Below are 57,671 nucleotides of genomic sequence, written 5' to 3'. Positions count from 1 at the left end.
GATTCAGGCTGACGAACACGGCAAGCTCATCTGGGTATGCCCGAATTGCGGCAACACCGACCAGAACAAGATGAACGTGGCGAGAAGGACCTGCGGCTACATCGGCACCCAGTTCTGGAACCAGGGAAGAACCCAGGAGATTAAAGAGAGAGTTATGCATCTGTAGGAACATGCATGGATAAGAAATATTGTAATACCAGAGTGGAAGGGCATTTCTACTCTGGTATTGTTTTTATTATGGGAAAATGTTACAGTAGATTTATAAAATGTGACGAAATAAGTATGGGAAGAAGTGGAGGGAAAAGATGGCAGCGGAAATCGTATGTATCGGGCAGGCGGTCATCGACTGCATCACCAGGGGAAAGGAAGAAAAGCCCTACAAGAAAAATGTATACCGGGCGGAAAATATCAGCCTGAACACCGGTGGGGACGCTCTCAACGAGTCAGTGATTCTGTCGCGGCTTGGTCATCAAGTGAAGCTGGTCTGCGGCGTGGGCAACGACGTGGCCGGTAATCTAATTCTCCACGAGATGGAGACTCGCGGCATCGACGTCAGCGATGTGACGCAGAGTGATTCTCTGACCACACCCATCGCCAACCTCATGGTGAACCGGGATAGCACCCGTGTCTCCATCAACAGCGAAGCTACCATGCTCACCGGCTACTCGCCGTCCGAACATGTGATAAAGGGCGCAAAAGTTGTCTCCCTTGCCAGTCTGTTCCGGGCGCCCCTCGACGACAGTGAGACAATCATCCGCCTTGCCAGAGCGGCGAAGGAACAGGGCGCCATCCTCTGCGCCGACACAAAGATTCCCACCTACCGGAAGCTGACCCTCGATGATATCCGGGAAATCCTTCCCCTCATTGATTACATTTTCCCCAACGAAAATGAGGGGGAATACTACACCGGAGAGACGGAATACGTGGCCATGGCGGAACATTTCCGCAGCCTTGGCGTAAAAAATGTCATTATCAAAACCGGCGAGAAAGGGTGCACCGTCAGCGGCGAACAAGGTCAGTTTTCCATGCCGGCCTGTGCCGTGAACGCTGTGGATTCCACGGGCGGCGACAACTTTGTGGCAGGATTTATCTCTGCTCTGCTTCACGGCGGCAGCCTGCGGGAATGCTGTCAGTACGGAACAGCCTGCGCGGCGGTGTGCGTCCAGAGTATCGGCGCGACAACAGGAGTGAAGAGCCGAGAGAGTGTGGAGGAGTTTTTGAAGGAAATTCGGTCTTGAATAAATTTCCAATTTTTGTAAATGTGTAAGCCTTTTGCCGTAATTAGTGTTATAATGAAAAAAGAAAAAATAATATTAAAAGACTATAATTATATGGATTGGAGGAACCACATGGCTGCGTCAGCGAACAAAATGCCTAATAATTTAATTAATAGAGTTTTTACAATTCCATATATAGATAAAATGATAAATGACTCGAAGAATAAGGACACTTTTTATGATTGTGTCAGAGAATATACAGAAGGTAGAACGGCGTTTACTTATGGAGATGCCATCGGTCAGTTATATCGTCATATGGATTTCTCCTATAGAAATGAATACTTCTATAAAAATGCAATTTTAAATCAGCTTTTGCTTGAGAAACATGATATTCGGAATTCCGCAGCTTTAACAGAATTGCCGATTGAGGATTCAAAGGCAGATTTTGTGATTATTAATGGGCGGGGGACGGTATATGAGATAAAGACCGATCTGGATAATTTCAGCAGACTGGAGCATCAGATTGCAGATTACTATAAAGCATTTAAATATGTAAATGTTGTGGTCGGATATAAACAATATGAAAAAGTAAAAGTAATGCTGGAAGGTTCAGGTGTGGGTATCTTTGTCATGGGAAGAAATGGCAAGCTGAGGTGCCGGAAAGTCGCCAAATGTAATGATAAAGATTTGTGTCATGAGACAATATTCAGAATACTGAGGAAAAATGAGTTTGAAAGTATACTGTATAAGCATTTTGGCAAATTGCCGGAAGTGAACAGCTTTCTTTATTACCGTGAGTGCAGGAAATGGATTTCTGACATTAATGTGAAAACCTTTCAAAAGGATATGCTGGAATGTTTGAAAAAAAGAATAAAAATAACAGATGAAAAAACATTTGAAGAAAAAATCCCATATGAGTTGCGTTTCTATGCGTATTTTACAAAACAAAAGAAGAATCAGTATCAGATTATAAATGAGTTTTGGAATAATAAAATGGAGGGATGATATGTATTATCCATATTTGAGAGGAAGGCAAAATGAACTATTGTGTTTGAAGGAATTGCTGGATGAGAATAAATTAAGTGTGAAGGTTACACCGATTCTGGAACCGGTGAAGTTCAGCAGTACATTTCTTACGACTCTGAAAAGGTTTATCGAAAATGACAGAGAGATTCTGCTCATTCAGAACCCGCAAGTTGGAAGATTTGATGAAGGATATGCGGAGGCGCTGCGAAAGGCGAATGAAGAAGAACAGGAAGATACAAGGATCAAATTAAGAAGAACTTTAGAGGAATATGAGAATATTTTGCTGGATGGGCATATTCGTAAGGCGTATCTGATGAATGATGTATCGGTGAAAAAGGTACTGCAGATGCCGGAGCAAGAGAAAAAGCAGATATATGTACTGAATCAAAACAGGGGAGACGATAACTATTATATTCAATACGGAGACAAATTATCTGTGAGGGCGTCTTTTATTCCTAAAGATGAGGATTTTAAAGATGAAGTTCCGGGGAATGCCATTATTTTAGAGGACTGCTATCAGAAAGCCAGACGAAATGTAGATTACATGGAGCAGCCGGATGTCTCTTTCAGTAAAAATCATTTGATATTTGAAAAAAGAGGATATAAAGGTTTTTCTGATTATTCTGTCATTGGAAAAGAGTATGAGGAGAGCGGGTTTGCTCCCTTTGCTGTGGCAATCCATGTGGTTTATTTTAATGAAAGGCAGGAACTTAGAGTTCATCATTTCGTTTCTGATTCCAATTGGGATTATTCCGATCCGGCCAGGAAGTTTGGAGAAGCAATGGAAAAGCTTGTAAATTGGGAAAGAATAGACTTAGTGAAGTATACGAGAGGTTTATCTGGCTTACTCCAATATTATGAAGCTGGTCGGTTTCCGGGACTGGGATTAATTAAAAAGCTTTCGTTGATGCATCACATAGAATTGATGGGAAGATTTTTGGAGGGGAGAGAATGATTTGCTGCGCAGAGTGCTTTAGTGATTTGGAAATAAAAGTGTCTATAGAGTCGCTTAATCACAAAGGAGAATGCCCTGTCTGCGGTGCAAAAAATACATGGATTTATGATAGTGAATTGGATAGAGAAAATACAGATTTTAAAGAGTTGCTGGCTTCTGTCATAGGAATATATAAGCCGGAAGAAAAACTGGATGATACTTTTCCTGATGACGCAAAACGGAGCATCGAGGAACATTTGCAGGAAGACTGGAATATATTTAAGGTTGGTAAAGAAGGAATAAGGAAGATTGCAGAGGGTCTTATTCAATCTTCTGCAGATTTGGATGAAAAGCTGCTGATACAGAAAACAGGTATTCCTGATCTATACGATGAAATGTATTTACAGCGTAATTCTATTTTTGGAAAGTACCAGTGGGATGATTTCAGAAAATATCTGAGAAATGAGAATAGATTCCATGCGAAATATATTAATTTGGGTCTGCTGTCTGAAGTGCTGCGGGATACGGTTTCTGTAATTCCAAAGGGGACGAGTCTTTACAGAGCGCGCCTGGCGAAAAATGAACATGGTTATGGAGCAGGAGAGATGGGCGCGCCGCCTGATGATTTGGCATCTGCCGGAAGAGCAAATTCAAAAGGAGTCAGTTGCCTGTATCTGGCTAATAAAAAAGAGACAACGGTAAAGGAAATAAGAGCGGGAGCATTTGATTATGTTACAATTGCTTTATTTCAATTGGATAAAGACGTGAAGGTGGTGGATTTGAGCAGTATTACGCATAATTCCCCATTTTACGCTGAGACAGATAAAATAAAATTTTTGATCAATGAAAGGCATCTTCGGAACATAGAGAGGGATCTGGCGAAGCCTCTGAGCCAGAGAGATAGCGATTTGGATTACCTTCCAACGCAGTACATCAGTGATTTTGCCAAATATCTGGGATATGATGGGGTGAAATATATCAGTACATTTGACAGAAATTCCTATAATCTTGCCTTGTTTGATACGAAGATATGTTCCTGTACATATAGAAAAAATTATCGGATAGATAATTTGGATTATAGATTAAATCCGGTATGATAGATGATTGATGAACAAAAAGAATGAAATATATTAATGTTTAAAAGGAGAAGAACATGTATTACGGCAACATCAAAAAAAGCGATATCGCCAACGGCATCGGCGTGAGGGTTTCTCTCTTTGTCAGCGGCTGTACCCATCACTGCAAGGGCTGCTTCAATGAGGAAACCTGGGATTTTAAATATGGAGAGATTTTTACGAAGAAGACGCAGGAGCAGATTTTTAAGTGGCTGGAGCCTTCCTATGTGAGCGGCCTGACAGTGCTGGGCGGCGAGCCTATGGAATATGTGAACCAGCAGGAACTGCTGCCGTTTCTTAAAGAAGTGAAGCGGAGATTTCCGGATAAGACCATCTGGTGCTATACAGGCTATGTGTTTGAGAAAGATATTCTGGAGCGGATGGTGCCGAAGTGGCGTTATACGGGGCCGCTCTTACAGCTCATTGATGTGCTGGTGGACGGCCCGTTCATAGAAGAATTAAAGGATATTACTCTTCTGTTCCGTGGGTCTTCCAACCAGAGGCTCATTGATGTGCCAAAGAGCCTGGCGGCCGGAAAAACCGTTCTGTGGGAACATGAAGATTAATATGTTGGATGACAAATGTTACCTGATGATACCTGCAGTTATCAGTCGAGATGATTAACGGCCATGTCGCCCGCCCGATGTGGTGAGGAACTGCACCAGGATACCCAGGGCGACGATGCCCACGGTCAACAGCAGCGGATAAGATGAGAAGCTGCCGATGTTCATGAGGTCGCAGAGAGTGATGAGCAGTCCTGCGGCGGAGGAGCCGCACACAACGGCCGATGTGATGATGATGACCGGCCGGATGAATTTCAGTGCCAGGGAGCCGACGACGAATCCGACAACCACGGACAGGAAGAACTGGATGTCCCCTGTGAATGGAAGGATGGATGCGGCGGCCATGAAGGCCAGTCCGAAGCACAGGAGAAAGATGCCCGCCTGGTAGATCCGGTAAGCAAGGATAGCCAGCAGAATGGCGCCCACCAGAGCGCAGACAGCAACCATGCCGCCGGAACCGTCAAGGAAGTTTGTTCCAATGAATCCTCCGACAACGGCTCCCACCAGAAGTCCGGTCAGACTCATGAACAGCTTGGACAGTTTATAACCGAAAAAACAGCCCAGAAGGGCGACGATCAGTGAAACGGTGGTGGCGATGATCTTGTAGGATGTGTCGATACCGCTGATATAACTGCTGATGGTGTCCAGATGGGCGGCTCCGCTTTCAAAAGAATCCGGAAGAAAGGTGCCGGTGTGCATGATCTGGGCAGGCAGCTCCGTGATAAATGTAATGAAATCTGAAAACATAATTTCCTCCTTTGTGTATCTTATGCCGCGGGAAGCGGCGTGTGCATCGTAGTCTGTCAATACACTAGCATAAAATGCAGTTTTACGCAATTTTTTCCCGGGGAGTATCTTTCTGATTTTTTACTGAGACACGCTTGTTTCTGCGGGGGTTTTATACTATAATACCGGGGAGAATGTTACATTTTAGTAAGAAAGTGAGGATAACGCAATGAGCAAGATTAGAACGAGATTTGCCCCGAGCCCGACAGGCAGAATGCATGTGGGTAATCTGCGGACTGCTTTATATACCTACCTGATTGCGAAGCATGAGGGCGGAGATTTTATTCTGAGAATTGAGGATACCGACCAGGAGCGTTTTATGGATGAGGCGCTGCCGATTATTTACCGGACGCTGGAAGCCACGGGGCTTAAGCACGATGAGGGTCCGGATAAGGACGGCGGTTACGGCCCGTACATTCAGAGCGAGCGCTGCGCTTCCGGTCTTTATATGAAATACGCCAAAGAGCTGATTGATAAGGGCGAGGCTTATTACTGCTTCTGCGACCAGGAGCGTCTGGATTCTCTCAAGCAGGTAGTAGGCGGCAAGGAGATCAGCAGCTACGACAAGCATTGTCTGCATCTGTCCAAAGAGGAGATCGAGGCTAATCTGGCAGCGGGCAAGCCGTTTGTCATCCGTGCCAATATCCCGAATGAGGGAGAAACCTGTTTCCACGATGAGATTTACGGAGATATTTCTCAGCCGAACGAAGAGCTGGATGATATGATTCTCATTAAGTCCGACGGTTATCCGACCTATAACTTTGCAAATGTGGTGGACGACCATCTGATGGGCATTACCCACGTGGTAAGAGGAAATGAATATCTGTCTTCTGCTCCGAAGTACACCCGTCTGTACAACGCTTTCGGATGGGAGGAGCCGAAATATATTCACTGTCCGCTCATCACCAACGAGGAGCATCAGAAGCTGTCCAAACGTTCCGGACATTCCTCTTATGAGGATCTGATCGAGCAGGGATTTGTATCCGAGGCGGTTGTGAACTTCGTGGCTCTCCTTGGATGGAGCCCGTCCGATAACCAGGAGATTTTCTCCCTGGATGAGCTGGTGAAGACTTTTGACTATCATCATATCAGCAAATCCCCGGCTGTCTTTGACATGACAAAGCTCAAATGGATGAACGGCGAGTATTTGAAAGCCATGGATTTCGATAAGTTTTACGAGATGGCAGAGCCGTATCTGAAGAAAGCCATCACTAAGGATTATGATTTGAAGAAGATCGCTGCTCTGGTGAAGACGAGAATCGAAGTGTTCCCGGACATTTATGAAATGATGGATTTCTTCGAGGCAGTACCGGACTACGATGTGTCCATGTACACCCACAAGAAAAATAAGACAACACCGGAGAAATCTCTGGATGTTCTCAAAGGACTTCTGCCGGTGCTCAAAGAGCAGGAAGATTACTCCAACGACGCCCTTTACCAGACACTGCGTCAGTTTGCGGCAGACCACGAGTACAAGAATGGTTTCGTGATGTGGCCGGTTCGTACCGCTGTGTCCGGCAAGCAGATGACGCCGGGCGGTGCCACCGAGATTATGGAAGTGATCGGCAAGGACGAGACTATCGCCCGGATTGAGGCGGCCATCGCCAAGATTGAGGCGGCCATTGTCTGATTAACTATATTATGCTAATTTATGAGTGGACAAAAAAGACGTAAACGCGACTTTTTTGTCCATTTTTTCTCCGATGATGCCGATACATTTGCCCATGGTAAAGGCGGCGAAGACGGTGCCGATGCCCAGTCCTTTGATGTGACCGAGGCAGAAAAATGTCATGCAGGCGGTGACGGCCAGGCAGATAACGTCAAAGGAGATTTTGACCCGCGAGTAGCCGATGTGGGTAATCTCAGAAAACTCTCTCGGAAAGAGGTCTGTCGGGATGATTGGCATCTGGCAGCGGTTGGACAGCGCGATGCCAAAGGAGATGATGACGTAGCTCAGGATAAAATAAAGGATTCGCAGAGGCAGTGATACCGGAAGCAGAGAGATCCACATTTCATGAACGTCGATCATAATGCCGAAGAAAAATCCGACCACAAAGCTGAAAAGGTAGGAGACGACGAATCGTTTGCGCATGAGCATGAGAACGGCGATAAGCACTCCCTGGAAAATGTATGTCCATGTGCCCAGGGAAAGAGCGGGCAGCACTTCAGAGAATGCGTAGGGAACGCTTGAGATAGCGGAGATGCCGGAGCCGGAATAAAGCATCAGCACCACGCCGAAGCTGTTGATGATGACGGCGAGAACCAGCGCCAGCTCTCCGCGGAATATGTGATGAGTTTCATTTGTCAGCATGTAAAATCCCTCCCGGTAATAAGATACATTTTCATTACCGTGCAGTGTAAATGCACGATTTGGTATAATTGTACGGTATAAATGTACCACCGGGAGGGGGATAATTCTAATGAATATTTTTTATGAAATTATAAATTATGTCTATATTATTGTAAATGTATGGATGGCCTCACTATTCTGTACATTTATTTAGTTCAATGCATTTACTTAGTTCTGTGCGTGTACTTAGCTTTGTGCATTTACTTGGTTTTGTACATTTACTTATAAAGAAGCTACTTGGTATTATAGAGACATCCGTCTCCGCCCATCAGCGCAGTCATCTCTTCAATGCGTTCCAGCGGAAATGGCGGTCTTGACAGCGGGCGCATGGCGATGGACATGAGCTTCATGGGATTGTCGTCCGCGGCGACCCGATTGGAACTTAAATGTCCGCAGCGTTTGCAGCGGTGGATGATGGCCCATTCGCCTTTGTTTCTGACCCAGACGCCCACCGGTTCCATGATGCCGCCGCAGTCGGATTCACGGTCGCCCGGCTCAATGTCCAGATGCAGGCTTGAAAGACAGTTCGGGCAGTGGTTGCGGTGATTGCTGCCGGAACCGGCGGATACGACCGGACGGCCGCAGACCTTGCAGGTGAAGCTGTCATTGCATGGATGTGTTTTATAGTAGCCTTTCTGATATAATTTTCTCTTATTTTCTCTGTTCATTTTGTACCTCCCTGAGAGGGACGGTGTCTGTAAAATATATCTTCTTCTGCATTAAAAAGCGTTTTCCATATATTTTTTCAGTCCGTCCCTATACTTTTGGGTGAGGAGTAAATATTGCTGTTGCTCTTCCTCCGTCCAATCTTTCCAGATTTTGTTTTCTATTTCGAATAATGGATAAATCTTTTGGCGGGCAAAAGCCTTTCCTTCCCCGGTAAGACAGACGATCGTATTTCTCCCCTTACCCTGTTCCAGTGTGATGATTCCTTCTTTTTCCAGCTTGTGAATGGCGGAATTAATGGTCTGCCGGCTGATGCCTGTCAGTTTGCTGATTTCGCTCTGAAGGCAGCGGTCTCCCTTTTCACAAATGACATATAAAATGTTTTGCACGCTGTCAGAGACGCCCGTTTTTACGGCTGCCTCATGATAGAGCGCATTGATCTCGCCGGCAAGATATGTATATTGATTTGCTTTCAAATAGTGCATAAGTCAACCCCTTTTTTAATTTATGTATGATTTCGTATATAATTATTATATACGATTTCGTACATAAGTCAACTGTTTTTGTGGGAAATGTAAAGATTTTAAAAGAGGAGGGGTGTTTTATCAGATTTATAAAGATAAAAAATAGCCGCCAACTACTGCAATAGCTGACGGCTGATACATAAAGTATTTCGTAAAAGCTTTGGAGGGGAAGTTGTTTTCTGGTTTCCCCTTTTGTATTATTAAATATAACATATTTGAGGAAGTAATTCAAGAATATTGTTGTGTCAGATATTTCGCAATAGTGGAAAAAAATAAAAAGTAAGTTACAAAACAATTTTTCCTTCGCCTTCTCCCAGAAAATCCTGCTCGGTCACATATTCCCGGAAGAGCTGGACTGCTGGCGGAAGATAGGAGTTTGCGCTGTTGACCATGTAAATCTTTCGTTTGTAGACGGGGTTGGTGATGGTGAGAATCTGTACATCCAGCCGCAGCAGCAGATCCATGTAGGGAACGATGGCGATGCCGAAGTTCCGGGCCACCAGACCGGCGATCACCTGGTCTTCCTCCACCTCGTAGGCGATGGACGGCTTTTCTCCGAGGAGCCGGAACAGTTCGTTGACGTCGCTGCGGATGCCGGCACCCTTTGCGAAGTAAATGTAAGGGTAGGGCAGAGTCTCCTCCAGGGATACCGAGCGCCGACCTGCCAGGGGATGATTTTTCGGGACGATGACGACCAGATCCTGATAGGCGACCGACTCGCTGGTCAGGTGATATTCTTTATATTCTTCGGGCGCCTGCGAGCTGAAAATCAGGTCGTAGTCTTTGGCGGCGAGACCGTCCAGCAGATAGGAAGTTGAGCCGGTGCGGAAAATGAAGTCAATGTCCAGCTCGGGATGCTGCTGTAAGAAGCCTGCGGCCAGAGACGGGATAAATTCCACGCCCAACGGGCGAAGAAATCCGAGACGGATGAGACCGTTGCCCCGGGCGCTGTGCTTCAGAGATTCGATACCGTTATCGAGGATGCTCAGAGAATTTTCTGCGTAGGCGAGAAATTCCTCGCCAAACCGGGTGAGGGATGTGTTTCTTCCGCTGCGTTCAAACAGCGGGACACCCAGCTCATTTTCCAGCTGTGAGATGGCGTGGCTTAAGCTTGGCTGGGTGATGCCCAGTCTGGCTGCGGCTTGGGTGTAGTGTCTGGTGTGGACCAGTTCGATAAAATAGCGAAGATGATACAGATTCATGGGAAACCTCCTGATTATTATATATAAAATCTATTATAATATAAAAATCATTCATTTTACATATTGAATTTCAAATGATACATTTAAAAATATTTGTACATTTTATTGTAAAAAGTAAATGGAGGAGGAGAAGCATGAGTAAGATTATCTGTTCACCGGGAGAGTATATTCAGGGCAAAGGTGAGATGAAACGGCTGGCGGATTACTATGAGTCTGCGGACAGAAAGGGTTTATTTCTCGTAAAGGGAGCTTACATGATCGTGGACAGCTCTTTCAGCACGGAACAGTATAAGAAGCAGATTACAGAGAGCTTCCAAAAGAAAAATATTCCATTTTCCTTCAATGTATTTGGCGGGGAGTGCTGTATGAAGGAAATAGAGAAGCACAAAAATAATATGGACAAGTACGATATGGTCATCGGCATCGGAGGCGGTAAAACCCTTGATACCGCCAAGGCAGTTTCTTTTTATGCACATATGCCGGTGATGACCGTACCGACGGCGGCGTCCTCCGACGCACCGTGCAGCCGCCTGGCGGTTATCTATAAAGAGGACGGAACCTTTGAAAAGTATCTTCCTCTGCGCTCCAATCTGGACATGGTCATCATGGATACGGAAGTCATCGCAAAGGCGCCGGTACGTTTTCTGGTGGCCGGAATCGGAGATGCTCTGGCAACCTGTTACGAGGCCGAGGCCTGCGAACAGTCCGGCATCGTGACCATGGCGGGCGGACAGTCCACGCGGGCGGCCATCGCCCTCAGCCAGCTGTGCCGGGAGATTCTGTTTGAAGACGGCTTGAAGGCCAAAATTGCCGTGGAAGAAAATGTAAGTTCAAAAGCGGTGGAAAATATTGTGGAAGCCAATACATACTTAAGCGGCGTAGGATTTGAGAGCAGCGGACTGGCAGCCGCCCACGCTATTCACAACGGAATGACCAAACTGAAAGAGACTCACTCGCTGCTTCACGGCGAGAAGGTGGCATTTGGGGCAATCGTGCAGGTTATCCTGGAAAATCGTCCGTTTGAGGAAATCGTAAAGTTGATTTCTTTCTGCAAGAGCCTGGGACTTCCGACCACATTCAAAGATTTGAATCTTTCCGATGTAAGAGATGAAGCGCTGATGAGCGCTGCGCAGGCAAGCTGTGATAAAGATGACACCATGGGCAATATGCCATTTACTGTAACGCCGGAAGATGTATTTGCCGCCATGAAGACGGCCAACCGGCTTGCGTCCTTTGTTCCCCAAATGTATTAATAAAAGTGGACATCCTCTCCCGGATAAAGTATACTTAAGCCAAAAAGGAGGGAGAGGATACCATGAAAAAGAGAAATGTGATTATAACTCTGTGTCTTTTATGTGCGGCTGTGCTTCTGCCGGCGGCAGGGGTCAGCGCAGCATCCGCGAAGAAAAACAGGAAAGCGCTGGCGGCTTATCAGCAATTCCTGTCGCAGAGTCAGATCAAATGGTCAAAATGGACAAACGTGCCTTCTTCTCAGGTGCAGTTTGCCAGTGCGGATATCAATAAAGACGGCGTGAAAGAGCTGATTTTAAGCTATCCACAGGCGTCTCACATGGACGGATGGCATCGGATCTATACCTATACCAAAGGAAAAGTAAAATCACTGGGACGCTTTACAAGCGTATCGATCTTTAAGAATAAGAATTATTTTGTGGATACCTATGCTAACACGGGAACTATGGAAGTGTCCTGCTATCGTCTGGGCAAGAACGGCAAAAAGGCCAGTCTGGTGAAGTATCAGAGATCCGATACCTATCCGGCGTTTGCGAAGGGAAAGGTCGTCAGAAAGTACAGTGACTCTTATGGGTACGACGTTTACTATTCTTCCATGAAAGTGAACGGCAAAAAAGCTTCCTATAAAAAATGTATGAAAAAAATTCGGTCGCTGGAGAAAAACGCAAAACGGCTGAATCTTAATTTCTATGATAATACGGCCTATAATGTGGGGACATATCTGGTAAAATAAAGAACGAGATTTTTGTGTTGACAAAGAATTTCAAATATGCAATTATATAAATGATTTTAAGAATTTGCCGGGAAGACAGAGATTTTTCTGACAAGACATCATACAAAGTAATATTGTTACTGTTTGCAGTGACAAACACCGGCCGCTGACGGATTTGTGAGTTTACACAGTGTGGCCGGGGAGGCAGCGTTTCATCGCTGTCTGTTATCAGCCGACCGTCTGGGCAGCTTCTTTTTGAAGTTGCCCTTTTCTTATTTTACGGCGTTTAGTCAAAACGGGGGATTTTCCGGCGCGTAAGCGCTGATAAAGTAGTGTCAGTCGCGGCAATCCTCCGCTGTGGAAGGCTGCATTTTCAAAAGGATACTATTGATAGGAAGATAAAAAGAAAGGAAAGTATTTATGAAAACAGATATTCAGATTGCACAGGAAGCCAATATGCTGCCGATTCGCGATGTGGCTGCGAAATACGGAATCGGTGAAGATGACCTGGAATTATACGGAAAATATAAAGCAAAGTTTTCAGATGAACTGCTGAAACGGGTGGAAGGCCGTCCGGACGGTAAGCTGGTTCTCGTGACCGCCATCAATCCGACTCCGGCAGGAGAGGGAAAAACCACCACCAGCATCGGTCTGGCCCAGGCATTTGCAAAGCTTGATAAGAAATGTCTTCTCGCTCTCCGCGAGCCGTCTCTGGGACCTTGCTTTGGTATCAAGGGCGGCGCTGCCGGCGGCGGATACGCGCAGGTAGTTCCGATGGAAGACCTGAACCTGCATTTTACCGGCGACTTCCACGCCATCACCTCCGCCAACAACCTGCTGGCAGCTATGCTGGACAATCATATTCAGCAGGGCAACGAGCTTCGCATTGACACAAGACAGGTGATCTGGAAACGTTGTCTTGATATGAATGACCGCGCTCTGCGTAACATTGTCATCGGTCTTGGTAAGAAAACAGACGGTTTCGTGCGCGAAGATCATTTTGTTATCACTGTTGCCACAGAGATCATGGCGATTCTCTGTCTGGCAGAAAATATCGCTGACTTAAAAGAGCGTCTGTCAAAAATCATTGTAGCCTACGATCTGGACGGCAACCCGGTAACTGCCGGACAGCTCAACGCAGTGGGAGCCATGGCTGCGCTTCTGAAAGACGCAATCAAACCAAACCTGATTCAGACTCTGGAGAATACCGGAGCCATCGTGCACGGCGGACCGTTCGCCAATATCGCTCACGGCTGTAACAGTGTCCGCGCCACCAAGAGCGCATTAAAGCTGGCTGACATCGTCATCACAGAAGCCGGCTTCGGCGCAGACCTGGGCGCAGAGAAATTCATGGATATCAAGTGCCGGATGGCAGACCTGAAACCGGACGCCGTTGTTCTGGTTGCCACTGTCCGTGCCCTGAAATACAACGGCGGCGTGCCGAAGGATCAGCTCTCCGAAGAGAATCTGGACGCGCTGGCAAAAGGTATCTGCAATCTGGAAAAACACATCGAGAACCTGCAGAAGTTCGGTGTGCCGATTGTGGTAACTCTCAATTCCTTCGTGACCGACACTCAGGCCGAATACGAATACATCCGTAATTTCTGCGAGGAGAGAGGATGTGAATTTGCCCTGTCCGAAGTATGGGCTAAAGGCGGCGAGGGCGGAATCGCTCTGGCAGAAAAGGTGCTGAATACTCTGGAGAACAAAGAGAGCAACTTCCATGTGCTCTATCCGGATGAAATGCCGTTGAAAGAGAAAATCAATACTATCGCAAAAGAAATCTACGGTGCCGACGGCGTTGTCTTCGACCCGGCTGCCTCCAAGATGCTTGATAAGCTGACAGACCTGGGCTTCGGAAACCTTCCGGTCTGCATGGCGAAAACCCAGTATTCCCTCTCCGACGACCAGACCAAGCTGGGACGACCGGAAGGCTTCAACATCACTGTCCGTGACGTCTTCGTCAACGCAGGCGCCGGCTTCGTAGTTGCCCTCACCGGAGCCATCATGACCATGCCGGGCCTGCCGAAAAAACCGGCGGCCTTCGGTATCGACGTGGACGACGACGGAAAGATTACAGGGCTGTTCTAAGAAAAATACTTTTCTTAAGAAATTTATTTTTGAATGAAGCGAATAGATTTAACTTAATAAGGTAATAATGGAACCGCTCCAAATATGTGTTTTGGAGCGGTTTTTTTGAATAAGTATAGACAGAATAATAAAAAATATGATAAAATTGTTTTGTATATATAAAATATTGCATATTTAACAAATAAAAATATGCAATTTAACCAATTAAAGAAAGAGATAAGGGGGAGAGAGTATGGAACTAGGAAAGAAAGTTTCAAAAAGAACATGGAAACGATGTCTTGTGGCGATTTTAAGTTTTTGTTTGTGCTTGGGGTGTCTTCCGGTGAATGCTTCAGCCAAAGATAAACAGGACGTGAAAGAAGAAAAGACAGAACAAAAGATATCCAATAAGGCAGTGATGGCGAGATCATATTATCCGGATTATGCTACAGAAGAAGATAAAGAAGCTATAAAAACAGCAGTTTCTTTAGTATTGGATCAGGAACAAATTGTGACAATAAATTCTGCAGGCGGAAAGAATTGGTTTTCTTTTACTCCAGATGAAACAAAGACTTATTATTTTTATTCATTAAACAGTAATAACAATGGAGAAGATTCGGATCCATACGGAGCATTATATCAACAAACTACTTCCGGAACATATGTACGTGTAGATAGCAATGATGACCATGATTATAGTGATTGGACATCACTGAGAGGGTTAGATTTTTGTATAGACGTAGATTTAAAGGCGAATACTACATATTATTTGTGTGCAAGTTTATACGAAGATGATTTGACAGGAAGTTATGATATTAAGGTATCTGATATTGATCCGACAGCATTGACAGAGGAATCAATAGGAGAAACTACTCCAATAAATGAGCTGAATAAAGATTATAATGTTTCGCTTGAATCATTAGACGACGACAAATGGTTTACCTTTACTCCAACCGAAGCAGGAATATATTATTTTTATTCAAAGAGTACAATAGATACTTATGGAGCATTGTACCAAAACATTGACGGAGTATATAAATGTTTAAATAGTAGTGATAATTATTATGGACAGTTACATAATGTAGTGGAAAATAAAAGCGATTTTTACTTTTCATATTATCTGGAACAAGGAAAAAAATATTATTTGAGGGCTGCTTTGTCAGATGATTATGATGAAAAAAGTTTTGTGATAAAAGTATCCCTAAATAATCCTTATGCAATTACAGAAGCTATAGTAGGAAATCCGGAAATCATACGATTAAATGAAATGAAATCGGTATCTATTCAGACTCCAGGTGAAGCAAAGTGGTTTACCTTTACTCCAACTGAAGCGGGAATATATTATTTTTATTCTAAAGGGGAAGAAGACCCGATGGGCGGATTATATTATTATGATAATATGACCCGAGAATATGTTTTCTGGGACAGGGACGATGATTATGATATGGATGGTAATTTCAATTTAGCTATGAATTTGGAGGCTAATAAGACATATTATCTGGCTACAAATTTTTACAGTAGCTCTGATATTGGTTCTTTTACTGTGGGATTGTCTACAAATCCAAATGCATATAAAGAAGATTCCCCGCAGCCGGCGGCACCAGATCCATCGGATTCTTCAACAACTGCAACAACGCAAGTAAAGAATTCAACAAAACCGGCACAAACAGCAGGAGTTCCGGCAACAGGTATATCGGTTGCTAAAAAGAGCATTGCATTGAAAAAGGGTGGAAAAATAAAATTATCTACAATTTTGACTCCGTTGAATACGACTGACAGCATTACATTTACTTCCTCGAAACCAAAGGTGGCACAGGTAAGTCAGAACGGTATGGTAAAAGCGAAAAAACCAGGAAAAGCAAAAATAACGATTCGCACATCTTCAGGAAAAACTGCAGTAGTAACAGTTAATGTGAAGAAAAATGCCGTTAAAACCAAAAAAGTTTCTATGAAAAAGAAGCTGACAGTACAGAGTGGCACAGTACGTTTTCTTTCTTATAAGGTAAATCCTAAGCAATCTACAGATAAGATGAAGTGGAAATCATCGAAAAAAGGGGTTGTGTCTGTAGACAGCAACGGAAAGATTATTGCTAAGAAAAAGGGAAAAGCAGTTATTACAGTAAAGATTGGTAATAAGAAAGCTTCATGTAAGGTCACAGTCAGATAATAGAACGGCTTGAAAATAAAAAAGGCAGGAACCAATCGGCTCCTGCCTTTTTGCATTTTCTTTAATATTATTCACTGATATCCACCCATATTACCGGTTTAATACTAAAGGTGTCATCTGTACAGTCATAACCGTAATTCATAACCGTCTTGTCCGGGTAGACGAAGCTCATGGAGCCTTTGGATGCCCCTGGAGTTCGCAGCCACCAGCAGGTTTTTGTACCGTGAAGAATGTCATGATAACGGGAAGCTTCGCTGGAGCTTAAGAGATAAACCTTGTCAATAGTATCGTTGCCGCCATAGGTGCCATATACCGGATTATCTTCAGCGGTGACATTGGTATCTTTTAGAGCAGCGATCTCTGTGTCACAGAAATTCTCGTCCAGGAAGTTGCTGTTCAGCCATTTTCTGGCGAAGGAATTCTCCCAGTCAGCTGTCACATCTTCTGTCTGAAAAGCGATATCGCTGATGGACTCGTCCTTGATGAGCAGTGCCTGGCCGTCCTGTTTTTCCAGAACACGCCAGTTCAGGTTGGCAAATGTGACGATGTCCCCCAGTTCTTCTGTCTGGCGGATGCTCTCTTTTTCGATGTCGATGAGGTGCTCGGCACTATCTTTATAATTGTCTCTGGCCAGAGTATAGAAGCTTGTGTAGACTGCTTCCATGGTGTCCTCATCGGTGCTGTTTTCGGCAGCGACAGCCGCCTGATATCGTTGTTCCTGATAATCTTCATAGGCAGCAGAATCTCTGGTGCGTTCATATACTCTCTGATAACAATGCCATGCTGTTTCATGGTCGCCAATGAAAGACAGGGCTGCTCCGGCACACTGATAGAAGGCAGTTGTCCTTGAGAATGCGAGAAGAGCAATGATAACAGCAATGACGGCGAGACTCATAAAAAGGCTGTGCCGCTTCATCTCGGCTGCTTTCTGTGCTGCCATTTGTCCGCATTCGATGGCCTGCTGTTCAGAATCAGCACAGTGGCTGAGCCGTTCGTATAATTCTTCAGAAACTTTCCGTTTCGGAATCTTATGTTTCAGCTCATGGCGATGGATTCTGTCGAAAACTGTCTGGGCAGAATAATAGTCATTGGGAGTTGCCGCTTTGTCACGAATCTGACAGGCTTCTTCGTAGAGGGCAATTTTTCCCTCTGCCCGTGCAGTATATTTCTTTTTGCGGAGATCCCGTAGTAATGGACGAACCTCCATATATGGACGGGCAAGCCGGAGATATTTGATTGCCCTGTGATAATATTTATCCTGATCTTCAAATTGCTTCATATGTTCGGCAATGTTGATGTACCTGAGAGCGGTATTATAATGCTGCTGTGCGAGCTCTTCCGCCGTCAGATCTTCTTCCGAGCCATCTGTAAGCTGGATATCTATTTTTTCATCATTTCTCATGGGAAAAAGCCATTCCTTTCTAAAAAAGTAATCAGGTTATCTTAACATTTTTTTTGAGTGAATACAAGCCCCAGGCGCATGAATACGGCATATATTTCAAATTCCGGTGAAACGGAAAAAGGCTGTCCTGCTGAGAGGACAGCCAAAATCAATATGTATGTCAGGTTAAGTCAATTATGCCCGCTCAGCGAGAAATGCCTCGATGGCATCTTTTGCAGGAAGAGACGGCTGCGCGCCCAGATGCTGTACAGAAATAGCTGCGGCTGCGCTGGCGTATCTGGCTGATGCCACGATGTCGCCGGTCTCCGCGTATTGTTTTACCAGTACGCCGGTGAAGCAGTCGCCGGCTGCAGTCGGGTCAACGGCGTCCACTTTAAAAGTAGGAACCATCTGACAGATATCTTCGCCGTAGATGAAAGAGCCTTTGTCGCCCATCTTTAAAACAACGTATTTGCAGTTGGAGCGTTCATGAAGAATCTTGCAGGCTGCAATACAGGTATCGTCGTCTTTTGGAAGAATACCAACCAGGGCTTCAGTCTCTGTCTCATTCGGGGAGAGAATGGTGATACCCTGGAACTTCTCAATCGGGTAATCCTGTGCCGGGCCAGCGTCAAGACAGGTGATCATACCTCTCTCCTTTGCAAGTTCAAATGCCCGTACATTGCTCTCCAGAGGAATCTCAAGCTGCATCATCAGCGCATCGTATTCCTTGCCTTTGAAAGCTTCCTCGACGGATTCCGGCGTGGTGTCGTTGTTTGCGCCTGTGTAGATGGCGAGACGATTCATGCCGTCTTCCTCCAGCATGATCACAGCCATTCCGGTGTTGGAGCCATCCTTTAGATGGAGATTGGAAACATCAATCCCTACATTTTTTAACATGTCAAGAAGCGCCTCTCCGTTGGCGTCCTGACCCAGAGTGCCGCAAACCGAAACTTCTCCGCCGGCCTTTGCGGCTGCAACAGCAGAATTGCTGCCTTTTCCACCGCCCGCGTTGGAATAAGTAGTGCCGAGGATACTCTCGCTTGGATGCGGAATCCGCGGCATCTGAAGAATCAGATCCATCATAATACTGCCAACCATTAAAATTTTTGCTGCCATAATACCTTCTCTCCGTAAATTCCATATATAATGCATGAAAATTTGTCAATTATATTGTAATTTTAATGAAATTGTGTAGAAAAGTCAAGATTTATCTGGAAATGTAAAAATGCTATAATTATATTAAATTTTGTCTTGATACAGGAGTGTGAGCTTATGATATATTTTGATAACGCGGCAACAACTTTGAAGAAGCCGGAGGCAGTTGCCAGAGCCGTGGCAGACGCCGTCTGTACTGTGGGAAATGCATCGAGGGGCTCTCATGAGGCGTCGTTGTCCGGTATGAGGATTCTTTATAAAACCAGAGCGATGCTGTGCGAGATGTTTCATGGCGACAGTCCGGAGCGGACCGTATTTACAGCCAATGCGACCATGGCACTAAATATGACTATTCAGGGGATGTTTAATCCGGGAGACCATGTGATCACCACTGTTTTGGAACATAATTCTGTACTTCGTCCTCTGTATCTCATGGAAAGCAGAGGGGTAGACATGACGGTGGTTTCGGCGGATAAACAGGGAAATATCGATTACGATGATATAGAGAAAAATATCCGTCCGACCACGAGGGCGGTGGTCTGCACCCATGCTTCCAATCTCACAGGAAATGTACTGGATATTTCTTATATAGGAGATATCTGCCGCAGGCACGGCCTGTATCTGGTGCTGGACGCCTCTCAGACTGCCGGCGTGCTGCCCATTGACATGCAGGAAACGCACATTTCCGTACTCTGCTTCACCGGCCATAAAGGGCTCATGGGTCCCCAGGGAACCGGAGGAATGTTGGTGAGGGAGGGCGTGAACATTCGTCCGCTGCTGGTGGGAGGAAGCGGTGTTCATTCCTACAGCAGAACTCATCCGGCGGAGCTGCCTACGGCCCTTGAAGCAGGGACGCTTAACTCCCATGGCATCGCCGGACTGTATGCTGCACTCGAATACCTCCGGGAAGGAGGGATTCATCATTTGTATGAGAAAGAACATCGTCTTATGGAGATCTTCTATGAAGGCGTCCGAAACATCCCGTCGGTAAAGGTGTACGGTGATTTTACACAGAAAAAACGTGCGCCGATTGTAACCTTGAATATTGGAGACTATGATTCTGGTCAGGTCAGCGATGAGCTGCTGACCCGTTTTGCAATCGCCACCCGGGCGGGCGCCCACTGTGCGCCTCTGATGCACGAAGCGCTGGGAACGAAAGAGCAGGGCGCCGTGCGGTTCAGTTTCTCGCATTTTAATACGATAGAAGAGATCAGACAAGGGATTGAGGCGGTAAAAATTTTGGCGACTGAGAGTTGAAAATTATTGTTTGTCAAAAGTAAAATGTGTTTTTTTTATGACTTTTTTGTGAATAATTAACGAAAAATAGTTGTTGCAAGGGAAAGTTTTGTATGATATTCTAGTGTCAGGAAACTAATAATTCTTCAAACAACAAAAAGGAGTAATGCTATGAAAAATTTAAGAAAGTCATTGGGATTATTTGCAGCGGCTTTCGCACTGTGTATGGTATTTGCGTTGGGAGCGAAAGTGAACGCAGCAGATGTTGAGATGCAGATTGGAAATGCTGACGCAGGAAAAGGACAGGTTCAGACCATGGCAATTCCGGACTTTGCTATCAGCTATATCAGTTCGGATAAGTCTCAGGCAAGTTTCAGTATCGCATATCAGTATGGTACTTGGACAAGAATAGGAGTCTTTGATGAGAATGACAGACTGGTGGCATATGACGATGCATTATCTTATGCAACAGTTACCGGTCTTCAGAAGAATAAGGTATATTATTACAGAGCTCAGACAGTTTCCGGTGAATATGGAACGCCTACATCACAGTGGTCTGATGCAAAGGCTTTTTCAACAATTGACAGCAAAAAGATCAAGTTTAAAGGCGTTAAAAATCAGAAAGCCTGCACGATTAAGGTACCTAAGGTAAATGGAGTAAAGAACTATACTCTTTATATGTCAACGAAATATGACAAAGGTTTTAAAAAGGTTAAAAATATAAAACCTGGCAAAAAGATTAAACTGACAAAGTTTAAGAAAAAATCATTTAAGATTGGAAAGAGATATTATATCAGACTTCAGGTAAATACTAAGAAAGGTGTTACCTGCGGTAATTATTACCAGGGCTCTGTTTATTTCTACAGAACACTCAAATTCTAAAAAGATATATAAGTATCTGAATTATAAAATATTTACATAAGATTTAACGGAGCAAGAATATTTTTTAAAAATGTAGATTGATGTGAAAGAGACTGCTGCAGAACTTGTCTCAAAAGAATAGCGTATTTATCATAATACTGTTATTTTTGAGATGATTGATTCTCAGGAGTCTCTTTTTATTGCCTTAATCTCATTTAGTATCGTCTGTGGCCGCTTTTGCTGAATATAAATTTTTATATAAATTTTAAAAGATGTTTTTATTTCCTTTTCTGTGAAATATATATATGTTATAATTTTTTTAATATTCATGTGGCGTCTGAAATCATGCATTGGAAGAAGAATTGAGGAAATTATATATGAATGATAAGATTATGGACAAAATCAATATTATTCTGTACTATGTGGTAGCGCCGGTTCGAGAAAAGATTTTTGTTTGTTCCAGAATAGTTTTTAAGAATAAAACCCCTCCGGACGGAGCGTGAATGTTTCCGTTCGGAGGGGATATTTTTATGTCTGTTTTAATTATTCAGCTTTTGGGCCTGCTGCCTTGATGTTCTCCGGCATGTTCGGGTATTTTTTCTCGAAGTTTTCCTGGAACATTTTAGCCAGCTTCTTAGCCTGTGCATCGTAAGCGTCTTTGTCTGCCCATGTATCGCGAGGGTTCATGATCTCGGATGGAACATCCGGGCAGCTCTGCGGGATGTCAAGGTTGAATACATCGTCGTGTTTGTATTCCACGTTGTCGAAGCTTCCGTTTAAGGCAGCTGTTACCATGGCGCGGGTATATTTCAGTTTCATACGGCTTCCGACTCCGTAAGGGCCGCCGGTCCAGCCTGTATTTACCAGGTAAACCTTTGTGTTGTATTTCTGGATTCTCTCACCAAGCATGTTAGCGTATACAGAAGGCTCCATCGGCATGAAAGGTTCGCCGAATAAGGTGGAGAAGGTTGGCTGCGGTTCTGTGATTCCGCGCTCGGTTCCTGCCAGCTTGGAGGTAAACCCTGTTACGAAGTGGTACATTGCCGCATCCTGATCCAGTCTTGCGATTGGAGGCAGTACGCCGAATGCGTCTGCTGTCAGGAAGATAACTACTTTAGGGATGCCGCCGACGCCCGGTACCTGTGCGTTGGAGATGAAGTCTACCGGATATCCCACACGGGTATTCTCTGTGAGGGAATCATCTGTGAAGTCAAATTCACGGGTCTCTTCATCCATCACTACATTTTCCACGAGGCTGCCGAACTTGATGGCGTTGTAGATCTCCGGTTCATTTTCCTCTGTAAGGTCGATACATTTTGCATAGCAGCCGCCCTCGAAGTTGAAGATGCCTCTGTCGGACCAGCCGTGCTCGTCGTCACCGATCAGCTTACGGTTCGGGTCAGCGGAAAGTGTTGTCTTACCTGTTCCGGACAGACCGAAAAATACGGCTGTCTCCTGGGTTTCAGGATCCATGTTAGCGGAGCAGTGCATTGGAAGTACGCCTTCCTTCGGCATTAAGTAGTTCATAACGGAGAATACGGATTTCTTGATCTCTCCGGAATACTGAGAACCACAGATAACGACTAATTTCTCTTCATAGTCAACCATGATGGCTGCTTCGGAGTTCACGCCGTCGATTTCCGGTACGCATTTGAAGCCCGGAGCGGCGATGATAGTGAAGTCAGGCTCGCCGTAGTTTGCAAGCTCCTCCGCTGTCGGACGGATTAACAGGTCGCGGATGAAAAGATTCTGGCTTGCCAGCTCGTTGACAATACGGAACTTTCTTGTGCAGACAGGATCTGCTCCTGCCATACCGTCGAATAAGAAGATTTCTCTGTTCTGAAGATATGCAACTACTTTAGCCTTAATAGCATTAAATTTTTCCTTTTCAATCGGAACGTTTACGCTGCCCCATGCAATGTCATCATGAACAGCCGGGGTGTCTACGATAAATTTATCTTTTGGAGAACGTCCGGTGTATTTTCCTGTTGTAACAACTAAAGCACCTGTGTTGGAAAGCTTGCCTTCGCCTCTGGCAAGGGCTGCTTCTGTCAGCTGTGCAGGTGTTAAATTGCGGTAAACTGCTTTTGGATTTACGATACCTAATTTCTCAAGTCCATATGTTTCCATCATAATAACCTCCTGAATATGTTCTGTTTTATCTTTTGAAGTCAGATATTCGACTTCATGATACCCGCAGTTCCAAAGCTGCGCCGGTGGGAACTGTCGCAGCTTTGGAACTGCGGGTATCAGATTATGCAAGATTCGCTATGAAATGTTGCAAAAAGTCTTCTCTCTTATACAGGGGTATTATACACTCTTTTCGGCATTTTTCAAACATAAAATTCATTTTTATGGAAGAAATTTTTCGGGCGGTAAAATTCAATTTTGAAGGAAGGAGAAAAAGAAAAGGTAAAATCCTTCATTTGAAAGTTTTTATCATTCAGTCATTAGTGTGCTGACTCTTTCCTCAAGCAGGGAAAACGGGCAGGAGCCGCAGGAGAGAACAGCCTCGTGGAACTCTCCGATGTCAAAATGGCTGCCAAGTTCCTCTTCCATGGTGTTTCGAAGTTGTTCCAATTCGTACCATCCAATGCTGTAAGAAAGATAGGTGGTTGGGTTTTCCACGACATATTCGTATATGGAACGGGCATTGTCTTCTGCAATACCATATCCGGAAAGATATTCACACAGGTTATCCAGCGTATAATTTTCGTAATTGACGTATAAATCGCTGAGGGATGACAAAGCTAAAGAAAGGATATCGTTATCCCGGTACAGCTGCTGCAGAAGAGAGGTAGTCTCCCGGTCTGTGTTTTTAAATTCCAGATAATTATAGCTGTACAACTGAGCGTAGGTGCCCCATCCTTCATCATAGCCGTCGCAGCGGAGCATGGAACGGATAGGTTCGGGGTCTGTGCTCAGGTAATAATTCGTCTGATACAGATGCCCCGGATATCCTTCGTGGGCCAGGGTGGAAAATTGTTCTTCATCACTGACACGGCTCTGATTTATATAGATGATATTGGCGTCATCGCTGTCAATGGGCGGCAGAAGATAGAAGGCGCTGGCTGAGGTGGACGCGAGGGCGTCCGGTACATTTTTTAAGGTGTAGGATACATCAGGAGGCTCCGGAAAATCGATATAGGTATCGTTTTCAAGCTCTGTGAGAATCTCCTGAGCGTCGGTGAGCGCCGGCTCTGCCGCCAGATAATCCGTGTAAAGATCAGGATTCTCCCGGGTGAGGGCGACAATGTCGGAGGCGGTTTCCTGAAGTGTGTTTTCCAGAGCTGTTATACATTCCTCCGGCGTCATGTCTGTTCCCACATTGGCGGACAAAAGAAGTTTATAATATTCTTTGCCGCCGTCGTACTGGCAGAGGCGTTCCTTGCCGGAATCACTGTCATCCAGATATTCTTTCAGAGAGTTTCGAAGTGATTCAAAGGCGGGGAGAACCACCTGCCGTATCAGAGAGCGATTATTATTTATGTAAGTTTGCTTCTGGTCGCCGCCCAAGTCCGGTACATTTTCTATTTTATCTTCAAAGGTTTCGATGAGCAGGTTATCTTCTTCGGAGGCATTCAGAAACTGGTCGATTTGATCGATGGTATCATTGAGCACAAAATCGGGGCTTATGAGTCCGGCGTCCCGGCGCTGCTGCTCAAAGACAAGAAGCTGGTCAAAAAGCTCCGGTACCTGGTTCACGAGGGCAAGATAGTCCTGAATGTCCTTTTCATCGTCAAAATAGTATTCGGACAGGGTGACGGGAATCTGGGACTGCAGTCCATTGGTGCCAAGGAGAGACTGATAGAGAATATAGTCCTCGGAGGCAGCGGAAGATCCCAGAAAGTTTTTAAAAATCTGCCAGGTGAAGGCGCCTTCCTCCGATAAAGTATCGGGGTCGAAGGAATTGAGCTTCTCGAGAAGTTCGGCGGAACGATCGCAGAGTTCCTGCTGCTTTTCCACGGAAAAATCCCCGTAGGAAGGAGAGGTGTTTTCTTCTATACCGTAAGAAGACGGGTCGGAAATTTTGAAATGCAGAGTGACGGTGTCGGCAGATACGTATTCCTGAAAACAGTCATTAAGAAATGCGTCAAACCGCTCCTGATCAGAGTGCTCTCTGGTGCCGCAGCCGGTGAGAGCCAGGACAAACAGGAGTGGCACAAGGAGACGGCGTGCGGAGCGGGCCGCCAAAAGCCTGCGCCCGGCGCCGGATACGGTCAGGGAAAGCTGCCGCACGCGTGAAAAAAAGGTTACAAATGATGTCGGTAACATATCGGAGGACTCCCTTCAATCGATGGTGAACGAAAAGTTTTCCATATTATACTATGTTTTGGAACCGAAAACTATTAATTTTTCAGTATTTTGACCATAGACGAACCGACATGTTTATTTTATAATAAAAAAATACGCAAAAGAAGCACCGGGAACGCGGCCGGTGCGATATATGGAACAGGAGGCAGAGATGAGTAAGAAACCATACTATATTACAACAGCGATTGCATATACATCCGGTAAACCGCATATCGGCAATACTTATGAGATTGTTCTGGCTGATGCTATTGCCAGATTTAAGAGAAAAGAGGGGTATGACGTCCGTTTCCAGACAGGAACCGACGAGCATGGACAGAAGATTGAATTAAAGGCTCAGGAGGCCGGCGTTTCCCCGAAAGAGTTCGTGGATGATGTGGCCGGAGAGATCAAAAGAATCTGGGATTTAATGAACACTTCTTACGATAAGTTTATCCGTACCACAGACGAAGACCATGAGAAACAGGTACAGAAGATTTTTAAGAAGCTTTACGATCAGGGAGACATCTATAAAGGATATTATGAGGGAATGTACTGTACTCCTTGTGAGTCCTTCTTTACGGAGTCTCAGCTGGTGGACGGTAAATGTCCGGACTGCGGGCGTCCGTGTCAGCCAGCGAAGGAAGAAGCATATTTCTTTAAGATGAGCAAATATGCAGACCGTCTTATTCAGCATATCAATACTCATCCTGAATTTATTCAGCCGGAATCCCGCAAAAATGAGATGATGAATAACTTCCTGCTCCCTGGACTTCAGGATTTATGTGTGTCACGTACCTCTTTTTCCTGGGGTATTCCGGTAGATTTTGATCCGAAGCATGTGGTTTACGTATGGCTTGATGCGCTGACCAACTACATTACGGGTCTTGGCTATGATGTGGACGGCGATAATGGCGAGTTATTTGACAAATACTGGCCGGCGGACCTGCATCTGATCGGTAAGGATATTATCCGTTTCCACACTATTTACTGGCCGATCTTCCTGATGGCGCTTGATCTGCCTCTGCCGAAGCAGGTATTCGGTCATCCGTGGCTGCTGCAGGGCGACGGCAAGATGAGCAAGTCAAAAGGAAATGTAATCTATGCCGACGATATGGCAGATTTGTTCGGCGTGGACGCGGTACGTTATTTCGTGCTTCATGAGATGCCGTTTGAGAATGACGGCGTGATCACATGGGAGCTTATCGTGGAGCGTATGAATTCTGATCTGGCCAACACCCTTGGTAATCTGGTGAATCGTACCATCTCCATGTCCAACAAGTATTTCGGAGGCGTGGTGGCCAACTGCGGCGTTACCGACGGCTTTGATAAGGATCTGATCACGGTTGCGTTAAGCACAAAACATAATGTGGTGAAGAAAATGGCGAAGCTCCGTGTGGCCGACGCCATGACAGAGATCTTCAATCTGTTCAAGCGCTGCAACAAATATATCGACGAGACCATGCCTTGGGCGCTGGCAAAAGATCCGGAGCAGAAAGAAAGATTATCCACAGTTCTTTATAATCTGGTGGAGAGCATTACCATCGGCGCTTCCCTGCTGGCTCCGTTTATGCCGGAAACTGCAGAGCGGATTTTTAAACAGCTGAATTCTTCCGAGAGAACTATGGACGAGCTGGAGATGTTCGGTTTGTACCGGTCCGGCGATAAGGTTGTGGAAAAACCGGAGATTCTCTTTGCGAGACTGGATGTGAAAGAGGTTCTCGACAAGGTGGAAGAAATGTATGCGGCAAGAGCCGAGGGTGAAGGCGAGCCGGAAGCAGAGGAAGAGCCTGTGATCGATATCGAGAACAAGGAAGAGATCACATTTGAGGATTTTGAGAAAATGCAGTTCCAGGTGGGAGAAATCATCTCCTGCGAAGCTGTGAAGAAGTCCAGAAAGCTTCTCTGTTCCCAGGTGAAGATCGGCAGCCAGGTAAAACAGATCGTATCCGGTATCAAAGGTCATTACACACCGGAAGAGATGGTTGGCAAGAAAGTGATGGTTCTTGTGAACCTGAAACCGGCAAAGCTGGCCGGCGTGCTGTCTGAAGGTATGCTTCTCTGTGCAGAAGATGAGAACGGCGAGCTGTCTCTCATGGTTCCTGAGAAGAAGATGCCTGCCGGAGCGGAGATCTGCTGATAATTGTTTATGTTTTGCGGAAGGCGCGGGAGGATTTGCCGGAAAAGGGAGATTCGAACCAGGATTTCTGCAAATGAAAATAGGCTGCTGCCCATGTAAAGTGGGCGGCAGTTTTTCTGTATGTGGACTTGGAAAAGGAGGAAGCCATGATTTTTGATTCACATGCCCATTATGACGACAAGCAGTTTGATGAAGACCGGGAACAGGTGCTGCTCCACTTAAAGGACGCCGGAGTGGAGCGGGTTGTCAATATCAGCAATGGCTGGGACGATATGCTCCGCTCGTTTGTTCTCATTGAGAAATACCCTTTTATGTACGGAACGGCGGGAATCCATCCATGTAAGGTCAGTGATCTGAACGAGGAACGCATGGAGGAGCTTCGGCAGTACTGCCGCCGGGATAAAATCGTGGCGGTGGGGGAAATCGGTCTGGATTATTATTGGATGACCGACCCCAAAGAAGTTCAGAGGGAATGGTTCATCCGTCAGCTGCGGCTGGCAAAGGAAGAGAATCTGCCGGTGGTCATTCACAGCCGGGACGCCTCCCAGGATACCTTCGACATCATGAAGGCGGAACATGCCGGAACAACCGGCGGCGTCATCCACTGTTATTCCGGCTCTTTGGAGATGGCCAGAGAGTATGTGAAGCTCGGATACTATCTGGGAATCGGAGGTGTGGTAACCTTCAAGAATTCCAAGGTGTTAAAAAAGGTTGCGGCGGAGATTCCGCTGGAACATATCGTGGTGGAGACGGACTGCCCGTATCTGGCGCCAACGCCTCACCGCGGCAAACGGAACAGCTCCGCGTATCTTCCTCTGGTCATTAAAGAGATCGCAGCCCTGCGGGACATTTCTCCGGAAGAAGTGGAGCAGGCAACTTATGAAAATGCCTGCCGGCTGTATGGTCTGCAGTAAGGAAATGTAAAATAATCCGGCGGTGCAATGATTGTCGGAACAATATAATATAGTAGGAGAAAAAAATATGGCAACATTAGGAAATCCGCAGGAAACCATTGCGGTCCTTCAGAAATACGGATTTAATTTTCAGAAAAAGTTCGGGCAGAACTTTCTCATTGACACTCATGTGCTGAATAAGATCATAGCTGCGGCTGAGATCGGCCCGGATGATTTTGTGCTGGAGATCGGCCCGGGCATCGGCACCATGACCCAGTATCTGGCAGAAGCGGCCCGGGAGGTCACCGCCGTGGAGATTGACAAAAACCTTATACCGATCCTTGCCGACACTCTCTCGGCATACTCCAACGTGACGGTCATCAATGACGATATTCTGAAAGTGGATATCGCGGCTCTGACCAGGGAGAAAAACGGGGGAAAGCCGATCAAAGTGGTGGCAAATCTTCCATATTATATTACGACGCCTATCATTATGGGATTGTTTGAGAGCGATGTTCCGTTGGAATCCATTACTGTGATGGTTCAGAAAGAAGTGGCAGACCGGATGCAGACTGGTCCCGGCTCCAAAGATTACGGCGCATTGTCCCTGGCGGTGCAATATTACGCTGAGCCTTACATCGTGGCAAATGTACCGCCTAACTGCTTTATGCCCCGTCCGGCGGTGGGTTCCGCGGTCATCCGTCTGACCCGCCACGAAAAGAAGCCGGTGGAAGTGAAAGACGCAAAGTTTATGTTCAAGCTCATACGCGCCTCCTTCAACCAGAGAAGAAAGACTCTCCAGAACGGCCTTCACAATTCCAGTGAACTCCAGATTCCAAAAGAAAAGGTGGTAAAGGCTCTGGAAGCCATGGGGCTTCCGGCGTCCATCCGGGGTGAGAAGCTTGATCTGGAGCAGTTTGCCAGACTGGCAGATCTGCTGATGGAGTAATTGGGAGTCATAATCTGCAATACCGGGAATACATTAATGAAAAAAGGAGTTTTTTCATGGCCGACTATTACAGAATACTCTCGTATTTGTATCGTTATGATAAAAAGAACAAGACAGACTGCAAAGGATTTGTCAAAGCAGAGCAGAAAAAGAACGGGATGAAAATCACTCTGCAGATTGACGACGACCGGCTGCTGGAGGACATAAAGCTGGAACTCTGCTTTTATGGAAAAGAGGAGAATCAGTGGAAAATGCGGCGGCTTGCCTTTCTGGAATCCACCCGGCATCATGAAGAAACCGTACTGTTTTATCCGGCGGAAAAATTGCCGGAGGGATTTGATATAAGAAAACAATATGGTGTTATTCTTTTCTATCAGGAATCATTTTTTTATGGCAGTGTATGGATTGGCGATGAGATTCCGGTGGAAGAGCTGCTGAACATTTATCAGAAAGAAATTATTTCTTCTATCCGGGATGGCGAAGCTGGTATCCGTCAGAATAAGGATGAAGGACAGGAACAAGAAGAAGCTGTCCATCAGGGCAAAATGCAGATTCCCGGGAGCTCCTCTGTGGAGAAAATGCAGAGGGACAGCCAGAGTTCTGAGGAAAAAGAGAGAGACGATGCCCCGGGAGCTTCGCCTTCTGAAAAACAGGATTCCTCCTGCATGGAGGAGGAGCATACGCCGCATATGGACGCCGGGAACCGTCCGCAGGGCCGCCCGCTGGGGGAAAGCTCACATCCCGCGCCGTCTCCTGCGCCATCCGGGCAAAGAGAAGCTGCAGAAAATCCGCGGAGTTTTTCAGAAACCGCCCGGCATAATTATCATCCGGAAGAAAGTGCCGTTCGGGAAGCAGAAAAGATAGAACAAAATTCATCCACAGAATCGGGAGATCTTCTGAAAAATATGTGGATAGATACCGAAAAAAATGTAAAACCTGTGGATAACATTTTTAATCCCGCCTTCCGGAGCGGTTATCAGATTTCGCTGGAGCAGCTGGGAGCTTTCAGCCCCGAAGCCCGGAGACTGTCCGACAATCAGTTTCTGGCAAAGGGGTACGCCATGTATCATCATCTGCTTGCCGGAAAAGTTATCTATGCCGGCGAAGAGAGGTACTGCGTCGGGGTTCCGGGTATTTATGAGAATCGAGAACGGTATATGGCGCAGCTATATCAGTTTCCGATATTTTTATCGCTGACAGAAAACCGGATTAAAACCGGAGGCTTTGGATACTGGCTGCATCTGCTGCAGGAGTGATAAATACTGAAAATGAGAAAGGAAGAACGGGCGGAAAATGAGAAAATATACCGAAGATGAGAAATTTATGAAAGAGGCCATCCGCCAGGCAAAAAAGGCGGAAGCCATCGGAGATGTGCCTATCGGCTGTGTGATCGTAAGGGACGACAGGATCATCGCCCGCGGCTATAATAAACGAAACAGAAATAAGACGGTGCTGGCCCATGCGGAGCTGCTTGCCATGAGCAAGGCATGCAAAAAAGCGGGAGACTGGCGTCTTGAAGACTGTACCATGTACATTACTCTGGAACCCTGCCAGATGTGCGCCGGCGCTATCGTGCAGGCGCGGATTCCACGGGTAGTCATCGGCAGCATGAACCCGAAGGCCGGATGCGGAGGTTCTATTCTGAACCTTCTTCAGATGAAGGAATTCAATCATCAGGTGGAAGTCACCAGAGGCGTCCTTGAAGAAGAATGTTCCGAAATGCTGTCGGCGTTCTTCCGGAAACTTCGCCAGAAAAAGAAAGAGAAAAAGGCGGAAGTTTCAGAACAGTAATTCGGAAATAAGGCATGGGGAAATATTTTTTCAATAAATTTTTGCGTTGTTATCCATTGACAGATATTTTAAAATCATTTATACTGGTACTTACCGTGCAGCTGGGGAGTTAGCGGCGTCCTGTACCTGCAATCCGCTATAGCAGGAGTGATGGTTGGCCCCGGACGTTCTGTGGATGGAGCTGCCCTTTATAAGTGGTGTTGACAATTGGGTCTCGCGCAACAGGAACCTCTGAACCGTGTCAGGTCGGGAACGAAGCAGCACTAAGGAGTGCTTCTTGTGTGCCGTGAGGGTGCCTGGTTCGAGCTAACTGTAGAGGTAACGTCTGTTGGCAGTCGTACAAAGCCAACCGCACGGTAAAAAAGTGAGAGAAGATGGATATCCCATCAGTTATCATAAACAGCGTTGAAACTGTCGTTCTGCAAGAAGCAGGATGGCAGTTTTTTTATTCAATAGAATAATTTTAAAAAAATATTTTGTTTTGAAAAGCTATATATCTTTGTTGCTTTTTCTCTATAAGGCAGATATAATGAAAATATGGAAAATATTGTCGGAATGCGCTGTATACTTGCAGGGACAATAAAAAGAACAGAGGATGAAAAAAGCGGCAAAACGAAAGGTAAAGTAAAAGGAAGCAATGACAACATCAGCAGTAAGGAGGCAGAGAAGCTATATGAGCCAGAGTTCTACACCTTATGACGATGTCTTTCGGACAATACTGAACGATTGCCGGGAGCTGATTCCTCCTCTTCTCAATGAGATATTCTCAGAGAGTTATATTGGAACTGAGGCAATTTATTTCGGGAAGAATGAGCATCTGATGAACCGACAGCGTGGCGAAGGGGAAAAACGAATTACAGATTCCAGTTTTACGGTGGATAGTGTTCTCATTATCCGATATCATCTGGAATGTCAGAGTAGCGGAGACGCCAGTATCGACAGAAGGATGTTTGAATATGATTCTCAGATTGCGCTGGAAGATAGCGAGGAAAAAGAAGATGGACTGTATCTTCCCTTTCCGAAATCAGCAGTATTGTTTTTAAGACGTACAGCACATACGACAGAGAAAATGCAGATATATATCGAGCAAAACGGCAGAGAATTTTGCATGGAGATACCAATCGTACATATTATAGATTACACGATGGAAGAACTTTTTAACTTTTTCGGAAGAAACTTCTTATCCTGTTGCCATTCCATTTGTTTCGCTATGAGAGCCTTTTTCCAAAAATGGAAGAAGATGAGAGAGAAAGGCAGGCCTTGCGAGATGCCTTTTGCCATATGCGCAGACAGCTGGAAGAGTTAAATCAGCAGGGGAGTATTACAGAATATGTTTGTCGGACAATCCTTGATCTGAGCAGAAAAGTGGCAGACAATCTGTGTATAAAATATGAAAAGGTAAGAGAGGAGGTGCTTGAGGTTTTGGGAGGCGAAATACTGGAATACGAAGCCAAGACTATTCTAAACCAGGGAATAGAGGAAGGCTGGACAAAAGGTCGGACAGAAGCTTATGTAGATTTAGTTCGGGATGGTCTGCTGAGCTTGCAGGAAGCCGCGGCGCGTATACCGATGGAGGAAGCGGAACTGGAACGGCTGCTGAATCTGGAGAAGAAAGGACAGTGTGAGGATAAGGAAGGATAAAATGACTAGGAATGAAAAAAATAAGAATACTCCTTTAACCGCCGGCCAGCGTGAGATCGCCTGGATGGCGGATGCCTATCCCATCCCATTGACAGAGAGCCAGGAGATGAACTGGAATACGTATATTGAGTCGGGCAATGCCAGCGATGAGAAGCTGTTCCGGGACTGGATCAGCCAGGTGCCGGGCAGCCTGTCGCCCAGCCATCTGGTGGTGGCGGCCATACAGTGCATGAGGAATCGGGGATATGACGTCCGGGAGGCGGAGAAATATATTGATGAAGGGCTGAGGGCGGCGAAAGAGAAAGACGGGGTTGCTCTGCAGAGAATCACGGCGCGGATATATCATCTTCTCAATACAGCGCCGAAGGATAAGACATTAGATTATTGGAAATACCATATTTATACGAATTGGGAGGAAATCCGGGCAAACAGTACGTTTCTGGAGATGGGAGACCAGGAGGATAGTATTTCTGTGAAGGAAGGCCAGGAGGCCAGCATCGTCTCGGAGCGAAGCCGGGAGACTGGAATGGATGTTTCCTGGCCATCAGGAAGAGCAGCCGTGGATGTATTCTCTGATGATTATGCTGACCGGATTCGTGCCGGGTGGACGGCGCAGCTCATCGGCGGTGCGCTGGGAACTCAGGTGGAAGGGTATAATACCGATAATATTGAGAAAGTGTACGGAACGATTACATCTTACCTGCGTCCGCCGGAGACGTACAACGATGATATCACCTATGAGATTGCATTTCTTGACAGTTTCCGGGAGCATGGCTATGCGGTCACATCGGAGCAGATTGCGGAAAAATGGCTGGAGCTGATCGCCGACGGGTATTCGGCGGAGGAAGTGGCGCTTCGTAACCTGCGGCTGGGAATCCACCCGCCGGAGAGCGGGACGCATCTTAATTATTACTCGGACTGGATTGGCGTGCAAATGCGGACGATGATTCACGGCATGACAGCGCCGGGCAATCCTGCGCTGGCGGCGGAGCTTGCCGTGCGGGACGGCGTGATTTCCCATTCCAACAGCGGACTGCTGGGTGGAATCTTTAATGCGATTCTCGTATCCATGGCTTTTGTGCTGCAGGATGTGCGGGAGCTGGTAGTGAGAGCGGTAGACTGCATTCCGTATGACAGCGAATTCTACCAGGTTCTGATTTTCGCGTTGCGGCAGTGCAGGGAGAAGGACAACTGGAGGGAGGCATGGCGGCAGTGCGAGAAAAAATATGAAGACTATAACTGGATTCATGTGTATCCCAACGCAGCCGCGGAGATTATCGCGCTCTGGTACGGCAACGGAGATTTTGACAGGACAGCCACCATCATCTGTATGGAAGGCAAGGATGCGGACTGCACAGCCGCGCCGGTGCTCAATATCCTGGGAGTTATGTATGGGACGAAGATTCTGACTCCGAAGTGGACGGAGCCGCTGGGAAAGACCGTACACACTATTATGCGGAAATACCGAAAGATATCCCTGCAGACGCTCTGCCAGGAGACCGTGGAGAGCGTGCGGCGGGCACGGAAGCATTTGCTTTTCCCTCAAACTTCCCCTTGCAATGCCCTGTGCCATTTGCTATAATGACTTATTGGCTGTGAGCCGCATAGAAAGCGGCTCTCAAGGGATTTTCATTTATATTTAGGAGGAAAAGCGATGCATTGGTCTGAGAAGATTGCAAAAGATATCATTAAAAGGTCTCCGGACAAAGAAGAGTACGTATGCGCGGCGGGAATCAGTCCGTCGGGTTCCATTCACATTGGTAATTTCAGAGATATAGCTACCAGCTATTTTGTATATAAAGCACTTTTGAAACAGGGAAAAAAGGCGAGACTGTTATTTTCCTGGGATGAGTTTGACCGTTTGAGAAAGGTTCCGGTAAATGTAAAAGAAATCGCGCCGGAGCTGGAGGAAGATATCGGCAAGCCTTACGTGGACGTGAAGGATCCGTATGGCTGCTGCAGTTCCTATGCGGAACATTTTGAGAAAGAATTTGAGCGGTCTTTAGCCCGCTTTGGCATCAAGGTAGACGCCAGAAGACAGAGTGAGAATTACAGAAGCGGCAAATACGCCAAATATGTGGTTCAGGCTATCCAGAAGAGAAAAGAGATTTTTGATATTCTGGACAAGTTCCGTCAGCAGGAGGCTACTCCGGAAGAGAGAGAAGCCTACTATCCGGTGAGCATTTACTGTCCGGTCTGCGGCAAGGATGATACGACGATCACTTCCTCTTCCGAGGACGGCGTGACCTGCGAGTACACCTGTAAATGCGGTCACAGCGGACACTGGGATTTCAGCAAGGATTTCAACTGCAAGCTGGCGTGGAAGATTGACTGGCCGATGCGCTGGATGGTGGAAGGCGTTGATTTTGAGCCGGGCGGAAAAGATCATGCAAGTCCGGGCGGAAGCTATGACACCAGCAAGATTATCGCCAAGAAGATATTCGGCATCAATGCGCCGATGTTCAAAGGATATGAGTTTATCGGAATCAAAGGTACCACAGGAAAGATGTCCGGTTCCACCGGTCTTAACCTGACACCGGAGACACTGCTTAAGATTTATCAGCCGGAAGTGATTCTGTGGCTTTACTCCAAGTCTGAGCCGAACAAAGCATTTGATTTCTGTTTTGACGATGAGATTCTTCGTCAGTATTTTGAGTTTGATAAGATGCTCAAAACGTATCAGGCAGGAAAAGGCAAGAACTTTGATTATATCGAAGGTATCATGCATAACTGCCTGATTGAAGGAAGAACCGTTCATCCGGTACCGATGCAGCAGATTGTGAACTTTGGTTCCGTGGTTGACTTCAATGCGGACATGCTGGAGACAGTCTTTGAGAAGATCGGAACTCCATATAAGAAGGAAGAGTTTGCAGAGCGTCTGGAGCTGGCAAAATACTGGCTGGAGAAGTGCGCGCCTCAGAACATGAATACCCTGCTCGGATACAGGAACTGGGATTACTATAACCAGTTAAATGAGGTGGAGAAGAAGGAAATCGCCCTGCTTCATGATTATATTCAAAAGGGTGAATATGACCTTGACGCGCTGAATACATTTATTTATACCATTCCGAGGGAAGCAGATCCGAACTTTGATGAGGAAAATAAGAAGGCGGCACAGGCTAACTTCTTTAAGAACACATATAATCTGATGATTGGTAAGGCAGCAGGCCCGAGACTTTATCTGTTCCTCTACGCTGTGGAGCCGGAGAGATATCTCTCCCTTCTGGACTTCTCCACACCGCAGACCGAGGAGGAGAAAGAGCTGGCAGCGGCAGCTAAAGCTGAGGCAGAGAGAATTGCAGCAGAAGAAGCGGCAGCAGCCAAGGCAGCTGCAGAAGAAGAGGCGAGAAGAGCAGCCATCGATCCGGTAAAACCGCAGATTACCATCGATGATTTTGACAAGATGGATATGCGTGTCTGCAAAGTTACAGCCTGCGAGATTGTGAAAAATGCGGAGAAGCTTTTAAAAATCACACTCTTTGACGGACTGGGAGAGAGAATCATCGTCTCATCCATCCGTGACGAGTATACACCGGAAGAGCTGATCGGCAGAAAGATCATTGTTCTGGCTAACCTGAAACCGGCGAAGTTTGCCGGCGTGAAGAGTAACGGAATGTTGCTGGCGGCTACTCACGATGACTGCGGCTGCAAGCTGATCTTTGTGGATGACAGTGTTCCGGAGGGAACAGCAATTCATTAATCTATACAGATAGCGACAGATAGGATATAATGGGCGCATGGGCGACAGAAAATGTTGTCCGTGCGCCTTTGTGCGTGTTGATGGCAGATTTTAAGAAAGGAAGATATACATATGAAAACACTGATTTTTGATTTGGGAATGGTTCTGGTACATTTTCGCTGGAGAGAGTTTCTGACAGATATGGGTTATGAGGGAGAGAAGAAAGAAGGTCTGGCGAAGGCCATGTTCCAGAATCCACTGTGGCAGGAGTTTGACCGGGGAGTCATGGGCGACGCCAATGTCATCGCGGAGATGAAAAAAGAGTCCCCTCAGTATGAGGAGGATATCGACCGTATCTGGCAGAAGGAGAATTTCTGTAATGTGTGTCATCCTTTTGCCTATTCAGAGGAGCTGCTGCGGACACTCCATGAGATGGGATATAAGATTTATATTTTATCTAATTATGGGGAGACGCTGCTGGGGCTGAACCGGGAAAAGTATACATTTTTAAATTATGCCGATGGCGGCATATTTTCTTATGAGGTGAAACAGATGAAGCCGGACGATGTGATCTATCAGACTCTCATTGAAAGGTGCGGTATTGAACCGGAAAATGCCGTCTTTTTTGATGATCTGGAGGCAAACTGTGAGGGCGCCCGCCGGGCAGGCATCACAGCGGTACAGGTGACCGACGGACTGGCGTCGATTCTGAAGGGGTTGAAGGAGGAATGTGACATCCGTCTGCCGGAGATGGAAAAATATCTGTAAGCGCCGTGAAGCAGTTTTTATTCTGAATGGCTGTGAGAATTAACCGCTTGCCGAATAAACGGATTTTTTGTATACTGAAACAAAAAACAAGTAATGAAACGGAACAGAACAGGAGACGATAATACGATGGGGCACAGGATTCACAGTGTTGCATACAGAGACCCGCAGACCATATTGATTGTAGATGACGATGAGATCAACCGGGGGATTCTTGACAATATTTTTGCAGATGACTATCAGGTGGAGGAAGCAGAGAACGGCAGAATCGGGCTGGAAAAGATTCTGGATACACCGGAGAAATACTGCGCGGTACTTCTTGATGTTATGATGCCGGAAATGGACGGCCTGGAGACGCTGCGACATTTGAAGCATGAGGAGCTTCTGGACGAAATTCCGGTCTTTCTCATCACTGCGGAAGCTAATGATGCTGTGATGAAAGAGGCATATCGGATGGGAGTTATGGATGTGATCAGTAAACCGGTGATTCCCTATGTTGTAATGCGGCGGATCAATTCTGTTGTGGAACTGTTTCGGGCTCGCCGAAGCTTGTCCAATCAGGTTATGGCGCAGCAGTCGGAGCTTCTGAGACAGGCAGAACAGATTATCCGGCTTAATAGGGGAATGATTGAAGGACTTGCCACAGCCATAGAGTTTCGCAGCGCAGAATCGGGAGATCATGTCCGGCGTATTCATGATATCACGCGATATATGCTCAAATATACCGAATGGGGAGAAGGAATGGAGGATTATGATATTGAGCAGATCGCGCAGGCGTCCATCATGCATGATATCGGGAAGATCGCTATTCCTGACGCAGTCCTGAACAAACCGGGCCGGCTGACGCCGGAGGAATTTGAGATTATGAAAACACACACTGTTCAGGGAGAACAGCTTCTGGAAAAAATACCGGAACTAAAAGAAAATCTTGCTTATGAGTACGCCAAGGATATTGCGCGGCATCATCATGAAAGATGGGATGGCAGAGGGTATCCGGATGGTCTTAAAGGCGATGAGATTTCGCCGTGGGCGCAGATTGTCTCTCTGGCTGATGTGTATGACGCTTTGAGCTGCAAACGTATTTATAAGGATGCATTTCCCAGAGAGAAGGTGGTGGAGATGATCCGGGACGGTTCCTGCGGGGTGTTTAATCCCCGCCTGCTGGATGCGTTTTTTTCGGTGGAAGATGAAATTGCGAAAATGTATGACGCCAATGGCAAAGAAGATGCAAAATAAAATACGGAAGCCGGTGCGGCGATATATTTCCGTAGGAGTGTAAGTTGTCCGCATGATGGCTTTATGGGAAAAAGGAGAGGATAAGAGATGGATACTTTACGAAAAGAAACTCTGACAGCGGCTGGGATTGATGTGGATAACGCTCTGGAGCGGTTTATGGGTAAGGATGATTTTCTGGAACGAATGCTGAAGAAATTCGCAGCGGATGTGAATTATCAAAGACTTGTGGAAGCGGTGGAGAGGCAGGATGCAGAGGCGGCGCTGCAGGCTTCACACACGATGAAGGGAATGTGCGGTAATCTCTCCATCATGGAACTGTCAGAGCTTTTTACCCGTCAGGTGGAGCTCTTTCGAGAAGAGAAGCCTGCAGACGCTTTTGCTATGATGCCTGAGATCAGCCGGTTGTATGAGAAAGTAAAAGAAGCGATCGGTGCGCCGGAGGCGTAACAGATGAATGGGGAGAGGGTATGAATACATTAAAAAATAAGATACACGGGGGCAGAACGGCAGCATTAAATAAAAAAATTATCCGTTTCCTGTGGGTCAGTTTTGTCTGTCTGCTGATACTTTGCGTCAGTGTGTTTTTGCTCATTAATCGGTTTATGATAAGACAGAATACCGATACTCTGAATCAAGTGGTGGATACTTATATGAAAGGAATGAGCGCACAGCTTCAACAGCATTTTCAGACACTGGTGAATCTTCGCCTGGGTCAGGTGGAAGGCATTGTGCGGGTGGTACGGCCGGATAGTGAGACGCAGCTGGATGAGGAAGAACGGGTAAAACTGGAAATGCGGGGGAGAGCGCAGGGATTCAGCTATCTTTCGATTTACAGTACCGAGGGGGAAGCAGAAGTTATTTACGGAGACGATTTGACCATAGAGGATGAAAGTGACTTTCTGGAAGCGATGAATAGTAGTGAAAAGATGGTTACTATCGGGGAGACGAACGATGGTGAAATGATACTTCTTTACGGCATTTCAGTGGGTTACCCTGACGGTAAGGGCTACGCTATGTCCAATGGGCGGACATGTACAGCTCTGCTGGCGGGGGTACCTGTCAGTAATCTCAGCAAGGCGTTGGCTTTGGAAGAGAACAATAGTTTGATTTATACGCATATTATCCGTTATGACGGTACATTTATTGTGAAGAACTCAAATTTGAAAGAAGACAACTGCTATGAATGGCTTCGGAAATGTGGATATGAAGATGGCGTCGAAGATATTGACGATATAGTGGAGCGAATGAAGCAGACGGTCATGGAACAGAAAGAATGCAGTATACTGACCTCCATTTTTAATGAACGGCAGCATGTGTATTGTGTCCCAATGCCAAATACGGAATGGAGCATGGTGACGGTCATGCCCCACAGTATTCTTGATGAGGCTCTTGCCGATCTGGGCAGTCAGCGTATCTGGACTTCGCTGGCCGGATGCGGGATTCTGGTACTGGCGACGCTTCTTGTATTTGCTATGTATTTCCGGCTTTCATTAAAGCAGATGTCAGAGCTGGACAAAGTCAGAAAGGAAGCGGAACATGCCAGTCAGGCGAAGAGTGAATTTCTGGCAAATATGAGTCATGATATCCGCACGCCGATGAACGCCATCGTGGGGATGACTGCCATTGCCACCACAAATATTGATAAGCCGGAGCAGGTTAAAGACTGCCTGCGAAAAATTACTCTTTCCAGCAGACATCTGCTGGGACTGATTAATGATGTTCTTGATATGTCAAAGATTGAGAGCGGGAAGCTGACGCTGAATAAAGAACGAACTTCTCTCCGTGAAGTTATGGAAAGTATTGTAGGCATCGTACAGCCGCAGACCCGTGCCAGACGGCAGCAATTTGATATTCTGGTACAGAATGTGGAGGAGGAAGTGGTCTGCTGCGATGGTGTCCGTCTGAATCAGGTACTGATCAATCTTTTGTCCAATGCATTGAAATTTACGCCGGCCGGAGGCAGGATTGAGGTTACTGTCTCACAGGAGGCGTCTCCGAAAGGAGCGAACTATGTACGGACTCATTTTTGGGTCAGAGATACCGGAATGGGAATGTCAGAGGAATTTCAGAAACATATTTTTGAATCTTTTGCCCGGGAAGACAGTAAGAGAGTGCACCGAACAGAGGGAAGCGGCCTGGGAATGGCGATAACAAAATATATTGTAGATGCCATGCAAGGTGAGATTCAGGTGAAGAGTGAGTTGAACCGGGGCAGCGAGTTTCATATTATTCTTGATTTGGAGAAAGAGGATCAGCCGGAAGAAAATATGATACTGAAACCGTGGGATGTGCTGGTGGTAGACGATGACGAGCAGCTGTGTATCAGTGCTGCGGAAGCTCTTGAAGAGATCGGACAGAAGGCAGAATGGGTCATGGACGGACCGTCGGCTGTGGAGAAAGCCAGAAAACGTCACGATGAACACCGGGATTACCAGGCAATTCTTCTGGATTGGCAGATGCCGGGTATGGATGGTATCGAGACAGCCAGAAGAATCCGGGAAACGATAGGAGAAGATATTACCATACTGCTGATTTCCGCTTATGACTGGACAGAAATAGAAGAAGACGCAAAAAAGGCAGGCGTTAACGGGTTTATATCAAAACCTTTGTTTAAGTCGACGTTGTATTATGGTCTAGGATATTTTATGGATGACACGGGAGAGACTCCGGAGGCCGCCGAAGATGCTCTTCCTGATTTTGAGGGCCGGAGACTTTTGGTTGCGGAGGATAACGAACTGAACTGGGAGATTGCTGATGAACTGTTGTCATCTTTTGGGTTTATATTAACCTGGGCTGAAAACGGGGAAATATGTGTGGAAAAATTCTGTCAGTCAGAACCGGGATATTATGATGCCATTTTAATGGATCTGCGGATGCCGGTGATGAACGGATATGAAGCTGCGGAGGCAATCCGTTCCTCCGGACGGGAAGACTCGGATATACCGATTGTCGCTATGACGGCGGACGCCTTTTCAGAAGATATCCGGCGCTGCATGGAATATGGAATGAATGCCCATACTGCAAAACCTCTGGATATGCGGGAGATACTGCGTATTCTTCATCAGCTGCTATAAACGGACAGATTTGAGAGACTGGGAGAGAATAATATGAAAAATAAGCAAAAAAAACGGAGGAAAGGCTGGAAGTATTATTGGCAGCGAAACAGGTTTTATATGATAACTCTTCTGGCGTTTTTGATCTTATCTTTTGCCAGCCTGCACATTTTGCAGAATAGTCTGCTGGAAAATGCTCAGCGCACAGGCGCTTCGCTGGCGAGGAGTTTTTCTGTGGAGGAAGAGCGAAGCCTTTCGTCTTATGAAGCGCTCATTCGAATGGGAGCAGGCAGTCTTGAGCGGATGGTTCAGGAAACATCCAACACTGAGGAACTGCAGAAATGGATCAATGGTTTTTTTGAAGATATTCAGAATGTGACCAGCGGTACGGTAGATCCTTACGCCGTTCTCAATGGTACGTTTACCGGAAAAGGAGAATGGGCACAGGGACAGGATTACGATTATGCGTCCACAGAATGGTATCAGCGTGCCATGGAGGCAGAGGGAAAAGTTATATATACAGATCTCTACGAAGATGCGGTTTATGGCCGGAAAGTAGTCACGATTGCTGTCAAAAGCGGAGAGGATGGCAATGTGCTGGCTTTCGACATTTTTCCGGAAGATTTTCAGGTGACAGATCATCAGATTACTCTGCCGGAAGGAAGTTCTTACTTTCTCTGCGACCGTCAGGGAACCCTTTTGTACGCCAGGACGCAGCTTTCCGTCGGAAGAGAAAAGATGCAGGAATATCTCGATGGCATTATAGAACGTATGGAAAAGGGAAATCTCAGCAGGCAGGATTCTTATATTATTGATCTGGACGGTAAAAAAAGAAATGTATACTATAGTATATCGGAAAATGGCTGGTTTTCTATTGTGACAGTCCCGCGCCGTACGATTCTTGGCAATCTTCGGCGGTTCACTCTTGGTTTTTCTGTCATGTTCCTGCTGTTTTTAGGCTTTTCTGTTTTGGTGAGTATACGTAATTCCCGTCTGAACCGGAGAGTGGAGAGAACCAACGACACGGTACGGGTGCTTGGAAATGCTTATTATGCCATATATCGTCTTGATTATGAAGAGGGAACCTATGAAATGATCAAGGGATCCGACTATATCCGCAAACGTATTCCGAAGAAAGGCGATTATCAGCTTTTTCTCGATGAGGCGGCGGCTATCATTGAAGAGAACGCTTATATGGAATTCAAACAGAGTTTTTCCATAGAAAATGTCAAAAAACTGGTGAAACGCCGGGTTCGGGATTATGGAGGAGATTTTCTTCGGCTGTTTAATGATGAATACCGATGGGTAAATGTACGACTTTTGTTTGATGAGTCTTTGAGTCAGGGTGAAGTGGTCATATGTTTCCGGGAGATTGATGAGGAGAAGCAGGTACAGCTTCACCATATGGCGCTGATGGAAAATGCGCTGGATAAAGCAAGGAAAAACGAAGAATCTCAGAATCGATTCTTTTCCACCATGTCCCATGATATGAGAACGCCGCTCAACGCTATTATCGGTCTGACCGAACTGGCAGAGAAAAGTTCTGGAAATGTGAAACAGACGGCGGAATATCTGACAAAGATTAATACGGCAAGCCACCAGCTGCTGACGCTTATTAACGATTTGCTGGAGATATCCCGTCTGGAACAGGGGAAAATAGATCTGAACAGGGAACCGTTTGATATAAGGGCATGTGTGGAATCCTGTGCAGAGATTTTCCGGGCGCAGGCAGGGAGAGAAAAGAAACAGTTTCATCTTTCTTTTGATCTGCAGAATCCGGTGGTGCTGGGAGATTCCTCCCGTATCACACAGATTCTCAATAATCTGATTTCTAATGCGGTAAAATACAGTGATGAGGGAGATTCGATCACAGTCAGAGTACGTCAGATGGGCAGTCAGAAAATAAAAAAATATCAGTTTATCATTTCAGATACCGGAAGAGGAATGACTCCGGAATTTCTTGATAAACTCTTTGAACCATATGAAAGGGAAGTCCGGTTTGGCGCAAAAGGCATTGCGGGAACCGGTCTGGGCATGCCGATCGTGAAGAGCCTTGTTTCCCAGATGGACGGACAGATTACCGTGGAAAGTCGGCTGGGCGAGGGCAGCACCTTCATGGTAACATTGTCTCTCGAGAGTGTGGAAAAACAGAAATCTGCTGCCGGGAAAGAACGGAGTCAAAAAGAGAAGGAGATCCTGCAGCTGGCCGGCAAACGTATTCTCGTGGCGGAAGATAATGATGTGAATATGGAGATTGCCACGGAAATTCTGGAGATGCACGACATAAAAGTTTCCCAGGCGTGGAATGGCCGTGAGGCAGTGGAGAGTTTCTCGCAGTCACCGGAAGGATATTTTGACGCCATCCTCATGGACATGCAGATGCCGGAGATGGACGGCTGTCAGGCCGCCCGCGCTATCCGCACCATGAACCGTACTGACGCCCGAACGATCCCGATTCTTGCCGTGACAGCCAATGCTTTCGCGGAAGATATCGCTGCGACCACAGAGGCGGGTATGGACGCGCATATCTCAAAACCGATTGACTTCTCGGTGTTGTATCAGACACTGGCGGAGCTGATGGGGAAATAGAGAAGCGTTATGAATTAATTGTCTGTGGTACCCAATTGGTTGATGGTATCTTCCACGTATTCTTTGCACAACTGAATGGCTTCGGCGCACTCGTCCAATTCTTCCCGGGTTAATGTGGTGGAATCTTCTCCGGGATATCTGGTAGAAAAATAGAAGCCGTTCACAGAATTGAGGGATGTTATCAACGTTTTTGACATGGGAAGTTCCATGTTATGGCGCAAAAAATTGCTTAAAACACGCAGATTGTGACTTCTGAGAGCGCGTTCTTTGATGTCGCTCTCGCTGTCATTTTCTGGTTCGGCGTATTCTGCGATCAGATGTTTTAAATATCGTTCGCAGATACTCTGTGCCATGGCGCCCATTTCATTAAAAATCTGACCGTTGTCATAGGCAAACATAAAATATGCGTAAGAATTATCCGCAAAATCTTTATATGTTCTCAGTTCTGCCATAAAATCACCCCGTCTCGTTTGATCTTATTCAAAAAGAAATCATCATTTTTTGAAAACATTTCATCAGATACAATTTTTAAGTCCACATCTATGGGAATCTGTATATTTAATTCGGCTTTGATGTGGAGAATATCTTTAGTCGAAGGAATTTCTTTCACTACGACCAGTAAATCTATATCGCTTTCGTAACGTGACTGACTTCGGGCGCAGCTTCCGAATAAAATGATTTTCTGCAGGGAAAATCCGGTTTCCTTAATGATGGCGATACAGTTTTTAATGGCTTGGAGCTGTCTTGCCGATACCTGGCAGGATCTGTTTATGCCCTGCAGGCTCTCTTTTTTCATTTTATGATATAAAAGCATTGTTCTCACATCCCCGTCATAATTGTGTGTTCTGATATAAATTGCAGGTACTGTTTCTCTGTATGAGAAAGAGAGATTCGTCATGATAACAGTATACCATACACAAGAAAAAATGTATCACAAATATCAAAGTTCGTGTATAATGAAATAATGTTAAGGATGTGAGATATACTAGTGTACTGTATCAATCTGCGGAAAGTGAATGATGCGGCATACGAAAAAGAACAACGGAGAATAATAATGAAAAGATTAGTATTAGCAGAGAAACCTTCTGTGGCAAGAGATATCGCCCGGGTTTTGGGCTGCAAAAAACAGACAAAGAATTATATAGAGGGCGATAAATACGTGGTCACCTGGGGGCTTGGGCATCTGGTGACGCTGGCGGACCCGGAGGGCTACGACAAGAAGCTTAAGACCTGGCGGATGGAAGACCTGCCGATGATGCCGGAGCATCTGAAGCTGGTGGTGATTCCTCAGACCAGAGGACAGTTTCAGGCGGTGAAGAGCCAGATGGAACGCAAAGATATCTCTGAGGTGATCATCGCCACCGATGCCGGTCGGGAGGGTGAGCTGGTGGCGCGGTGGATTCTGGTGAAAGCCGGCTGCAAGAAACCGCTCAGGCGGCTGTGGATTTCCTCGGTGACAGATAAGGCCATCCGGGAGGGATTCGCTCATCTGAAAGATGCAAAGGAATACGATAATCTTTACCGGGCGGCAGTAGCAAGGGCGGAGTCCGACTGGCTGGTGGGTATCAATGCCACCCGGGCGCTGACCTGCAAATATAATGCGCAGCTTTCCTGTGGCCGGGTGCAGACTCCGACCCTTGCCATGATCGCGGCCAGAGAGGAAGAGATCCGGCATTTTGTGCCGAAGCCGTATTATGGTCTGCAGGCCCGGTGGAAGGGCGTTACATTTACATGGAAGGAAAAAGGCAGCAACAGCTCCTCTGTTTTCTCAAAAGAGTCGAGAGATAAAGCCTATGACCGGGCGAAGAACAGCGATGGAAAGGTGATTTCCGTCAAAAAGACAAAGAAGAGTTCCCATCTTGACGGTTTGTATGACCTGACAACTCTGCAGAGGGAGGCCAACCAGCGTTTCGGATTCTCTGCCAAGCAGACGCTGAATCTGATGCAGAGCCTTTATGAGCATCACAAGGTGCTGACTTATCCGAGAACCGATTCCCGGTATCTGACCACCGATGTGGCGGAGACGCTTCGGGAGCGGGTGTCGGCGGTGGCCGTGGGCCCGTACCGGACCTACGCCAATACCATTCTCAAAGGAAAAATCAAGACCGGACCGTCTTTTGTCAATAACAAAAAGGTGTCCGACCACCACGCCATCATCCCGACAGAACAGCCGGTGATTCTGGCGCAGCTCTCAGTGGATGAACGGAAGATTTTTGATCTGGTGGCGCGGCGTTTTTTGGCAGTGCTGTATCCGGCTTATGAATATGAACAGACGGCGGTGACCGTGGACTGCGGCGGAGAGACGTTTGAGGTGAAAGGAAATGTACCGCTTCGCATGGGATATAAGGAAGTGCTCACGGATCAGGACGGCGAAGAAGAAGCCGTGCTTCCGGCGTGGACGGAAGGCGAGCGGCTGGGCAGCCCGGCCCTGAAACAGACCGAGGGCAAGACCAAGCCTCCGGCAAGATTTACCGAAGGTACGCTCCTGCAGGCCATGGAGAATCCGGTGAAATATATGCAGAGCAAGGATAAAAACGCGGCGAAGACTTTGCAGGAGACCGGCGGTCTCGGCACCGTCGCCACCCGGGCGGACATTATCGATAAACTGTTCCGTTCCTTCCTCATTGAGAAAAAGGAAAATGAAATCCACATGACGGGCAAAGCAAAACAGCTTCTTAATCTGGTACCGGAGGATCTGAAGAAACCGGAGCTTACGGCTCAGTGGGAGATGAAGCTGTCTAATATAGCGGCAGGAAAAATGAGGCAGAATACATTTATGAAGGAGATCCGTTCCTACGCAACAGAGCTTACGGAAGAGATCAAAGGCGGCGAGGGCACCTTCCGCCACGACAACCTGACTAACAAGCACTGTCCTCAGTGCGGCAAGCGGCTGCTGGCTGTCAATGGCAAACAGGGTAAGATGCTCGTCTGCCAGGACAGAGAGTGTGGATATAAAGAGCGGGTTTCCCGTCTCACCAACGCACGGTGTCCGGTGTGTCATAAAAAGATGGAGCTCATCGGCCAGAAAGACAATCAGAAATTTGTCTGCGTCTGCGGTCATAAAGAGTCTATGAAAGCATTCGAGGAGAGACGGAAACGGGAAGGAGCAGGCGTGTCGAAAAAGGATGTCCAGAATTATATGAAGAAAATGAAAAAAGAAGAAAAACAGCCGGTCAACAATGCGCTGGCGGACGCCCTTGCCAACATAAAACTGTGTCTGCTGCTGGCATTTGGAATCCTTTCGCTTATGACGGTGCGCACGGAAGCGGCGGGTACGGCAGAAACAGCGGTCAGTGGGAGCAGCGCATCTGTCTCTGCTGCAGCGCAGAAGATAAATGACGACGGACAGCAGGTTGCCCGCGCGTTTCCAACGGATATGGACGTACAGCCGTTGATTGCCCACTCCATCAATTACGGTACAGTAAATGTATATGCTGATTCTGCCCTGACACAGCAGATCGGGCAGGTGGATGGCGGCGGCCTGCGCCTCACTGCCTACCGGGCGGAGGGCGCCGCCCTGTATGGAGACTATGTCAGCGGAGACACTCAGGGCAGCGGATGGTTTTCCGTCGATACCTTTGTGGAAAATCCGGACTACGAGCCGGTTTACGCCACAACCAGGGACGCCATGTATGCCTATACTGACAGCAGTTTTGATCAGGTGCGCGGCACCATCAAAAAATATACAGGAATCATTGTGGTGAGCCGGGAAGGAAATAACCGGCAGGTGATTTACGAGACCAGCGACGGTTATGAGATGGGCTGGATGACAGGCGATGCGTTTTCTAATTGTCTGCTTTATGACGGACGGGAGAAACAGGCTCTCTCGGACGGTACTTATCTGTTCCAATGCGGTTATGCGGATGATGCCGACGGCGGCGCGGCCCTCGAAAGCCAGACCGGACTTGCTGCTTATGACAGCTATACGCTGGAACTTACCTACGTTTCCGATAACGATTATTTTATAAAAAATACAGCGACGGGAGAATACTTGTCTGTGGAGCGGACAGCATCCGGGAGCGACGCGGCGGCTTCCGGCCAGGCGACTACTTCCGATGCAGCTTCTTCCGGCGATAATGCTTCCTGGACGCCAGTCTGGACAGATGAGCCGGATGAGGAATATGGCCTGTTTCATTTTAACCGGAATACAGGTTCCTTTGCCATTCAGAGTACGGCCTTCCGCCTGTTTCTGGCACAAAATGAACAGAGAGAATTAATCTTGCTTGAAAACCGTCAGAGCGATGCCAGTCATTGGAGAGTCAGCACTGTGGAAAAAACGCTGAACCGGGCGCAGCCGATGGTATTTACTCAGTATGATCCGCAGTGGTGCGGGACTCCATATGGGGGAGGCGGAAGTATGGGAACGGCCGGCTGTGGTGTGCTGGCTGCCGTCAATGCGGTTTACGCACTGTCCGGTCAGTATATGGATGTGATGGAGCTGGCAGATTATGCGGTGGAGAAGAATTACCGGATTGTGGGCAGTGGTACAGATGACGGAATCTTTAAAGCGGCGTGCCAGAAATTTGGCAGAAAATATAATTTTGCCTGGGACGGCAAAAGTGGAAGTATTGATATGCTGAAAGAAAAACTGCAGGCCGGTGATGTGGCCATCGTTCATGTGGAGGGACACTATGTGGTCATCGGCGCTTACAGTAAAAAGAGAGATAAATATCTTCTGCTGGATTCCAATTATCTGCCGAAGCGGGCGACCAGCGCCTTTGGCGACTGGATTTCCGTGGACCGGCTTCTTTCCGGCAGTCTTGAAGTGCAGAGTTTTTATTTCTACAAGCTGCGGGATGCAGCCGGCAGCGCAACATCATAGAAAAGAGGAAATGCATGAATAAAATAGAAGAGCTGCGGCGGGTGCTGCAGCGAATTGACCATAAAAGTTATGGAATGTATAAAAGTCTGGCAGGCGCTTACGACTGCGGAAAGTACGTGCTGTACATTGACCATGTGCAGGGAGATCCTTTCGCTTCTCCGTCCCGCCTGCGGTTTGAAATCAGGAAGAACAATCATGGTTTTCCGGAGGAATACTGGCAGGACAAGCACCGGAGACTGGCACTGGAGGATCAGGTACTCCGGCGGTTCAACGGATTTTTGAGGAAAATGGATAGGGGAAACATGGGGTCTGGCAAAAGCGGGAGAATTACAACCTGCCGCACCGGACAAAAAGTGTTGGAGAGGATTGCCGTAGTTTTCTCGGAAAATAAGATGGAACTTCGGTTTGAGATGGGATTTCCGGCCAGAGGCAGGAGTATCCTTGCTGATGAGATGATAAAACTTCTTTTTGATACGTTGCCAAAGCTGGCAGAGGGATGTTTGTTTTATAATAAATGGGACGCCAAAAGCCGGCAGAGACTGCAGGATGCGGTTTTTCTGGCGGATGACCAGAAGGCGCTGCGGGAAGAGCTGGAGAAAAGAAAGCTGGCTGCCTTTGTGGCAGACGGAGCCATCCTTCCCCGGGAGAGCGGCATTTCTGACCTGCCCATGAAGGGGGCGGTGGCATTTCAGTCGCCGGAGACGCTGCGGACGCAGATTCGTCTCCCACATAAAGGCGTGATTACCGGCATGGGGATACCGGAAGGTATCACCGTCATTGTGGGCGGCGGTTACCACGGAAAGTCCACTTTACTGAAGGCGCTGGAGCAGGGCGTTTATAATCACATTGCCGGAGACGGCAGAGAGTACGTTCTGGCCCGGGACTATGCCATGAAAATCCGGGCGGAGGACGGCAGAAGCGTTCTTCACACGGATATTTCCATGTTTATCAATCATCTGCCAAACGGGCAGGATACTACGGATTTTTCTACGGAAAACGCCAGCGGAAGCACATCGCAGGCGGCCAATCTGGTGGAGGCGCTGGAAGCCGGATCCCGGTTGATGCTTCTGGATGAAGATACATCCGCCACTAATTTTATGATACGGGACAAGGTGATGGCGCGTCTGGTGTCCGATGACCGGGAGCCGATCACGACGCTGCTGCGGCACATACGTTCACTTTATGAGCGTCACGGTGTTTCCTTTGTGATTGTGGTGGGGAGCTCCGGTGATTACCTGTCTGTGGCTGATCATGTGCTGCAGATGGATCGCTATGAGGTCAAGGATGTGACGGAGGCGGCCGGAATCATATGCCGGGAGGAGTGGATTGAAGGACAGTATCCGGCGGGCAGCCTGGATTTTCCGGATTTTACCAGAGCATTGAAGCCGGCGGGGGCCGGACGGATGAAAATGAAAGCCATGGGAACCGATACGGTGATGATTGACCGGGATATGGTGGATGTGCGGTATCTGGAACAGCTGGCAGACGACGGACAGACGGTGGGGCTTGCCTATCTGATGGGATGGATTCTGGCAAACCAGCGGCAGAAAACCGCCATTACCAGCCTTCTTGACGACATGTACCGCCAGATAGAAAAGAAAGGATTACAGACTTTTATTCCACCAAATTATTCCTGTGGACATCCGGTTCTTCCAAGAAAGCAGGAATTGTTTGCCTGTCTGAACCGTTACCGGAAGGCAAAGATCGTCCGGGAGTGACAGAAGCTTTGCCGTGACGGAAAATGGTCAGGTGGAGCCAGCAGCAGCCACGTCGGTACAAAGCGAGTGTTCAGGCTGAGCAATAACAGCAAATAATTTAGATATTAATTCAGGGAGGGTTATGAGAATGAAAACAACAGCAGTAAGAATTCACGGAGTCAGAGATCTGAGAATGGATACCTTTGAATTGCCTGAAATACGGGAAGATGAGATTCTGGCGCGAATTGTGACGGACAGTCTCTGTCTGTCCACTTACAAGGTGGCGCAGAAAGGTTCTGCTCATAAGAAGCTGCCGGAGAATCTGGAAGAGAATCCGGTGATCATGGGACATGAGTTCTGCGGCGTTATCGAGAAGGTGGGAGAAAAATGGAAAGATAAATACCAGCCGGGAGATAAGTTTGTGGCACAGCCTAATCTGGGGAGAGCCGATACATTTTCTCTGGGATATTCCTTCCCGTATGTAGGCGGAGAATCCACCTATAGTGTCATTATGAATGAAGCCATTGAGAAGGGATGCCTTCTGCCATACAAGGGAGATACTTTCTTTGAGGGGGCCATGGCGGAGCCGCTGTCCTGTGTGATCGCCGGATTCAAGGCAAACTTCCATCTGCGTGACAGGAATGATTATGATTATGTGATGGGAATCAGGGAAGGCGGCAATATGGCTATCATCGGCGGAACAGGCCCGATGGGATCTCTCGCCATTGACCTGGCTGTTCACGGAGAACGCCGGCCGGGCCTTTTGGTGGTGGCAGGAAGAAATGAGGAGAAGCTGAACCGTCTGAGAAAGCTTTATCCTGAGGAAGAAGCCGGGAAAAACGGTGTTCGTCTCGTGTACTATAATACCAGCGGGCAGGAGGATTTCAGCCCGGCCATGCGTCAGTATACCGATGGCAAAGGTTTTGACGATGTGTTTGTGATGGTGGCTGACGAAAAGGTGGTCAACCAGAGCGAAAAGCTGCTGGGCTGGGACGGATGTCTGAATTTCTTTGCGGGACCGATCGACGCGGGCTTTACTGCGCCGGTGAATTTCTACAATATTCATTATAATGCGACTCATTATGTCGGAACCAGCGGGAGCAACACTCAGGATATGATCGATGCGGTGAAACTTATTGAAAACAAAACGGTCAGCGTAGGTAAGATCGCTACCCATGTGATGGGTCTGGACGCTGTCTGCGACACGGTTCTTCAGCTGCCGTCCATTCCGGGAGGTAAGAAAATCTGCTATTCCGGCAAGTCTTATCCGCTGACCGCTGTGGACGCCTTTGGAGAAAAATGTGGACAGTTTGAGAAAGAACTGGCTGCAATTATGGATAAAAACGGCGGCGTATGGAGTTTGGAAGCGGAGAGATATTTCCTGGAGAATGCAACCGATATTCAATAGAAATGTGACAATAAAGGGTCAATATATGTAGTTTTTGTGAAGAATGTTGAGTTTTCCGAAACAAAATGATAAAGTAGAAGAAATTTTTGTATGCATTGCCGTATAATAATAAAATTACGGCTTTGAAACTGGATGACAGAGGTCAGGATATTCTGACAAAAAGATTTTTAATAAGGAGTTTAATTTATGAGAAAGTTTATATCAGCAGCGATACTTGCGGCGGCTCTTCTGGCGCTTGGCGGCTGCGGTAATTCCAAAGACAATGCCTCGGAGGTGACCACAGCGGCGGAGAGCCAGACCGGACAATCACAGACCATCAATATTGATGCGGGTGAATATGTGAAGCTGGGTGAATATAAAGGTCTCACCGTAGAGAGAACGCCGGTGGAAGTGACAGATGAGGAAGTTGAAGAACAGGTTCAGCTTCTGGCGGAGGATTATGCGGAATATAAAGAGATTACCGACAGAGATACCGTGCAGGAAAATGATTATGTCAATATGGACTATACCTGCACCATCGATGGAACTGCCAGCGAAGATTATTCCGAGACTGATGTGGACACGCAGATTGGAGCTCAGGAATACAGTGTTGATGGAGCGTTTGATCTGGACAAAGAGCTGACAGGAGCTAAAGTTGGCGATACCGTCACAATTAACTTTACATTCCCGGATGATTATGATGATACAGAAGTGGCAGGAAAAGACTGCGTAATGGAAGTGAAAGTGAACTCCATTGAAGAAGAAGTGCTTCCGGAGATTACCGATGAATTCATCAGTGAAAATACAGACTGCAAAACTGTAGACGAATACAGGGAACAGACCAGGCAGGAGCTGGAAGATTCCTATAACAGCGAGGCGGAGCAGGCGGTGCAGGATGACCTCTGGAATATGATCGTGGAAAACTGTACGCAGCTGAAAGATTTCCCGCAGGACATCATTGATCAGGAAGTAGCTAATCTGACAGCGGAAAATGAAGAATGGGCAGGATATTTCGGTATGGAGGTCGAAGATTTTATTGAGGAATACTATGGCCTGTCTCTGGAAGATTACGCCCAGGAGACACTGATGAACCAGTGCGTTCAGGATCTTCTTGTGGAAGCGGAAGGGCTGACAGTGACAGATGAAGAATATCAGGCTGAGATACAGACTTATATTGACGATTATGGCTACGAAGACGAGGAAGAGATTATGGAGTACTATACAGAAGAAGAGATTCGTTCCGATCTGTTATACAGTAAGTTGATGACGAACCTGCTCAACTATACCAACGTAGTGGAGAGCACCGCATCCTCTGATACCGCAGCCGAGACGGATACGGCGGCGGAATAGGCAGATTTGTTTGAGAAAATATAAAAAATCAGATAAAATATAGAAAAAAAGTTGAAAAACAAAGGAATTAGTTGTAAAATAGTAATAACAAAATAAACGTACAGGACGGAGCGTATTAGAGAACCTGCCAGACATAGAAAAAGAAGCACGAGTGTGCTTCGCCGTGTCGGGCGGGTTCTTTTTTTAGAAAGGAGAAGGTGATGAAAAAAAAGTTTTATTTTGGAACAAATACAAAAATGTATAAAACGATCAAAGATACGAGAGCTTTTGTGTCAGAACTTCAGGAATTGACAAAAGATATCAGCAGAGATGATATTACTCTTTTTGTGATTCCATCATATACGACGTTGAAGGATGCCAATGAATTAAAAAATGAGGATCTTCTGATGATAGGTGCTCAGAATATGGGCTGGGAAGAACAAGGACAGTTTACCGGAGAAATTTCTCCGTTGATGCTGCAGGAGATTGGAACAGATTTGATTATGGTCGGACATTCAGAGCGCAGACATGTCCTCGGCGAGACAGATGAACAGGAAAATAAAAAAGTGATCTGTGCGCTTAACCATAATTTTACCACGTTGCTCTGTGTAGGAGAAACGGAAGAACAGAAAGAATATGGGATTTCTGAGGAGATTATTCGTATTCAGTTAAAAAAAGGACTTTACGGCGTGACGAAAGAAATGCTGGATAAATTATGGATTGCTTACGAGCCGGTATGGGCCATCGGCGTAAACGGGAAGCCGGCCACTAAAGAGTATGCGGAGCAGATACATATTGTAATTCGGGAGACTCTTGTGGAGTTATTCGGAGAAGAAGCAGGGGAACAGATCCCGATTCTGTATGGAGGAAGTGTCAACAGAGAAAATGCAGTGCCGTTAAGCCGCATGGAACATATTGACGGCCTGTTTATCGGGCGTTCTGCATGGCAGGCAGATAATTTCAATGCCATTATCCGGGATGTTCTTGGACTTTAAAAATGAGCGAATGCCGAATTATAAAAAACGCACAATTTGAGAAAGAAAAAGATAAATTTTTTGTACATAATTATATTTTATTCTTGAATTTTCATGATGCATGAGATAGAATAATTATAATATGTAGCAAAACAACAATAGGAAAGGGCATAATATATGGCAAAAATAGGAGTTGTGATTGTATCCCACAGCGAATACATAGCAAATGGACTGAAAGATCTGGTCAACGAAATGAATGATGGTTCCGTGCCGGTGATTGCGGCGGGAGGAGCGGACGGCGGGAGAATTGGCACCAGTGCTATCCGGATTCAGAATGCCATAGAATCTTTAGAAGACTGCGAACATATTCTCATTTATGCGGATCTGGGAAGTTCCGTCTTAAGTGCGGAGACAGCGATAGATATTGTTGATGAAGATCTCGCTGAGAAGGTACAGATTGTGGACGCTCCAATTGTGGAGGGATCTCTGGCAGGAGTGGTGCAGGCAACCATTTCTGATGATGTGGAGGAGGTTATCCGTGTATCGGAAGATGCAAGGAATACACATAAGGTATAATAAAACAAAGCTTAAATTATGAGGAGGTAATTTATCATGGCCAAAATTAAAAGATTATTTAATGATCCTTACGATGTTGTAGAAGAGATGATTGAGGGATATGTGAGTGCACATAAAGAGTATGTAAAGATGTGTGATCTGGACGAAGCCCAGGGAAGAGTAGTGCTGGCAAAGGATGCCGGAACGAAGGATAAAGTCGGCGTTATTATCGGCGGCGGTTCCGGACATGAGCCTCTGTTTATCGGATATGTGGGAGAGGACTTTGCTGATGGTGTTGTTATTGGTAATATCAATACATCTCCTTCACCGGATCCATGTTATGCAGCTGCAAAGGCTTGTGATAACGGCAAAGGATGTATCTATTTATACGGCAACTACGCAGGAGATGTTATGAACTTTGATATGGGTGCTGAAAAAGCCGATGAAGAAGATGACATCAGAGTAGAAACTGTGCTGGTTACCGATGATGTGGTATCCTCCGATAATATTGCCGACAGACGTGGTATCGCAGGAGACTTCTTTGTATTTAAGGTTGCAGGAGCAAAAGCAGCGACAGGTGCAGATTTGGATGAAGTCGTTGCAGCAGCAGAGAAAGCCAATGCCAATACACGTTCCATGGGCGTTGCAATGTCTTCCGCTACACTGCCATCCAAAGGCGGCCCGATCTTTGAAATGGAAGACGGCGACATGGAAATCGGAATGGGAATTCACGGAGAGCCGGGTGTAAGAAGAGGAAAGATCGATACGGCAGATAAAGTCATTGATGAGATCATGGATCCGATCTTAAAAGATCTTCCGTTCGTAGAGGGTGATGAAGTTTACGTACTGGTAAATAGCCTTGGCGCTACTCCGCTGATCGACCTTCATATCTGCTACCGGAGAGTGGCACAGATTCTTGAAGAAAAAGGAATCAAAGTATATAAAGCACTGGTTGGACCGTTTGCATGTTCCATGGATATGGCAGGAATGTCTGTAACCTTGATGAAACTTGACGACGAGTTAAAAGAGTTGATGGATGCTCCTTGTGATACTCCATACTTTACTCAGAAATAATAACAGAATAAAAGGCGATAGTGATGAGTGAATATATTTTAAACAAAGAATATTTTGTACAGGTAATCAGAGACTTGATTGTACTGGCTGAAAACAGAAAAGATTATTTTACAGAATTGGATTCCGCCATCGGCGATGGCGACCATGGAATGAATCTGTCCATTGGATTCAGAGAAGTAGATAAGCATATTGAAGAATGGAAAGAGTTAAGCGTTAAGGATCTTTACAAAAATGTAGGAACGGCTCTTCTGGATAAGGTGGGCGGCTCTTCAGGACCTCTTTACGGAAGCTTTTTCATGAAGTTCGGTCTTCCAATTAAAAAGAAAGGACCAGAAGAGGGTGCGACTTTCTCTGAATTTATTGAGATGATGGAGACGGGGGTTGCCATTATCAAAAAACGTGGAAAATCAACCACGGGAGAGAAAACGATGCTCGATACCTTTGTTCCGGCGGTGGAGACACTGCGGGCAGAATACGAAGGAGGAACTTCGGCCAGGGAGGCCATGGCAAAAGCTGTGGAAGCAGGCAAAGAAGGATTGGAATCCACCAGAAATATTGTGGCCACAAAGGGACGTGCCATGAGACTGGGAGAACGTGCTATCGGACATCTGGATCCGGGAGCTGCATCAGCTGCCGAAATACTGGAAGTCTTTTATAACGATATGCCGGATTAATTCAGAGTAATTCTGCGTAGCCGGATTTTTTCTGTATAACAAAAGAGCCATGTAGGAAAGAGTAAGCTCCTGCTTAATAAGACCGTACAGATATTTGAGAAGGGACGGTCTTATTAGGCAGGACTTTTTATTACAAAAAATAAAGGAGGTTACACAATGAGAAGGTATATTTTAGTAATGGATCAGGGAACGACGGGTTCAAGAGGCATGGTTTATGATGAGCAGGGTAAACTCATTGCTTTCGATTATGAAGAATACGAACAGTTCTATCCTCATTCCGGATGGTGGGAGCAGAATGGAGAGACAGTCTGGGATGTCACTCTGCGGATGGCACAGAGCGCAGTGAAAAAAGCGGGGCTTACAGGTAAAGATATCGCTGCCATCGGTATTGCCAACCAGAGAGAGACAACAACGGTGTGGGATAAGGCGACAGGTGAGCCGATTGCGCCGACCATCGTCTGGGGCTGCCGTCGGACAGCGGATATCTGTGCGGACTTAATCAATAAAGGTTACAATGATATGGTAAACAAAAAGACAGGACTTGTCATTGATCCTACTTATTCCGGTTCTAAGATTCGCTGGATTCTTGACAATGTGGAAGGTGCTCAGGAGAGAGCAGAGAAAGGTGAGCTGTTATTCGGAAGTATCGACTGCTGGCTGCTCTATAACCTGACCAAAGGTAAAGTTCATGCTACAGATTATTCCAATGCGGCAAGAAGTATGGTAATGAACGCACACGAATTAAAATGGGATGACGAACTGCTCGAAATGCTGAATATTCCGAAATGTATGCTGCCGGAAATCAAACCGTCTGTAGGAGTGTTCGGATATACTGATCCGGAATATTTTGGCGCAGAAATTCCTGTCACCGGTATTGCGGGAGACCAGTCGGCAGCCTTGTTCGGACAGGCATG

General features: G+C 46.5%; 47 protein-coding genes, 1 other RNA gene and 1 pseudogene (2 of these 49 only partly in view). 38 read left to right on the top strand and 11 right to left on the bottom strand.

Going from position 1 to position 57,671, the window contains the following annotated elements; translation table 11 throughout:
- The 6 genes from nrdD to nrdG all read left to right on the top strand — a co-directional run.
- Positions 1-166 carry the 3' end of an anaerobic ribonucleoside-triphosphate reductase gene (nrdD, locus tag B5F87_RS05345; protein ID WP_087277903.1) on the top strand. It extends 1,997 nt beyond the left edge of the window, so 166 of the gene's 2,163 nt are visible here — the last part of the coding sequence; the start codon falls outside the window, past its left edge; the stop codon is at positions 164-166.
- 139 nt (positions 167-305) lie between these two features.
- Positions 306-1,238, top strand: coding sequence for a carbohydrate kinase family protein (locus B5F87_RS05340; RefSeq protein WP_087277901.1), 933 nt, complete (start codon positions 306-308; stop codon positions 1,236-1,238).
- Positions 1,239-1,292: 54 nt separating this feature from the next.
- A complete protein-coding gene (locus tag B5F87_RS05335; RefSeq protein ID WP_139109104.1) occupies positions 1,293-2,222 on the top strand; it encodes a sce7726 family protein in 930 nt (309 codons plus the stop codon).
- A 1-nt stretch (position 2,223) separates the two neighbouring features.
- Positions 2,224-3,198, top strand: coding sequence for a sce7725 family protein (locus tag B5F87_RS05330; protein ID WP_087277895.1), 975 nt, complete (start codon positions 2,224-2,226; stop codon positions 3,196-3,198).
- Complete coding sequence (locus B5F87_RS05325) at positions 3,195-4,274, top strand: RES family NAD+ phosphorylase (RefSeq protein ID WP_087277891.1); 1,080 nt, start codon at positions 3,195-3,197, stop codon at positions 4,272-4,274. Before B5F87_RS05330 ends, B5F87_RS05325 begins: the two co-directional genes overlap by 4 nt.
- A gap of 56 nt (positions 4,275-4,330) precedes the next feature.
- Positions 4,331-4,858: an anaerobic ribonucleoside-triphosphate reductase activating protein gene (nrdG, locus tag B5F87_RS05320; RefSeq protein WP_087277888.1), complete on the top strand. Its 528-nt coding sequence runs from the start codon at positions 4,331-4,333 to the stop codon at positions 4,856-4,858.
- A gap of 54 nt (positions 4,859-4,912) precedes the next feature.
- Here the strand turns inward: nrdG and B5F87_RS05315 are convergent, their stop codons facing one another.
- A complete protein-coding gene (locus B5F87_RS05315; protein WP_087277885.1) occupies positions 4,913-5,602 on the bottom strand; it encodes a DUF4203 domain-containing protein in 690 nt (229 codons plus the stop codon).
- Between the two features lie 208 nt (positions 5,603-5,810).
- Between B5F87_RS05315 and gltX the strand changes: the two genes are divergently transcribed.
- A complete protein-coding gene (gene gltX, locus B5F87_RS05310; RefSeq protein WP_087277882.1) occupies positions 5,811-7,271 on the top strand; it encodes a glutamate--tRNA ligase in 1,461 nt (486 codons plus the stop codon).
- A gap of 9 nt (positions 7,272-7,280) precedes the next feature.
- Here gltX and B5F87_RS05305 read toward each other — a convergent pair whose 3' ends face one another.
- The 4 genes from B5F87_RS05305 to B5F87_RS05290 form a co-directional block, all read right to left on the bottom strand.
- On the bottom strand, positions 7,281-7,952 hold the full coding sequence (locus B5F87_RS05305) for a DUF6198 family protein (RefSeq protein ID WP_087277878.1): 672 nt from the start codon (positions 7,950-7,952) through the stop codon (positions 7,281-7,283).
- A gap of 272 nt (positions 7,953-8,224) precedes the next feature.
- Complete coding sequence (locus tag B5F87_RS05300; RefSeq protein ID WP_087277874.1) at positions 8,225-8,659, bottom strand: RNHCP domain-containing protein; 435 nt, start codon at positions 8,657-8,659, stop codon at positions 8,225-8,227.
- Between the two features lie 51 nt (positions 8,660-8,710).
- On the bottom strand, positions 8,711-9,142 hold the full coding sequence (locus B5F87_RS05295; protein WP_087277871.1) for a MarR family transcriptional regulator: 432 nt from the start codon (positions 9,140-9,142) through the stop codon (positions 8,711-8,713).
- 323 nt (positions 9,143-9,465) lie between these two features.
- The gene (locus tag B5F87_RS05290; protein ID WP_087277868.1) at positions 9,466-10,383 is read right to left on the bottom strand and encodes a LysR family transcriptional regulator; all 918 of its coding nucleotides are present in this window, start codon (positions 10,381-10,383) and stop codon (positions 9,466-9,468) included.
- Between the two features lie 134 nt (positions 10,384-10,517).
- On the opposite strand from B5F87_RS05290, the gene B5F87_RS05285 reads away from it, so the two are divergent.
- From B5F87_RS05285 to B5F87_RS05270, 4 genes are all read left to right on the top strand, one after another.
- On the top strand, positions 10,518-11,636 hold the full coding sequence (locus tag B5F87_RS05285; RefSeq protein ID WP_087277865.1) for a glycerol dehydrogenase: 1,119 nt from the start codon (positions 10,518-10,520) through the stop codon (positions 11,634-11,636).
- Between the two features lie 62 nt (positions 11,637-11,698).
- A complete protein-coding gene (locus tag B5F87_RS05280; protein WP_087277862.1) occupies positions 11,699-12,367 on the top strand; it encodes a hypothetical protein in 669 nt (222 codons plus the stop codon).
- A gap of 399 nt (positions 12,368-12,766) precedes the next feature.
- Positions 12,767-14,437, top strand: a complete 1,671-nt coding sequence (locus B5F87_RS05275; protein WP_087277859.1) for a formate--tetrahydrofolate ligase — start codon at positions 12,767-12,769, stop codon at positions 14,435-14,437.
- Between the two features lie 232 nt (positions 14,438-14,669).
- Entirely contained in the window at positions 14,670-16,583 is a 1,914-nt protein-coding gene (locus B5F87_RS05270) for an Ig-like domain-containing protein (RefSeq protein WP_087277858.1), read from the top strand.
- A 67-nt stretch (positions 16,584-16,650) separates the two neighbouring features.
- Here B5F87_RS05270 and B5F87_RS05265 read toward each other — a convergent pair whose 3' ends face one another.
- Both B5F87_RS05265 and B5F87_RS05260 read right to left on the bottom strand, forming a co-directional pair.
- Complete coding sequence (locus B5F87_RS05265) at positions 16,651-17,985, bottom strand: DUF6273 domain-containing protein (protein WP_087277855.1); 1,335 nt, start codon at positions 17,983-17,985, stop codon at positions 16,651-16,653.
- Between the two features lie 174 nt (positions 17,986-18,159).
- Positions 18,160-19,083, bottom strand: a complete 924-nt coding sequence (locus B5F87_RS05260; RefSeq protein ID WP_090128341.1) for a ribokinase — start codon at positions 19,081-19,083, stop codon at positions 18,160-18,162.
- Positions 19,084-19,239: 156 nt separating this feature from the next.
- On the opposite strand from B5F87_RS05260, the gene B5F87_RS05255 reads away from it, so the two are divergent.
- From B5F87_RS05255 to B5F87_RS21580, 3 genes are all read left to right on the top strand, one after another.
- Positions 19,240-20,379, top strand: coding sequence for an aminotransferase class V-fold PLP-dependent enzyme (locus B5F87_RS05255; protein WP_087277850.1), 1,140 nt, complete (start codon positions 19,240-19,242; stop codon positions 20,377-20,379).
- 150 nt (positions 20,380-20,529) lie between these two features.
- The gene (locus tag B5F87_RS05250) at positions 20,530-21,240 is read left to right on the top strand and encodes a fibronectin type III domain-containing protein (protein ID WP_087277847.1); all 711 of its coding nucleotides are present in this window, start codon (positions 20,530-20,532) and stop codon (positions 21,238-21,240) included.
- Between the two features lie 356 nt (positions 21,241-21,596).
- Complete coding sequence (locus B5F87_RS21580; RefSeq protein WP_275532330.1) at positions 21,597-21,722, top strand: hypothetical protein; 126 nt, start codon at positions 21,597-21,599, stop codon at positions 21,720-21,722.
- Between the two features lie 40 nt (positions 21,723-21,762).
- Here the strand turns inward: B5F87_RS21580 and pckA are convergent, their stop codons facing one another.
- Both pckA and B5F87_RS05240 read right to left on the bottom strand, forming a co-directional pair.
- Positions 21,763-23,352, bottom strand: a complete 1,590-nt coding sequence (pckA, locus tag B5F87_RS05245; protein WP_087277845.1) for a phosphoenolpyruvate carboxykinase (ATP) — start codon at positions 23,350-23,352, stop codon at positions 21,763-21,765.
- A gap of 306 nt (positions 23,353-23,658) precedes the next feature.
- A complete protein-coding gene (locus tag B5F87_RS05240) occupies positions 23,659-25,494 on the bottom strand; it encodes a DUF885 domain-containing protein (protein WP_087277842.1) in 1,836 nt (611 codons plus the stop codon).
- Between the two features lie 190 nt (positions 25,495-25,684).
- On the opposite strand from B5F87_RS05240, the gene metG reads away from it, so the two are divergent.
- The 15 genes from metG to B5F87_RS05165 all read left to right on the top strand — a co-directional run bounded on the left by metG (position 25,685) and on the right by B5F87_RS05165 (position 44,245).
- Entirely contained in the window at positions 25,685-27,649 is a 1,965-nt protein-coding gene (metG, locus tag B5F87_RS05235; RefSeq protein WP_087277839.1) for a methionine--tRNA ligase, read from the top strand.
- Between the two features lie 146 nt (positions 27,650-27,795).
- Positions 27,796-28,563, top strand: a complete 768-nt coding sequence (locus tag B5F87_RS05230; protein WP_087277837.1) for a TatD family hydrolase — start codon at positions 27,796-27,798, stop codon at positions 28,561-28,563.
- A gap of 67 nt (positions 28,564-28,630) precedes the next feature.
- On the top strand, positions 28,631-29,491 hold the full coding sequence (rsmA, locus tag B5F87_RS05225; protein WP_087277834.1) for a 16S rRNA (adenine(1518)-N(6)/adenine(1519)-N(6))-dimethyltransferase RsmA: 861 nt from the start codon (positions 28,631-28,633) through the stop codon (positions 29,489-29,491).
- Between the two features lie 56 nt (positions 29,492-29,547).
- Positions 29,548-30,747 (top strand): DUF6128 domain-containing protein, encoded by a 1,200-nt coding sequence (locus B5F87_RS05220; RefSeq protein WP_087277831.1) that lies wholly within the window; start codon positions 29,548-29,550, stop codon positions 30,745-30,747.
- Between the two features lie 37 nt (positions 30,748-30,784).
- Positions 30,785-31,282, top strand: coding sequence for a tRNA adenosine(34) deaminase TadA (gene tadA, locus B5F87_RS05215; RefSeq protein ID WP_087277829.1), 498 nt, complete (start codon positions 30,785-30,787; stop codon positions 31,280-31,282).
- 93 nt (positions 31,283-31,375) lie between these two features.
- Positions 31,376-31,639, top strand: an RNA gene (gene ffs / locus B5F87_RS05210) — signal recognition particle sRNA large type.
- Positions 31,640-31,955: 316 nt separating this feature from the next.
- A complete protein-coding gene (locus B5F87_RS05205; RefSeq protein ID WP_087277826.1) occupies positions 31,956-32,588 on the top strand; it encodes a hypothetical protein in 633 nt (210 codons plus the stop codon).
- Positions 32,589-32,704: 116 nt separating this feature from the next.
- A complete protein-coding gene (locus B5F87_RS20650) occupies positions 32,705-32,923 on the top strand; it encodes a hypothetical protein (RefSeq protein WP_143405198.1) in 219 nt (72 codons plus the stop codon).
- A 1-nt stretch (position 32,924) separates the two neighbouring features.
- Positions 32,925-34,505, top strand: coding sequence for an ADP-ribosylglycohydrolase family protein (locus B5F87_RS05195; protein ID WP_087277819.1), 1,581 nt, complete (start codon positions 32,925-32,927; stop codon positions 34,503-34,505).
- A gap of 72 nt (positions 34,506-34,577) precedes the next feature.
- Positions 34,578-36,623 (top strand): lysine--tRNA ligase, encoded by a 2,046-nt coding sequence (gene lysS, locus B5F87_RS05190; protein ID WP_087277816.1) that lies wholly within the window; start codon positions 34,578-34,580, stop codon positions 36,621-36,623.
- Between the two features lie 111 nt (positions 36,624-36,734).
- Positions 36,735-37,370 carry an HAD family phosphatase gene (locus B5F87_RS05185; RefSeq protein ID WP_087277814.1) on the top strand — a complete coding sequence of 212 codons (636 nt, stop codon included), beginning with the start codon at positions 36,735-36,737 and terminating at the stop codon, positions 37,368-37,370.
- Between the two features lie 126 nt (positions 37,371-37,496).
- Positions 37,497-38,603 carry an HD domain-containing phosphohydrolase gene (locus tag B5F87_RS05180; RefSeq protein WP_087277813.1) on the top strand — a complete coding sequence of 369 codons (1,107 nt, stop codon included), beginning with the start codon at positions 37,497-37,499 and terminating at the stop codon, positions 38,601-38,603.
- An 87-nt stretch (positions 38,604-38,690) separates the two neighbouring features.
- Positions 38,691-39,050, top strand: coding sequence for an Hpt domain-containing protein (locus tag B5F87_RS05175; protein ID WP_087277809.1), 360 nt, complete (start codon positions 38,691-38,693; stop codon positions 39,048-39,050).
- 20 nt (positions 39,051-39,070) lie between these two features.
- Positions 39,071-41,677: a response regulator gene (locus tag B5F87_RS05170; protein ID WP_087277806.1), complete on the top strand. Its 2,607-nt coding sequence runs from the start codon at positions 39,071-39,073 to the stop codon at positions 41,675-41,677.
- Between the two features lie 33 nt (positions 41,678-41,710).
- Complete coding sequence (locus tag B5F87_RS05165; RefSeq protein WP_087277802.1) at positions 41,711-44,245, top strand: hybrid sensor histidine kinase/response regulator; 2,535 nt, start codon at positions 41,711-41,713, stop codon at positions 44,243-44,245.
- 14 nt (positions 44,246-44,259) lie between these two features.
- On the opposite strand, the gene B5F87_RS05160 is transcribed toward B5F87_RS05165, so the two are convergent.
- Both B5F87_RS05160 and B5F87_RS05155 read right to left on the bottom strand, forming a co-directional pair.
- Positions 44,260-44,697, bottom strand: coding sequence for a HEPN domain-containing protein (locus tag B5F87_RS05160; protein ID WP_087277799.1), 438 nt, complete (start codon positions 44,695-44,697; stop codon positions 44,260-44,262).
- Positions 44,685-45,059, bottom strand: a complete 375-nt coding sequence (locus tag B5F87_RS05155) for a nucleotidyltransferase domain-containing protein (protein WP_158096963.1) — start codon at positions 45,057-45,059, stop codon at positions 44,685-44,687. Before B5F87_RS05155 ends, B5F87_RS05160 begins: the two co-directional genes overlap by 13 nt.
- Positions 45,060-45,299: 240 nt before the next feature.
- Between B5F87_RS05155 and B5F87_RS05150 the strand changes: the two are divergent.
- The 9 genes and pseudogenes from B5F87_RS05150 to glpK all read left to right on the top strand — a co-directional run.
- Positions 45,300-47,459 (top strand): annotated as a pseudogene (locus tag B5F87_RS05150) (DNA topoisomerase III); the annotation flags it as partial.
- Positions 47,460-49,081: 1,622 nt separating this feature from the next.
- On the top strand, positions 49,082-50,785 hold the full coding sequence (locus B5F87_RS05145) for an ABC-ATPase domain-containing protein (RefSeq protein WP_087277793.1): 1,704 nt from the start codon (positions 49,082-49,084) through the stop codon (positions 50,783-50,785).
- Between the two features lie 127 nt (positions 50,786-50,912).
- Positions 50,913-52,172: a zinc-binding dehydrogenase gene (locus tag B5F87_RS05140; protein ID WP_087277790.1), complete on the top strand. Its 1,260-nt coding sequence runs from the start codon at positions 50,913-50,915 to the stop codon at positions 52,170-52,172.
- A 186-nt stretch (positions 52,173-52,358) separates the two neighbouring features.
- Positions 52,359-53,501, top strand: coding sequence for a trigger factor (gene tig / locus B5F87_RS05135; protein ID WP_087277787.1), 1,143 nt, complete (start codon positions 52,359-52,361; stop codon positions 53,499-53,501).
- Positions 53,502-53,701: 200 nt separating this feature from the next.
- Positions 53,702-54,475, top strand: a complete 774-nt coding sequence (gene tpiA, locus B5F87_RS05130) for a triose-phosphate isomerase (RefSeq protein WP_087277785.1) — start codon at positions 53,702-53,704, stop codon at positions 54,473-54,475.
- A 156-nt stretch (positions 54,476-54,631) separates the two neighbouring features.
- Complete coding sequence (dhaM, locus tag B5F87_RS05125; RefSeq protein ID WP_087277783.1) at positions 54,632-55,030, top strand: dihydroxyacetone kinase phosphoryl donor subunit DhaM; 399 nt, start codon at positions 54,632-54,634, stop codon at positions 55,028-55,030.
- Positions 55,031-55,075: 45 nt separating this feature from the next.
- Complete coding sequence (locus B5F87_RS05120) at positions 55,076-56,083, top strand: dihydroxyacetone kinase subunit DhaK (RefSeq protein WP_087278011.1); 1,008 nt, start codon at positions 55,076-55,078, stop codon at positions 56,081-56,083.
- A 23-nt stretch (positions 56,084-56,106) separates the two neighbouring features.
- The gene (gene dhaL, locus B5F87_RS05115; RefSeq protein ID WP_087277780.1) at positions 56,107-56,757 is read left to right on the top strand and encodes a dihydroxyacetone kinase subunit DhaL; all 651 of its coding nucleotides are present in this window, start codon (positions 56,107-56,109) and stop codon (positions 56,755-56,757) included.
- A gap of 156 nt (positions 56,758-56,913) precedes the next feature.
- A protein-coding gene (gene glpK, locus B5F87_RS05110) for a glycerol kinase GlpK (protein WP_087277779.1) crosses the window boundary here: on the top strand, positions 56,914-57,671 show its 5' portion. 727 nt of this gene lie beyond the right edge of the window; the window shows 758 of its 1,485 coding nt (coding positions 1-758); it begins with the start codon at positions 56,914-56,916; the stop codon falls past the right edge of the window.

It is taken from the genome of Eubacterium sp. An3, from assembly GCF_002159465.1.
Classification (GTDB): domain Bacteria; phylum Bacillota; class Clostridia; order Lachnospirales; family Lachnospiraceae; genus Anaerobutyricum; species Anaerobutyricum stercoris.
The sequence above is the reverse complement of the archived record's forward strand: the minus strand, read 5'-3'. Positions and strand labels throughout refer to the sequence as shown.

Coding starts and splice junctions, on each gene's coding strand:
- B5F87_RS05170 (WP_087277806.1), top strand. CDS start 39,071: ATGAATACATTAAAAAATAAGATACACGGGGGCAGAACGGCAGCATTA.
- B5F87_RS05240 (WP_087277842.1), bottom strand. CDS start 25,494: ATGTTACCGACATCATTTGTAACCTTTTTTTCACGCGTGCGGCAGCTT.
- B5F87_RS05140 (WP_087277790.1), top strand. CDS start 50,913: ATGAAAACAACAGCAGTAAGAATTCACGGAGTCAGAGATCTGAGAATG.
- B5F87_RS05335 (WP_139109104.1), top strand. CDS start 1,293: ATGAAAAAAGAAAAAATAATATTAAAAGACTATAATTATATGGATTGG.
- B5F87_RS05155 (WP_158096963.1), bottom strand. CDS start 45,059: ATGCTTTTATATCATAAAATGAAAAAAGAGAGCCTGCAGGGCATAAAC.
- tpiA (WP_087277785.1), top strand. CDS start 53,702: ATGAAAAAAAAGTTTTATTTTGGAACAAATACAAAAATGTATAAAACG.
- lysS (WP_087277816.1), top strand. CDS start 34,578: ATGCATTGGTCTGAGAAGATTGCAAAAGATATCATTAAAAGGTCTCCG.
- pckA (WP_087277845.1), bottom strand. CDS start 23,352: ATGATGGAAACATATGGACTTGAGAAATTAGGTATCGTAAATCCAAAA.
- B5F87_RS05230 (WP_087277837.1), top strand. CDS start 27,796: ATGATTTTTGATTCACATGCCCATTATGACGACAAGCAGTTTGATGAA.
- dhaL (WP_087277780.1), top strand. CDS start 56,107: ATGAGTGAATATATTTTAAACAAAGAATATTTTGTACAGGTAATCAGA.
- nrdG (WP_087277888.1), top strand. CDS start 4,331: ATGTATTACGGCAACATCAAAAAAAGCGATATCGCCAACGGCATCGGC.
- B5F87_RS05305 (WP_087277878.1), bottom strand. CDS start 7,952: ATGCTGACAAATGAAACTCATCACATATTCCGCGGAGAGCTGGCGCTG.
- tig (WP_087277787.1), top strand. CDS start 52,359: ATGAGAAAGTTTATATCAGCAGCGATACTTGCGGCGGCTCTTCTGGCG.
- tadA (WP_087277829.1), top strand. CDS start 30,785: ATGAGAAAATATACCGAAGATGAGAAATTTATGAAAGAGGCCATCCGC.
- gltX (WP_087277882.1), top strand. CDS start 5,811: ATGAGCAAGATTAGAACGAGATTTGCCCCGAGCCCGACAGGCAGAATG.
- B5F87_RS05295 (WP_087277871.1), bottom strand. CDS start 9,142: ATGCACTATTTGAAAGCAAATCAATATACATATCTTGCCGGCGAGATC.
- B5F87_RS05280 (WP_087277862.1), top strand. CDS start 11,699: ATGAAAAAGAGAAATGTGATTATAACTCTGTGTCTTTTATGTGCGGCT.
- B5F87_RS05255 (WP_087277850.1), top strand. CDS start 19,240: ATGATATATTTTGATAACGCGGCAACAACTTTGAAGAAGCCGGAGGCA.
- B5F87_RS05185 (WP_087277814.1), top strand. CDS start 36,735: ATGAAAACACTGATTTTTGATTTGGGAATGGTTCTGGTACATTTTCGC.
- B5F87_RS05315 (WP_087277885.1), bottom strand. CDS start 5,602: ATGTTTTCAGATTTCATTACATTTATCACGGAGCTGCCTGCCCAGATC.
- B5F87_RS05145 (WP_087277793.1), top strand. CDS start 49,082: ATGAATAAAATAGAAGAGCTGCGGCGGGTGCTGCAGCGAATTGACCAT.
- B5F87_RS05265 (WP_087277855.1), bottom strand. CDS start 17,985: ATGAGAAATGATGAAAAAATAGATATCCAGCTTACAGATGGCTCGGAA.
- B5F87_RS05325 (WP_087277891.1), top strand. CDS start 3,195: ATGATTTGCTGCGCAGAGTGCTTTAGTGATTTGGAAATAAAAGTGTCT.
- B5F87_RS05275 (WP_087277859.1), top strand. CDS start 12,767: ATGAAAACAGATATTCAGATTGCACAGGAAGCCAATATGCTGCCGATT.
- B5F87_RS05160 (WP_087277799.1), bottom strand. CDS start 44,697: ATGGCAGAACTGAGAACATATAAAGATTTTGCGGATAATTCTTACGCA.
- B5F87_RS05270 (WP_087277858.1), top strand. CDS start 14,670: ATGGAACTAGGAAAGAAAGTTTCAAAAAGAACATGGAAACGATGTCTT.
- B5F87_RS05260 (WP_090128341.1), bottom strand. CDS start 19,083: ATGGCAGCAAAAATTTTAATGGTTGGCAGTATTATGATGGATCTGATT.
- B5F87_RS05300 (WP_087277874.1), bottom strand. CDS start 8,659: ATGAACAGAGAAAATAAGAGAAAATTATATCAGAAAGGCTACTATAAA.
- B5F87_RS05220 (WP_087277831.1), top strand. CDS start 29,548: ATGGCCGACTATTACAGAATACTCTCGTATTTGTATCGTTATGATAAA.
- B5F87_RS05195 (WP_087277819.1), top strand. CDS start 32,925: ATGACTAGGAATGAAAAAAATAAGAATACTCCTTTAACCGCCGGCCAG.
- B5F87_RS05205 (WP_087277826.1), top strand. CDS start 31,956: ATGAGCCAGAGTTCTACACCTTATGACGATGTCTTTCGGACAATACTG.
- B5F87_RS05285 (WP_087277865.1), top strand. CDS start 10,518: ATGAGTAAGATTATCTGTTCACCGGGAGAGTATATTCAGGGCAAAGGT.
- B5F87_RS05250 (WP_087277847.1), top strand. CDS start 20,530: ATGAAAAATTTAAGAAAGTCATTGGGATTATTTGCAGCGGCTTTCGCA.
- B5F87_RS21580 (WP_275532330.1), top strand. CDS start 21,597: ATGAATGATAAGATTATGGACAAAATCAATATTATTCTGTACTATGTG.
- B5F87_RS05340 (WP_087277901.1), top strand. CDS start 306: ATGGCAGCGGAAATCGTATGTATCGGGCAGGCGGTCATCGACTGCATC.
- metG (WP_087277839.1), top strand. CDS start 25,685: ATGAGTAAGAAACCATACTATATTACAACAGCGATTGCATATACATCC.
- B5F87_RS05165 (WP_087277802.1), top strand. CDS start 41,711: ATGAAAAATAAGCAAAAAAAACGGAGGAAAGGCTGGAAGTATTATTGG.
- rsmA (WP_087277834.1), top strand. CDS start 28,631: ATGGCAACATTAGGAAATCCGCAGGAAACCATTGCGGTCCTTCAGAAA.
- dhaM (WP_087277783.1), top strand. CDS start 54,632: ATGGCAAAAATAGGAGTTGTGATTGTATCCCACAGCGAATACATAGCA.
- B5F87_RS05175 (WP_087277809.1), top strand. CDS start 38,691: ATGGATACTTTACGAAAAGAAACTCTGACAGCGGCTGGGATTGATGTG.
- B5F87_RS05330 (WP_087277895.1), top strand. CDS start 2,224: ATGTATTATCCATATTTGAGAGGAAGGCAAAATGAACTATTGTGTTTG.
- B5F87_RS05180 (WP_087277813.1), top strand. CDS start 37,497: ATGGGGCACAGGATTCACAGTGTTGCATACAGAGACCCGCAGACCATA.
- B5F87_RS05290 (WP_087277868.1), bottom strand. CDS start 10,383: ATGAATCTGTATCATCTTCGCTATTTTATCGAACTGGTCCACACCAGA.